Origin of the sequence: Pseudomonas sp. BP01, from assembly GCF_022760795.1 — a bacterium.
Classification (GTDB): domain Bacteria; phylum Pseudomonadota; class Gammaproteobacteria; order Pseudomonadales; family Pseudomonadaceae; genus Aquipseudomonas; species Aquipseudomonas putida_Q.
On the sequence record NZ_JAFBKA010000009.1, the window covers coordinates 1 to 57,671 of the forward strand.

The window sequence follows — 57,671 nt, forward strand, 5'->3', positions numbered from 1 at the left end:
CGCCTCGATCTACGGCGGCCTCGAAGCCAAAGTGCTGGACACCCCGCGCTCAGTCACCCAGATCAACGCCGAACAACTGGCCAACGACCCGATCCGCAGCTCCGACGACCTGGTCAAGTACGCCCCCGGCATCACCCGCGGCGGTGGTCAGAACGCCGGTATTGCCCCGCAGATGCGCGGGCAGAACACCGAGGTGTTCCAGGATGGCCAGCGCGCCTACGGGGTGCGCCACCCGGCCAACTTCAATGCCTACGAAGGCGCCGACATCGTCGCCGGGCCTTCGTCGGTGACCTACGGCTCGGTCAGCGGCAGTGGCGGCTACGTCAACTACCTGAGCAAGAAGCCCGACTTCAACCGTTTCCGCACCAAGCTCAGCGGCGAAATCGGCAGCTGGATCCCCGATGGCGAATCACGCGATGCCACCAAGTTCAGCATCGACAACACCGGCCCGCTGACGGACAACCTGGCTTACCGGGTGAGCATCACCCGCCAGCGCCAGGAAGACTTCTACGACAACGTCGAGAACAACTTCGACGCCTTCTACGGCGCCCTCGCCTGGCGCAACGACAACCTGCGGGTGGACTGGAACGCCGCCTACGACGACTACTACGACTACAACATCACCCACGGCTGGAACCGCGCCACCCAGGACCTGGTCGACCACGGCAAGTACTCCGCCGGCCGTGCCACGCCGATCATCCAGAACGGCAATGCCCTGTGGTCGCCAGTGCTGTCCTCCGGCGCTGCCGATGCCCAGGTCCTGGGCTGGGTGCAGCGCCAGCGCAACGCCCAGGGCCAGTACCAGGTGGTCAACGGCAGCCTCCAGGGCGCGTCGCCCAACACCCAGGCCAACCCCGGCAGCCTGCGTGGCTGGGTCTATGACCCGTCGCTGGCGGGCAACGGCCTGACCTCCTTATCGTCACAAACCGGCCAGCGCGCGCAGGACGAAAACCGTTCGCGGCGCTTTACCACGCAGCTGCGCGTCGAAGGCGACCTGACCCCGTCGATCACCTTGGCCAACAGCACCTTCTACCAGCACTCCACCGACACCACCGATGCCGTCGGGGCGTTCCAGGTACAGGGCAAGGACGACATCTTCGACAACCGCTTCGAATTCCGCGCCCGTGGCCAATTTCAGCTGGGCGACCTGACCCTGATCGACGACAGCAACACCGGGCTGATCTACCGCCGCGAGCGCAACGAGTCGATCGCCGCCAACAACAGCTTCGGCAGCACCATCAACGCCTATGACCTGACCCTCGACCCCACCTTGAAGAACCCCGGCGACCTGCTCGGCCTGAGCGGCCGCAGCCCCGCCGGTGGCAACGCTGCCTGGATCGGCCAACCCGGCGTGCCGCAATTTTCCAACTACTACGGCTGGCTCAACCTGCCCGCCATGTACCCGGCCGGGCATGGCCTGTATGCCGAATCGGTGGCGCCCTACACCGCCGACAGCACCTGGACCACCAAGACCCTGTTCAGCCAGCACAACCTGCGCCTGGGCGAACGCATGGGCTTGAACGTGGGTGCCAGCCGCAGCTGGATCGACGCGCGTATCGAAAACCCCTTTGTGCTGCCCGGTGGCAACCCGCGCAAGGACTCAGACAACTACCGGCTGTTCTCGGTGCAGGTCAGCCCCTATTTCAAACCCACCGAGAACAGCACGCTGTATTACACCTTCGACCGCTCGCTGGCGGTGAATACCGGTTTCTTCACCAACGGCCTGGGCTGGGGCAGCGGCACGGGGGCCAACCAGCTCAACCCGCTGGCCTTCGAGAGCCTGAGCGTGTTGCATGAGGTCGGGTTGAAAGTGGAGGCTGTGCCCGACCAGCTGTTCTTCACCCTGGCTGCCTACAAACAGGCGCGCGACCAGTCGCCGGACAGCAACAACAACATTGCCCGGCTGATCGTCAAAGGCTGGGAAGCGACCCTGCGCTACCAGGACCAGCACCTGCGTGGCGGCCTCAACCTCAGCCGCATCAGCGCCTACAACGAGTTCACCAGCCAGGCCGGGTTCGCCTCGGCCGGCTTCATCCCCGACAACGGCACCGTATTCGGCGACAACAACAGCCTGAACCAGCGCCCGTCCGGCAAGTTCGATGCGGTGCAGATCCCCGAATACAACGCCGGCGGGTATGTCGACTACCGCTTCGACTCAGGGTTTGGCGTCGAGCTTTCCGGCTGGTGGACCAGCAGTTGGTACCTGAACCTGAGCAAGACGGTAAAAGTGCCAGACGAATACAACCTCGACCTTGCCGTGTACTACCGCCAGCCGCAGTGGGGCGTGACGGTGCGCATGCTCAACGTTACCGACGAGCTGAATTTCGTCAGCGGCCTGGCCGGCTCCACCAACACCTTCTTGCAACCGATGCCGGGCCGCACGCTGCTGGCCCAGGTCGATTACCAATTCTGATTCCTCCTCAACCTGAAAGGCCTTCGCCATGTCCATTGAATTTGTCGGCATGATTTTCCCCCGCCAGTGGTCCGAGACCCGTGGCGTACGCACACCGGACTTCGATCTGCCGTTCATCCGTCACCACGCCCGCGCCCACGAGCATGCCGGGTTCGACCGGGTGCTGATCGCCAGCGGCCCTGGTAGCGCCGACAGCCTGCAGATAGCCGCCTATGCTGCCGCGCACACCGAGCGCCTGGGTTTCATGATCGCCCACCGCCCGGCCCTGGCCGCGCCGACGGTGGCCGCACGGGCATTCGCCACGCTCGACCACACCACCGGCGGCGGGCGTATCCGCCTGCATGCAATCACCGGTATCACCGCCGAGCCGCAGGAGGGGGACACCCTGCTGGACAAGACCGAGCGCTACCGGCGTGCCGACGAATACCTGGAGATTGTCCGTCGCACCTGGACGGCGGAGGAGCCGTTCGACTTCGAGGGCCGCTACTTCAACATCAAGGGTGCCTTTTCACCGGTGAAGCCGCTGCAGCAGCCGCATATCCCGATTTCCTTCGGAGGCTCGTCCGACATCGCCTACCAGATCGCCGTCAAACATGCGGATCTGTATGCCCTGTGGGGTGAGCCGCTGAGCGGCGTCGCCGAGCAGATCGGCAAACTCAAGGCTGCCGCCAACGCCGCAGGCGTGGCGGCGCCAAGGGTCAGCTTGTCGGTGCGGCTGATCCTGGGTGCCACCGAGGAGCAGGCCTGGCAGCGTGCCGAACAGATCCTCGCGCAGATCAAGGCCAACCCGCAATTTGCGGCCGACAGCCCTTGGCAGAAACGCATCAAGGGCACCGGTTCTGAACGCCTGTTGGCCGCCGCCGCCCGTGCCGACCGACATGATCGGGCGTTGTGGATGCCGACCGCGACTGCGGTGGGTGCCTATGGCGATACCACCGCGCTGGTGGGCACGCCGGAGACCGTGGCCCAGGCGCTGCTCGATTATGTCGACCTTGGGGTGACCACCTTTCTCAACCGGGGCTATGACCCGCTGTATGACACGGTGGACTACGGGCGCTGGGTGATTCCGGCGGTGCGCGAGGAGGTGCGGAGGCGCCAGGCCCGGTTTGTGGGGTGAATACGCAGCATGTGCACGCAATCACTGTAGGAGCGGCCTTGTGTCGCGAAAGGGCCGCAAAGCGGCCCCGGCAATCCAACAGTTGACGCTGAAATCCTGGGGCTGCTACGCAGCCCTTTCGCGACACAAGGCCGCTCCTACAGAAAGCACGACACGCAGGAAATCAGCCTGTCGAAAGGCTGGGCGAATGCTCCACCAGCGTGCGGGTATAAGCATCAACCGGTCGCCCCAGCACCTGATCGGCAATACCCTGCTCCACCACCCGCCCTTGGCGCAACACCAGCACACGGTCGGCAATCGCCCGCACCACCCCAAGGTCATGGGTGACGAACAACAAGGTCAGCCCCTCCCCCTGCAGGCGCTGCAGCAAGGCCAGTATCGACGCCTGCACCGACACATCCAGCGCCGAGGTGATCTCGTCACACACCAGCAACTTCGGCTCGCAGATCAACGCCCGGGCAATCGCCACACGCTGGCGTTCTCCACCGGACAAGCTATGCGGATACAAACCGGCCACACGCGCCGGCAGCGACACCCGCTCCAGCACGGCCTCGACCCGCTCGCGCGCTTCACCACCGCGTACCCCGAAAAAGTGCGCCAACGGCGCGCTGAGCGTTTGCCCTATCGTCTGCCTTGGGTTCAACGCCCGATAGGGGTTCTGGAACACATACTGGATCTGGTGACGCAGCCGGGCATCGCGTGCGCGCGCGGCAAACGCCAAAGGCTCGCCGGCGTAGCTCATTTGCCCCTGAACGTTTTCGCCCAGCCCGGCAATGGCCCTGGCCAGGCTGGTCTTGCCCGAACCCGACTCGCCCACCAGCGCCAGGCACTCCCCTTGGCCCACCCGCAGGGAAACATCGAACAGCACCTGGCGATCGTAAGCGACATCCAGCCCGCAGACCTCCAGCAACACCGCTTCGCCCGGCGCAGCAGCGGCCTCGGCAGCCACCTCACCAATGGGCAGCGGCTCTCGGTGCGGCACCAGGCAAGCCACCCGATGCCCGCCGTCATGCGCCAGCAACGACGGCTCGATCACTGAACACTCTGCACGACGCCTGCCGCAACGCGGCGTAAACGCACAACCATCCGGGCGCTGCCCCGGTGCCGGTGCATGCCCGGCAATCGCCTGCAACGGCTGGCGCCGGGCAATGTCGGGAATGGCCGCGAGCAAAGCGCGGGTGTAGGGATGCGACGGCGCGCGGAACAACGCCTCACGCCCGGCCACTTCCACCAGCCGCCCGGCGTACATCACCATCACCCGGTCGACCAGGTCACGCACCACCGCCAGGTCATGGGTGACGTACAGCGCCGCCACACCTTGGTCACGGCACAGGCGCTTGAGGGTCTGCAGGACATGGGCCTGGGTGGTAACGTCCAGTGCGGTGGTAGGTTCGTCGAGTACGATCAGCCGGGGCCGCAAGACAAACGCCAACGCCAGCATCACCCGCTGTTGCTGCCCGCCAGACAGTTGATGCGCAAACCGCCGCAGGAAGCCGTCGTCATCGGGCAGGCCCACATCCAGCAGGGTTTCGCCGATGCGCTGGCGCACAGCCGCACGCGACAGCGCAGGCTGGTGCGCCAACAGGGTTTCACCCAGCAAGGCCCCCAGGCGCAACGCCGGGTTCAGCGCCGTAGCCGGGTCCTGGGCTACGTAGCCGACCAGCCCGCCACGGGCCAGGCGCAAGGCCTCGCCTTCGAGCTCGAGCAGCGACTGCCCGGCCACCACCACTTGCCCGCCCACAATGCGCGCACCCTGCCGGGCATGGCGCAGCAACGCCGTGGCCAGGGTGGTCTTGCCCGAGCCGGACTCGCCCACCAGGCCAACAATTTCGCCTGCTGCAAGGCTGAACGACACCTCGGCCAGCACATCGACCTGCCCGGCCAGCTCTACCCGCAGGTCGCTGACCTGCAACACTTCACTTGCCACATTCAACAGCGCGCTCATGGCTGCTTCTCCCCAATCCTTGCACTGGCCCGGCCAATCCCTTCGGCCAGGATGTTGGTGCCATAGGCAAACACCCCGATCAGCAATGCAGGTGCCAGCACGGCCCAGGGCTGCACCAGCAGGCCGGCCTGGTTTTCGTTGATCATCAAACCCCAGTCCGCCGCCGGCGGTGCCACCCCGTAGCCCAGAAAACTCAAGCCGGACAGCATGCCCACCGCCCAGGTCAGCATGTTGCCGAAATGCACCAACAGCGGCGTGAGGATGTTCGGCAGGATTTCATGAAAGAGGATGCGCCACCGCGGGTACCCCATCATCTGCGCCGCCTCGACGTACTCCTGCCCGGCCACCGCCACGGCACTGCCACGGGCCAGGCGGACAACCCCCGGGGTAAAGGCGATGGCCACGGTCAGCACGATCAGCCACGGTGCGCGGCCGAGCATGGACACGATCAGCAGCACCAGGATCAGGTCCGGGAACGCCAGCGATACGTCCGCCGCCCAGCTGATCGCCTGGTCCAGGCGCCTGCGCGAGAAACCGGCCAACAGGCCCAGGCTGCCGCCAACCAGCAATGCGAGGGTGGCTGCTGCCACCGACATCCACAGCACCGACAGGCCACCGCTGAGCAACCGCGAGAGCAGGTCGTGGCCCAGAAAATCGTGCCCCAGCGGTGCCCCGGCAGCCGGGGGGCCGTACACCGGCCCGACCATTGCCGTGGGCGCATGAGGTGCCAGCCAGGGGCCGAAAGCGGCCAGCAGCGCCACCAGCAAGGTGATCACAGCGCCACGCCGCACCTGGGGGTCGGCCAGCCAACGGGATTCAATCATGGGTCGCCTCCTGGGCAGGGGTGCTGCGTGCACGTCGCCACCAGGGGCGGATGCCGCGCCGGATACGGCGGATCATCCGCACCCGGCGCGCCGTGCGCAGCTTGGGGGTGAGCAATACGGTCAGCAGGTCGGCCAGCAGGTTGATCAGCACCACCGCCAGGGTAATGACCAGCACCACGCCCTGGATCATCGGCAGGTCGCGCATCTGGATCGCCGCGTTCAATGCTGTGCCGATGCCCGGGTAGCTGAAGATCACCTCGGCCAGCAGCGCGCCGCCGACCAGTGTGCGCAGGGTCAGTGCCACGCCCTGAATCGCCGGGGTCAGGGCATTGGGCAACGTGTGCCGCCAGACGATGCGCCGCTCGGGGACACCCCGCAGGCGCGCGGCGATCACATACTCGGACTCCAGCGCCTCGATCATCGAGGCCCGCACCATGCGCGTGAGGTACGGCAGCGCCGTCAGGCTCAGGGCCAGCACCGGCAGCACCAGCGACGGCCACTGCCGCCACAACGGCAACTGCGGGTCGAGGATCGACACCGCCGGCAGCCAGCCCATGCCCGGCATGGAGAACAGCAGCACCAGGCCGATGGCCAGCAAAAAGCCCGGCGTGGCCTTGAGCAGAATCAGCGCCGACAGGCCCCAGCGGTCCAGCCGGCTGTCACGCCGCAGGGCCAGGCTCACCCCCAGCAGCAGGGCCACCGGCACCACCAGCGCCAACACCCCCACCAGCAGTGCCAGGGTATGGCCCATGCGACCGAACAGCAGCTGCGCCACCGGTACCTGTGAGTCCAGCGAAGTACCCAGGTCCCCGCGCAATGCTGCGCCCAGCCAACGCAGGTACTGCACCAGGATCGGCTGGTCGAGGCCCAGTTGCCGTTGCAGGGTGAGGATGCTTTCCAGCGGCGCATCCGGGCCGAGAATCACCCGCGCAGGGTCCGAAGGCAGCGCCTGGGTGGCGATGAACACCACCAGGCTGATCACCCAGGCCGTGAGCAACCCGTAACCGAGGCGGCCGATGAACCAGGCCAGCCAGGCCGGCGTGCGGGGCGTGTGTCGAGGATCAGGCATTGGGGTTCAACCAGAGTTCGTCAAAGCGCCAGGAGGCGAAGGTGGTCTGTTCCGGGGCAAGCCCGCCGACCTTGGACGACGCCGCATCGAGCACGTCGGAAAAGCCCCAGATCAGCAACCCGCCACGTTCATGCTGGATGGCCTGGGCTTCATGCACCAAGGCCGTGCGCCGCGCCAGGTCGGGCTGGGCCAGGGCCTGCTGGAACAGTTCGGTAAAGCGCGGGTCGTGGAAGTTGCTGCGGTTGTAGATGGCCTGCGGCGCATCGTTGTGCAGCGCCGAGGCAAGAAAGCCGCGCGCCGGGGTCGACCCCGGTGACAGCTGCCATTGCTCGCGTTGCGGGCCGTTGAAGACCGAGCCGTCCACTTGATTGACCTTCACCTGCACCCCGGCCTTCAGGGCCTGCTGGGCAAACACCAGCGCGGCGTTGACGCCAGGCCCTGGCGTGGTGGTCAGTTCCACACGCAAATCGTCCTGCCCCGCCTGGCGCAGCAGCGAGCGGGCCTGGTCCAGGTCGTATGGGCGCTGGGCAATGGCGTGGTTGTAGGTGGGGTCGTGGGGCGAATACAGATCGTTGGCCACCCGTCCAAAGCCATTGAGCCCGCGTGCCACCAGTTCCTGGCGGTCGGCCAGCAGGCGAAATGCCTGGCGTACCCGTACGTCCTGGAACGGCGCCTTGGCCAGGTTCAGGTTAAAGCCGGTGAACGAGGTGCTCGGTGAGGCATACAGGCGCAGCCGTGGGTCGGCCTTGAGCAACGCGCTGTGCTCGGCCTGCACGCCACTGGCCACGTCGATCTGACCGGCGCGCAGCGCTGCGGCTCGCGACACCTGGTCCTTGAACTCGATGATTTCCAGCTCGTCCGCATAGGGGCGGTTAGGCTTGTAGTAGTTTTCAAAACGGGTATAGAGCGAGCGCTGGCCAGGTATGAAGCTTTTCAGCCGATACGGCCCGGCACCGACCGGGTTGGTCACGGGGTGGTAGTCGGTGGGCACGATGCCGCCGAAGCTGATCAACGTTTCGTCCAGCGGGTAGAAGCTTTGCCCCTGTTTGAAACGTATTTCGACAGTGCGCTCGTCCAGCTTGCGCAGGGCCTGCCGATCGATAGCGCCGACCAGCCCGGCGAAGGGCGAGGCCAGTTGCGGGTCGGTCAGGCGCAGGATGGAAAACAGCATGTCGTCGGCGGTGATGCTTTTGCCGTGGTGAAACTCCAGCCCAGGCTTGAGGCGGATGGTCCAGGCACTGGCGTCGGCATTCGGCTCGGCGAACTCGGCCAGTGCCAGGCGTGTGCTGACGTCGGCGTTCCATTCCCAGAACTTGGCGTAAAGCGCCCAGCCACGGATGATGCCGCCACCCACCGGCTTGTGCGCATCAAGGTTGCCGGCCTGGTCGCCATCGATAATGCCCACCCGCAAGCGCCCACCGCGCAACGGCGTGCCCGGCAGCGCCGCACTGGCGGCTGCCGGCACGCCGCTGTCGCAGCCACTGAGCAGCCCGCCGCCGATCAGCAGGCTGCCGCCAACGGCCAGGCTGTTGCCGAGAAACACCCGGCGCGAAAACAGCTCGCTCATCACCCTCTCCTTACGCCGGTTGCGCCACGCCGGGCTTGCTGACTGCGCCCAGGCGCGGCACCTCGAAGCCATGGTCCAGGTCAAGCAGCGGGAACAGCAGGTCTGCCACCCGGTGCGCCTCATCGATCAGCGGGAAGCCTGACAGGATGAATGCCGACGTGCCCTGGGCCTCGTATTCACGGATGCGCTCGGCGACCTGTTCGGCGCTGCCGACCAGGTAAGTGCCGGCTGCAGGGCCGAGGATGTTGAAACCGAACAGGCTGGGGCCCAGCCAGACGTTGGGGTAGATTTCCAGCTCGCGGGCCGTGGGCAGGCGCCCGGCGCGGATGCTGTCCAGGTTGCGCTGGATGCGCGGGTCGTCGCTGACGTAGCTGTCGAAGGCTTGCCCGGCAGGCAACTGGCGTTCGATGGCCGCGCGCGCGGTGGCCAGCGAGGTGCGCTGCAACAGGCGCTCTGCATGGGCCCAGGCCTCTTCCTCGGTTTCGCGCACGATCACTTGCAGGCGGGTGCCGTAGGTCAGCTCACGGCCGATCTTCGCCGCCTCGGCCGCCACCCGGCGGAACTTGTCGCCAAGCTTTTGCGGGGTGTCGGCGAAGCTCAGGTACACGTCCAGCAACTGCACCGAATGGGCTACGCCCGGTGCGGAAGTACCGGCGCCCCACAGCGGGATGCCGGGCTTTTGCTTGGGTGGGTGCCAACCACCCAGCGGGTGATGGGCTGCGGCGGGCGAACGGGGTGACAGCTTGACGTAGCGGCCGTCGTAACCCGCCGTTTCGCCCGCGTAGAAGCTTTGGAAGGCGCGCCAGTATTCCAGGCTGAAGTCGTAGCGTTCGTCGTGCGGGTAATGCACGCCCAATGTGGCCAGGCCGGCGTCATTGCCGTTGACCACGTTGAACAGCAGGCGGCCGTTGGAGAACTGGTCAAAGGTGAGCGCCCATTTGGCCAACACCGCTGGCGACAACTCGCCCGGGTGCTGGGCGACCAGAAAGCGCAGGCGCTTGGTGGCGTCGATAAGCGCTGCCGACACGGCCAGGCTTTCGTTGGGGCTGGAGCCGAGCAGCGAGCCGTAGTAGCCCAGGCGGTCGGCGGCGATGGCCAGTTGCTTGAGGTGTTCGAAATCGGTGTGCCAGCGGCCTTCGGGCTCCCAGGGATAGGGGCCGTCGGGGGTGGTGAGGTACCAGAGGATTTTTACTGCCATGGGCTGGGTCCTTTTCAGATGAGGTGTTTGAGGGCAGGCCTCTGGGGCTGCTGCGCAGCCCTATCGCGACGCAAGGCCGCTCCCACATTGGTCGGCGTACGCAGGCCCTTGTGGGAGCGGCCTTGTGTCGCGACAGGGGCGCAAAGCGCCCCCAGCGATCGCATCAGTTGCGCCGATCGATGCCTGGCACCAAGCCCAGTTCGGTCGCACGGTCGTACAACCCGCTCATCTTCCACTGCTGGGTCAACACCCCCGGCCCGTAAGGCCGCGACCCGCCCAGGGCATCGGCCAGCAACTGGATCTGCGCGCCCTCCTCCAGCAACAGGATGAACTCCGCCGTGGCCCGCAGCCCCTGCTTGCCCCACACCGTGGAGCCGCCGTTGGCTTCCAGAATGGCCAGGTTGAACGGGTTCTCGGCGATTTTGTCGAGGATAAAGTCCACCTCGGCCTGGCGCCGGTCGATGTATACCGGCAGCTCGCGGGCCAGTTGGTAGCGCTGCACCGGCACGTAGTGGAACGGCAAGGTGCGGTGGGTTTGCGCCCAGGCACCCAGGTACGGGCTGTGCACGTGCGACACGGTGGTGACATCGGCGTGGGTCTGGAACAGCTTGGTATAACGCCCAAGGCCGCCTTTGCCCTTGCCGACGATGACGTTGCCGGCAAAGTCGGTGACGGTGGCCTGCAGCGGCTTGCGGTGGTTCCACGGCCCGCCGTAGTTCACCGACACCAGCAGCTCTTCACCCGGCACTCGCTCGATGAAGCCGACCGTGCCATTGGCGGTGATGGTGTTGGTTTCGCGAAATACGCTGAAGGCCGCTTCGGCTTCGGCCACTACCTGGTCGATGAAGGCTTGCAGTTCGGCAGTGACGGGGCGTTCGTTGATCAGTACGGTCATGTTCAATCTCCAGTCAGGTCAGGGGCGGCGTTGGGCCAGCAGTTCATGGGCAGCTTGCAGAGGCCGCGGGTCGACCCAGTCGGCGATGTCGAAATCGGCTTCGAGGAAACCGTGCAGGTACAGGAAGTCTTTTTGTGTGCCGAGGAAGGCCAGCCGCTGTGCGGACAGGTCCGGCGCCAGCGTGGTGTGGAAGTCACCGCGGTAGGCCTCGGCCACGCCCTGGCTGCCCGCGCGGGTTTCTTCTTCGAGAATGCGGTTGAGCGCGTCGCGGTTGCCGGCTGCCCACTCGGCGGCACGCAAGGTCTGGGCAAGGAAGCGCACCACCAGGTCGAAATGGTTGTCGAGCAGGCGTTGATGCACGGTAATCGGCCGCGGGGTGCCGTTGTTGATGCGGTGGCGTGGGTCGGGCAGCAGGTCGAGGTCGACGCCGACCACCAGGCCCAGCCGGCGTGCGGCGTCGGCTGCTGCCGCGCCCTTCACGTACACGGCATCGACTTCACCGCGCGCCAGGTATTCCAGCCCCGACCATAGCCGCTGCAAGCCCAGCTCCGGGGTGGCGGCACTGGCCTGGTCGAGCAGGGCCACTTCCACCAGTTGCACGTCATCCAGGTGCAGGCCTGCCGAGGCCAGGGCGCCTTTGTAACCGTGAAGGCTCATGGCCCGGGCAATGCTGCCCGGCCGGCTGTCGCCCCAGGCCGGCAGCGCCAGGCGTTTGCCGTGCAGGTCGGCGGCGCTGCGGATGCCGGAATCCGGGCGGACCAGGATGGTTTGCCATTCCTCGATCCAGGTCAGGCCGATCAGCCGGCTGGGCGAGCCGGCCGCACGTGCTGCCAGCGCCGGCACATTCCCGCCTTCGCGAAACAGCCCAGGCAGCTGGTGATCGTAGTGGTGATGGCCAAGCTGACGGGCCTCCTGCAGGGTCGAGACAGGCAAGCCATCGGCGGCGAACTCTTGCTCAAGCCAGCCGAGCTTGTAGGCCAGGCCTGAGGCGGTGGGCACCGGGCAGCGGGTGAACCAGATGCGTTCCAGGGCGGAGGGGTCGTCTGCCAAACGTTTTGCTGTGGGGGTTGCGAAGGTCATGGGGGGCTCCTTGGGCGTCGTGCAAGCACCATTGCAGTGTGCGTGCCAACCGCTGGAGGCCTTGATTTACCTGGGTTTGGTTGTTTCGCCAGATGGTTGAGTGCTTGGCTGGGAGCAGGATTGCGGGCGGGGTGCTGCCAGATCAGCAACATGACTGCTGCTGAGGCAGCAAAATGCTGTGAAAGCCGCGCAGGATGCGGTCTGAGGAGGGGTGGCAAAGATATTGCTCAGGATGTTGGGACCGCAGCCTCTGTGGGAGCGGGCAAGCCCGCGAAACAGGCGCACTGGCCCTTCAGACAATTCGAGACCCCACCATGAGTGCCATAGAACCCTCCCCTGCCCGCCGCCTCACCAGCGAAACCGAAGCCATCGAAACCGCCCGCCAGGTCGCCGCGCAAATCGCCGAACTGGCCGCCGACCCGCGCAACAACGGCCAACTCCCCCACCGCCAGGCCGAGCTGTTGTCCAGCAGCGGCCTGACCGCCATTGCTGTGCCCGCCCAGTTCGGCGGCCTCGGTGCCTCGGTACAGACCGTGGTCGAAACCGTGCGCCTGGTCTCCACTGCCGACGGCGGTGTCGGCCAGTTGCTGCAAATTCACAACGTGATGCTGCGCGGCATTTTTACCGGCTACCCCGATGAAGTACGCGACCGGCTGATTGCCGACGTGCTCGCTGGCAAGCGCTTCGGCAACGCCCTGGCCGAAGTCGGCGGCAAGAACAAATTCGCCCTCAAGACCCGCGTCGAGCGCCGCGCCGATGGCCAGTGGGTACTCAACGGCAGCAAGTTCTACTCCACAGGCTCCTACCTGGCCGAGTGGATCTCGCTGACCGCCGCCAGCGAAGACGGCGGCGTCGGCGTGCTGCTGCATCGCGACACTCCCGGGCTGACCCTGATCGATGACTGGCAAGCCTTCGGCCAGCAGAACTCGGTAAGCGGTACGGTAAATTTTGACAACATCGTGCTCGACGAGCGCTACCTGACCCGCCGTGCCGGGCCGATGAAGCGCACTGGCCTGACCTTCCCGCAGATCCTCCACGCCGCCATCGACACCGGCATCGCCGCTGGCGCCTTGCAGGCCGCTGTCGAGTACCTGCGCGAGCATGCCCGGGCCTGGGTGGAGAGCGGCGTCGAGCGCGCCAGTGACGAGCCGCATGTCATTCGCCAGATCGGTGAGTATGCCGTGGCGCTGCGCGGCGCCGAGTCGGTGCTGCGCGAAGCGGCGCGGGTGTTCGACGAACACGAGCGCGACCCGGAGAACAAGACGTTGCAGGATGAGCTGATCTTGTCGGTAGCTACCGCCCGTGCGCATTCCGATGCGGCATCGCTGAAGATTTCCAGCGACCTGTTCTCGTTGCTGGGGGCCAGCGCTTCGCTGAGCAAGTGGAACCTCGACCGTTTCTGGCGCAATGCCCGGGTACACACCACCCACGACCCGATCCGCTGGCGGCTGCACAACGTGGGCAACTACTACCTGAACGGGGCCGACCCGGGGGAGTACACGGCGGTGCTCAATGCCAAGGAGAGCCAGGGCGCTACCCGCCGCTGAGCCGGGTTTGGGAGGGGGCGCTTTGCGCCCCTATCGCGACACAAGGCCGCTCCTACAAGGGCGGGGTCGCATTCGGATCGAGCATTTACATGAACCACCCGCTTCTTCGGGCATTGGCCATCTACCGCGAAATGCCTTGGCGCTTTGCTCTGGTCACTGCCTTGTACATCGCCGGCAACCTCGGCCTGGCCTGGCAACAGTGGCTGATCGGCCATGCGGTCGATGATGTCAGCGCCGGCCGCGCCGTGCTGCGCCTGGCCGACGGCAGCCTGGACGCCAGCGTGGCCTGGCACTGGTTGTGGCTGCTGCTGGCCATCGCCCTGGGCCGCGGCCTGCTGCAATACGCCGCCGCCGTGCTGTCGCTGGTGCTCAGCCAGGCCCTGCTCACGCGCCTGCGGGAACGCATCCTCAGCCAGGTGCAGCGCCTGCACCTGGGCTACCACTGGCAGCACGGCATGGGCGAACTGGTCACCCGCACCACCCGCGATGCCGACAAAGTGCGCGACGCGCTGATCACCTTCTGGCGGCAGATCATCGAAACCCCGCTGGTGGTGATCGTCGCGGTGGGCCTGCTGAGTTGGTACGACCCGCTGCTGGGGCTGGTGCCACTGCTGCTGACCGGCGCCGGGCTATGGCTGTTCGTGGTGCAGACCGATCGCCTGGTCACCCTCGACCGCGCCGTGGGCGCCGCCTATGACCAGGTCAGCCAGGACCTCGCCGAAGGCATCGGTGGCGTGCGGGTGATCAAGGCCTTTGGCCTGGAACAGCAGCGCATTGCCCGCTTCGCCCGGCAGGTGGAGGTGTTCACCGGCCATGCCCGCGCCGCCCTGGCCTACGCCAGTTCGCGCATTCCGCTGCCGCAGGCGGTGGTGGCGCTGGGGCATGTGTGGATCCTGGTGTACGGCGCCCATCGCGTGGCAGCCGGCGCGCTGGGCATCGGCGAGCTGGTCACTTCGCTGCTGGTGGCCACCACGCTGGTGTTCCGCATCGAAGGCATAGGCCGGGTAATGCAGACCTTCGCCGATGCCCGCGCCAGCGCCGAACGCATCTGGCAACTGCTGGACGAACGCCCGGCCATTGTCGGCGGCCATGCCACCCTGCCTGCGGGGCCGTTGGGGCTGAAGCTTGACCAGGTGCAGGTCAGTGCGGCAGAGGCTGGCCGGCCTGTCCTGCAGGGCTGCTCGCTAACCCTGCTGCCCGGTGAAGTGGTGGCGTTGGTCGGCGCCACCGGCACCGGCAAAAGCCTGCTGGCCAGCCTTCTGCCACGTTTGGCCGATGCACAGCACGGCAGCGTGCAGGTCGGTAGCGACACTGCCGGTTGGCACAACGTGAGCGACCTCGACCTGGCCGACCTGCGCCGCCGCGTGCAAGTGCTGCCGCAGGAAAGCTTTCTGTTCTCCGACAGCCTGGCCGCCAACCTGCGCATGGCCGCACCGCAGGCCAGCGACGCCCAGTTGCGTGAAGCATTGCGCCTGGCCGCCGCCGAGGATGTGCTGGAGCGCCTGCCCCACGGCCTGGACACCCCGCTGGGCGACCGCGGCGTGACCCTGTCCGGCGGCCAGCGCCAGCGCCTGTGCCTGGCCCGGGCGCTGCTCGGTGCACCCGACATCCTCTGCCTGGACGACGCCACCAGCGCCCTGGATGCCCTGGGCGAACGCCAGGTGCTGCACAACATCCGGCGCCTGCACAGCGCCAGCGGCCAAGGCCCGACCTTGCTGCTGATCACCAGTCGCCTCTCCACCCTGCTGCTGGCCGACCGCGTGCTGATGCTGGAAAACGGCCGCATCACTGCCAACGGCAGCCATGCCGAGCTGTGCACGAACAACGCCCATTACCGCGACTTGCTGGGGATCGACCATGACTGATGCGCAGCACACCCCCGCCAGCGATATCGACATCGAGCAGCGCTTGGCCCGCCAGGCGCTGGACCGGGGCATGTTCCACCGCTTGCTGCCGCTGTTGCAGCCCATTCGCGGGCAGATCCTTGCCGTGATCGGCATCGAGCTGCTGCTGGTATTTACCGTGTTCCTGCGCCCGTGGTTCGTGCGTGAACTGCTGGACAAAGGCCTGGTGCCCAGCGCCGACCACTGGCTGCTCGACGAGCGCCTGGTGCTGTGGCTGGGCCTGGGGTTGGCAGCGAGCTGGCTGGGGCGCTTTCTGCTGGCGGGGGTATCGCAGTTTATCGCCGGGCGCGCGGCGATCGGCGTGCTCAACGCCCTGCGGGTGAACGTGTTCGCCCATGTGCAGGCGCTGTCGGTGAGCTACTTCGACCAGACCCGCGCCGGGCGCATCATTTCCCGTGCCGACCGTGACGTGGATGCGCTGGAGCCATTGCTGGTGCAAGGGCCGCCCGAGCTACTCGGCGCCCTGCTGCGCTGCGGCCTGGCAGCGGTAATGCTGTGGCGTATCGAGCCCAGCTTTTTCTACAGCCTGGCTGCCACAGTGCCGTTGTTGGCCGTGGCCACCTGGCGCTTCAAGCGCGTGTCGCAACGCAACTGGGCCAAGGTGGCCGAGCAGCGCAGCCGCTTCACCGCCCACTTGGTGGAGAGTGTGAGCGGGGTGCGGCTGATCCAGCAATGCGGGCAAGAGCAGACCAACCAGGCACGCTACCGGCGCCTGCTGGAGGACTTCAACCAGGCGCTGATCCGCGGCAGCCTGCGCGCCGGCTGGTTCGCCCCATTTACCGCATTGCTCAGCACCGCCGGCATGGCCGTACTGTTGCTGGTGGGTGCTCATGGCCTGGCCGAGGGCAAGGTCAGCGTGGGCCAGGTGGCCGAGAGCCTGTTCTACGTGTTCCTGTTCCTTGGGCCGCTGCAAGAGCTGTCAGACCTGTTCGAGCGCTACGCCACCGGCAGCGCTTCGGCCCAGCGCATTTTCCTGCTGCTCGACACCCGCCCACAAGTGCTCGACCCGCCAGCGCCACACGCCCTGACCCGGGCGCGCGGCCAGGTGGACTTCGACGCGGTCGGCTTTGCCTATACCCCTAACAGCTCGCGCCCGGTGATCGACGGGCTCGACCTGCATATCCGCGCCGGTGAAGTGCTGGCCATCGTCGGCCCCTCCGGGCATGGCAAGAGCACCCTGGTGCAGTTACTGACGCGCTTCTACGAAGTGCAGCGCGGCGCCGTGAAGCTGGACGGCATCGACCTGCGTGCGCTGGCCCAGCACGACCTGCGGCGCAACGTGGGCGTGGTGCTGCAGGACAACGTGCTGTTCAGTGGCAGCATCCTCGACAACCTGCGCCTGGCCGCGCCCCACGCAGACGATGCGCAGTTGATGGGCGCCGCCCGTGAGCTGGGTGCCGACGAGGTACTGGAGCGCCTGCCGCAGCGCTACCACACCGAAGTCGGCCCGCTGGGCGCACACCTGAGCCATGGCCAGCGCCAGCTGGTGTGCCTGGTGCGGGCCTACCTGGCCGACCCGGCGGTGCTAGTGCTGGACGAAGCCACCTCGGCAGTGGACGTGCACACCGAGCGACGTATCCAGCGCGCGCTGCGCAGGCTGTGCCAGGGGCGGACTGCGATCATCATCGCCCACCGCCTGGCGACCATTCGCGATGCCGACCGGATTGCCGTGGTCCGGCACGGAAAGGTGGTGGAGCAAGGGCCGCATGGCGAGTTGATCGGTCGTAGTGGGGCGTATGCGGCGCTGTACGACGCGTACCTGCGCAGTGCTGGAGAGGTTGTAACCGAGGAGATCGAAGTCTGACTTGCCGGCCTCTTCGCGGGTAAACCCGCTCCCACAGGATCACCACAGCATTCAATACCTGTGAGGTACCTGTGGGAGCGGGTTCACCCGCGAAGAGGCCGGGCCTGTTCATGCTGCTACCCCAGCATCCATTGCTGCCGCACTGCTGCCACAGCAGCACCCCTCTCCCCGTCTGCTTCTCAAACCCCCGCCCTACAGGCCACGCACCACGCATGGCACAGCCGTTGCACCACCCTCCGCATCCGCACACACTCCCCCTTCAGGAGCCCCCATGACCACCGAATTTTTCTGGCGCCTGCCCTTGGGCACCGACGGCCCGCAGCTGTCCACCGACCGCCACAACCGCGGCAACCCCGCGCACCGCCCCGGCAACATCGCCCCCGGCCGCCTGCCCGATGGCCAGGCTGACGGTTTCAGCTACATCGACTACATCGCCCAGGTCGCCAAGGCCGCCGAGCTGGCCGGGTTCGAAGGCGCGTTGCTGCCCACCGGCCCGGAGCCGTGGATAGCCGCCGCCGCGCTGGCCCGCGAAACCCGGCGCATCCGCTTCCTGATCGCCTTCCAGGCCACCTGGACCCTGCCCGCCTACGCCGCCCAGCAGGCGGCAATCCTGCAGAACCTCAGCGGTGGCCGGCTGGACTGGAACATCATCACCGGCGGCAACCCGGCCAGCCAACGGGCCAATGGCGACTTCCTGGAGCATGACTTGCGCTACAAGCGCACCGGCGAATTCCTCGACGTGATCCAGGGCCTTTGGACACAGGACACTTTTTCCTACGAAGGCGATATCTACCGCCTGGAAAACGGCAGCCTGCCGGCGGGCCTGCAACACGAACGCAAACCGGGCGTGTACTTCTCCGGGTTTTCCGATGCCGCACTGGACGTGGCCGCGCGCCACGCCGATGTGTACCTGAACTGGGCCGAGCCGATCGACAAGCTCAAGCCGCATATCGAACGCGTGCGCGAGTTGGCCGACAAGCAGGGCCGCACCGTGCGTTTCGGCCTGCGTGTCGACCTGTTCGCCCGCGAAACCGAAGAACAAGCCTGGCGCGAGCTGCGCCAGCAGTTCGAGCGCCTGGAAGGCAAGGCCAGCGCCAGCGCCAAGGGCTTTGTGACCGGCTCGGACTCTGTCGGCGGTGCACGCCAGGCGGCCTATCACCAAGGCTTGCAGGGCTTCGACGAACTGATCCTGGCGCGCAACCTATGGGCCGGCTTCGCCAAGGCCAAGCCCGGCCCCACCGTAGGCCTGGTGGGCAGCCATCAGAATATCGCCGAACGCCTGGCCGAATACCGCGATGCCGGTTTCAGCACCTTCATCCTCGCCGCCAACCCGCACCTGGAAGAGGCCCTGCGCATCGGCCAGGAAGTGTTGCCGCTGGTGCAGCAGGCTGCCACCACCACCCCTCTGCAGGCCAGCGCCTGAACCCGACCGGAGCTGAACATGAGCCAACCCCTCGATACCCTGTGGTACACCCGCTGTCCGGTGCCCACCGGCCTGGGCATTGCCGTGCAGCAAGGCTGGCTGCAGGAAGACCTGGCCGGCCTCGGCACCCAGGTGCAGTCCCTGCGTGAAGCCGACCAGCAGGCGGTGCGCGAATCGCACTTCGACCACAGCCTGCTCAATTCGGTACGCCACGGCGGCAGCATTCCGGCCATCTGGGCCCGCGCCCAGGGCCGCGACACCCGGGTCATCGGCCTGTCGTGGGCCGATGAGGCGCAGTTGGTCCTCACCCGCCCAGACAGCGGCATCCACACCGTAAAAGACCTCAAGGGCCGCCGCTTCGGCCTGCCCGACTGGGCCTCGGCACAGATCGACTTCCCCCGCGCGCAGGCACTGCGTGGGCTGGAAAACGCCCTCAAGCTCGCAGGGTTGCAAGTGGGCGACGTGGACCTGGTCAACTACCGCTACGACGGCACCTTCAGCGACCGCCCGGTGCGCAACGTGGCCGGCACACCGGTGTCCAGCACCCAGAGCGAAGGCCGCAATCTGGAGCTGGCCGGCCTGCTGCGCGGCGAGGTCGACGCGGTCTTCCTCAAGGGCGCCAGCGCCGTGCAACTGGCCCACGCCTTTGCCCTGCACACGGTGATCGACACAGGCAGCCACCCCGACCCGCTGATCCGCAGCAACAACGGCACGCCACGCACCCTGGCGGTGGACAGCCACCTGCTGGCGCAGCACCCGCAGGTGGTGCGCACCCTGCTCGGCTCAGTGCTGCGCGCCGAACGCTGGGCCCACCAACACCCCGACGAAACCCGCCGCTACCTGGCGCGGGAAACCAACAGCAGCGAGTACTGGGTGCAAGTGGCTTATGGCGCTGACGCCCACCTGCGCCTGAGCACGCGCCTGGAAGAACAGGCCATCGACGCCTTGCAGGACTTTGTCGAGTTCCTCAAGCGCTGGCGCTTCATCCCGGCGCGCTTCGAGGTACACGACTGGATCTCTCGCCAACCACTGGACCAACTGCTGGCCCCCCTCCAAATGGACAGGAAACCCGTTACCCCATGACCAAGCCCCTGGAAACGCTCTGGTACACCCACAGCCCCGTGCCCACCGGCCTCGGCATCGCCGTGCAGTCGGGGCGGCTGGCCGAGGCCTTTACGCCATTTGGCACCAATATCCAGTCGCTGCGCGAGTCCAGCGAACGCGAGGTGCGCGAAGCCCACTACGACCATCACCTGCAGAACTCGGTGCGCCACGGCGGTAACATCCCGGCAATCTGGGCCTACGCCAGCGGCGTCGAGACCCGCGTGCTGGGGCTGTCGTGGAGCGATGAGGTGCAGTTGATCCTCACCACCGAAGAAAGCGGCGTACGCAGCATTCGCGACCTGAAAAACCGCCGCTTCGGCATACCCAAGTGGGCCAACGTACAGATCGACTTCACCCGCGCCCAGGCCCTGCGCGGGCTGGAAAACGCCCTGAAACTCGAAGGCCTGGCGGTAGCCGATGTGGAATTGGTCGACTACCCCTACGGCGGCACCTACAGCGACGATGCCAAGCAGCACCTGTACGGCGCCGAAGTGAGCCTGGACACCAGCCGCTTCAGCCGCCGCAACAATGAGCTCATCGGCCTGCTGCGTGGCGACATCGACGCCATCTTCCTCAAGGGTGCGCATGCGGTGCACCTGGCCCACGAGTTCGGCCTGAGGGTGGTGGTCGACACGGGCAGCCACCCCGACCCGCTGATCCGCAGCAACAACGGCACCCCGCGCGCGCTGACCGTGGACCGGCACTTGCTGGAAAACCACTTCGATGCCAGCCGCACGCTGGTCGACACCGTGCTACGCACCGAGCAGTGGGCCTGGGCTAACCCGGAGGAGACCCGGCGCTTTCTGGCGCGCGAGCTGAACACCAGCGAGTACTGGGTGGCGGCGGCCTATGGCGATGATGCGCATCGGCGCCTGCGTACTACCCTGGACAGCCGCTCGATCGAGGCGCTGCAGGACTTTACCGAGTTCCTGTTCAGGTGGGGGTTCATTCCACGGCGTTTCGATGTGCGCGAGTGGATTGATTTTCGTGTGCTTGAAAGCGTGATCGGGTCGACTTCGCGGTTGGCGGTTTGAGATTGTTGGGGCCGCTTTGCGGCCCCAACAATCTCAGCCCCGCCACTGCTGCCCCAGCAGCACCCGCCCAGCACCCCACTGCTGCCCAATCTGCAACACCCCCTCAAACTCTTAATAAAATCCTTATATTTCAACAACTTAACAACATGGCACAGTCCCTGCTCTAGCTCTCCCCAACAACGCTTTACATACGGGGAGATCCACCATGCACCAGCTCAATCCACTGGCCCGCCAGATCAGCCTGGCGCTGCTGCTGGCCGGCACCGGCAGCCAGGCCATCGCCGCCAACGAAGACAATAAAACCGAACCGGCCCTGGAAACCGTCACGGTCACCGCCCAGCACCGCGAGCAGACGTTGCAGGAAGTACCGGTAGCCGTATCGGCCATCAAAGGCACCAGCATCACCGCCGATGGCGTGCGCTCGATGGGCGACATCACCACCTTCGTGCCCAACGCCTCGGCCAAGAACCCCGACGGCGACGGCCGCCCGCGTTGGTATATCCGCGGCCTGGGCACCGGCGACACCGGCGCGGCTACGGTCTTCCCGGTGGGCATCTACGCCGATGACGTCTACCTCAATGCCCCCATCGCCGGCGGCGGGCCGCTGTTTGACCTGGAGCGCATCGAAATTCTGCGTGGGCCCCAAGGCACCCTGTATGGCAAGAACACCACTGCCGGTGCAGTGAACGTGATCTCGAAGAAGCCCACCTTCGACACCGACGGTTATGGCACCGTAGGCTTTGGCAGCAAGAACGAACGCATCGTCACCGGTGCCATCGGTGGCGCGCTGGTGGACGAAAAACTGGCCGGGCGAGTGGCGCTGTATTCCGAGGAGCGTGACGGATTCCAGAACAACGACTTCGACGGCAACACCTATGGCGATGTGAACAAGAAAGCCATCCGCCTGCAGTTCCTGGCCCAGCTCAACCCCGACCTGGACGCCCTGCTCAAGGTGCACAGCCGCCAGTTCAAGGGCGACGGCAGCAATGGTTCGCTGCCCGTGGGCCGCTACTACAACGTCGGCTACGAACGCCCGCATGGCCGCGACATCTCGCTGAACGTCAACGAAGACTACCGCCTGGACCACGACGGCGCCTCGCTGACGTTCAACTACTACCTGGGCGACTACACGCTGACCTCGATCAGCGCCTACGACTACATCCGCAACCGCTCCACCAGCGACGCCGACTACACCCCCTACGAGGTCAACGGCGCGTCGATCACCGACAACAGCTACCGCCAATGGTCGCAGGAGTTTCGCCTGGCCTCGCCGGAAGACCGCCCGCTGCACTGGCTGCTGGGTGCGCATTACTTCCACGAAGACCTCGACAGCTCGGCACAGCGGGTGGTCACCCCTGGGCCGACGCCAAACGGTACCGGCTCGAACCAGGTGGGCACCACGGCGTTCCGCGACATGGGCTTCGACCACCGCACCGACAGCTACGCGCTGTTTGGCAACCTGACCTACGACTTCACCGACGACTTCAGCGTCACTGGCGGCCTGCGCTGGACGCAGGAGAAAAAGGACATCGACCTGGACCTGGTGCAACTGACCCGCGCCACCGCCAACGGTCCGCTGGTCCCGCTGGGTGGCGTGGGCACCAACGGCAATCGCCAGGAAGACAAGACCTGGGAAGCCTGGACCTACGACCTGACGCCCGAGTACCGCATCAACGACAACCTGCGGGTGTTCTTCCGCTACGCCCACGGTTTCCGCTCGGGCGGCTTCAACACCGGGCTGTCGACCAGCCTGGCGCAGCTCACCACGGTCGACCCGGAAGAGCTGGATGCCTATGAGCTGGGGCTGAAGTCGGAGTGGTTCGACCGCCGCCTGACCGTCAACGCCAACCTCTTCTACTACGACTACTCCGACATCCAGGTGAACCTGCTGACGGTGAACAACGGCGTGCTCACCACCGCACTGACCAACGGCGCCAAGGGCAAGGTCAAGGGTGCGGAGCTGGAGATCGAAGGCCAGCCGACCGAGCGCCTGCACCTGCGCGCGGCGGTGTCGTTCCTTGACACCGAATACACCGACTTCAAGAACACCAACCCCACCACTGGCGCGGTAACCGGCGATTACAGCGGCAACAGCTTCGTGCGTTCGCCGCGCAACGTGGTGTCGCTTGGAGCCGACTACACCATTCCTTTGGAAGTGGGCGGCAAGCTGGTGGCAGGGGGCGATGTGAGCTTCCGTGACAAGGAGTACTTCCTGGCCGACCGCCAGAGCAGCGCCGACGAAACCCTCAGCCAGCCGCACTACACGTTGGCCAACGCCCGCCTGAGCTGGTTCAGCCACGACGACAAGCTGAGCGTGACCGGTTTCGTCAACAACCTCACCGACCGCCGCTACCAGGTGCACGGCCGGCCCAACGGCACCGCCGGGCAGTACGTGATCACCTACGGCGACCCGCGCACCGTCGGGCTCAGCGTTACCAGCCGGTTCTAGGTTGCCCTTTCGGGCCTTATCGCCGGCAAGCCAGCTCCCACAGGTGCAGCACAGGGCCTGAAACCTGTAGGGACCTGTGGGAGCTGGCTTGCCGGCGATAGGGCCAGCACTGCCAATACATCATTCAGCAGGAACACCCCATGCCCCACCACAACCCCTTGGCCAGCGCCATCGCCCTGGCCATCGCCGGCCTCGCCGTGCCTGCATTCGCCGCCGAACCCGCCGACCGCCTCGACACCGTGGTCGTGGTCGGCACCCATCGCAGCGACGTCACCGCCCTGCAAAGCGCCGCCCCGGTCGATGTGCTGAGCGGTGAAAAACTCCAGGAAACCGGCGCCAGCGACCTGTCCGCAGCACTCACCGCGCTTTCGCCCTCGTTCAGCTTCCCGCAGTCGCCCCAAGGCGCCTTTGCCGGTTCCATCGCCCAGGGCGCCTCGCTGCGCGGCCTGGCTTCCGATCAGGTGCTGGTGCTGGTCAACGGCAAGCGCCGCCATACCAGCGCCAACGTCACCCGCCAGGGCCTGGTCAACGCCCGTGGCGCGGCAGCCGTGGACCTTAGCCTGATCCCGCTGTCGGCCATCGAACGGGTAGAAATCCTGCGCGACGGCGCGGCCGCCCAGTACGGCTCGGACGCCATTGCCGGGGTAATCAACATCGTGCTCAAGGAGCGCGACGAAGGCGGTAACGCCGGCTACCGCTTCGGCGGCTACAAGAAAGGCGATGGCCTGCAGCGCAAGCTCAGCGGCTGGAAGGGCTTTGCCTTGCCCAACGACGGCTTCCTGACCCTGGCCTTCGACGCCGGCAGCCAGGACCCCGCCAGCGACACCCGCGACGACAACCGCCTGTTCTACCCCGGCTCCACCAGCATCGACACGGCGCGCGAGCAGAACAACCGCTACCGCAACTGGCGCTGGGGTTCGGGCAATGTCTCGGACCAGTACAACTTCACCGCCAACGCCGAAATGGGTTTGAGCGAGGGGCTGAGCGCCTATGGTTTTGCCACCTATGCGCACAAGAATACGGATGCCGAGAACTTCTTCGACCCGCCCACCACGCTGCGCAATAACTACGGCAGCGTAGCCCTGGCGCGCTACCCGGACGGCCGCCTGCCGGTCACCCGCTACGGCCTGGAAGACTTTGCCGTCACCGGTGGCCTGCGCTTCGAGGACCAGGCCCTGGGCAAATTCGACCTGGCGCTGAACTACGGCAATAACCGGGTCGACTCCACCGACCGCGACGCCATCAACCCCAGCTGGGGCAGCGCCAGCCCGTCGACCATCTACACCGGCCGCCGCGAAGCCGACCAGACCAACCTGACCCTGGACTGGACTCGCGACTTCGCCAACGACTGGCTGTTCAAGCCGCTGACCGTTTCCGCCGGGCTGGCCTGGCGCCAGGAAAACTACGACCTCAGCGAAGGGGACGCCGCCGGCTGGTCCAACGGGCCGCTGTTCAATACCATCGACCCCATCACCGGCCGACGCATCCCTGGCTACTACTCGGGCATCACCCAGGTCGATGCCGTGTCACTGGACCGCCGCGTGATCGGTGCCTACTTCGATGTCGAAGCCCAGCTGACCGAGAAGTTGCAGGCCGGCGTGGCCGTGCGCAGCGAGCACTATTCGGACTTCGGCGACACCACCAATGGCAAGTTGTCGTTGCGCTACGATTTCACCCCGCAGATTGCCGCGCGCGCCAGCGCCAGTACCGGCTACCGTGCGCCTTCGCTGGTGCAGAGCGGGTTGTCGTCATTTAGTGTACAGGTGGTGGAACAGCCCCCAGGCAGTGGCAACTGGGTCGAGGTGCAGCAACGCACCCTGCGCGCCGACAGCCCGGAAGCGGCCCTGCTTGGCGGCAAGGCGCTGAAACCTGAGGAATCGACCAACTTCTCCGTGGGCCTGGTCTGGCGGCCGTTGCCCAACGCCTCGGTCACACTCGACGCCTACCGTATCGACATCGACAACCGCATCACCCTGTCCGACCAGCTGCCTGCATCGGTGGTGGGCCCGATCTTCGCCGGCACCCCTTACGCCAACATCCAAAGCGCGGCGTTCTATACCAACATCGCCGACACGCGCACCGATGGCTTCGAGTTGGCCGGGCATTACCAGCTGGATGCAGGTCGCTGGGGGCGCGTGGACTTCAACGGTGGCTACGCGCGTAACAACACCCGTATAACCGGGCTGGATGATGTGGGCGGCATCCCTGGCAGCCAGATTATCGGCCGCAACACCCAGGGGCTGATCGAAGACGGCACCCCCGAGGACAAGCTGACCCTCAGTGCCAACTGGCTGTATGACGGCTGGAGCGTCACCATCGCCCAGCGCCGTTATGGTGAATGGAAGAACCGCAACGCCGCCAACCCGACGCTGGACCAGACCTTCAGCCCGCAATGGGTGACCGACCTGGACGTGTCGTACCGCTTCGACCTGGGCCTGACGTTGTCGGCGGGCGCGATCAACCTGTTCGACAGCCACCCGGACAAAGCGAAGGGTGCACAGCTGTATGGCGTGCCCAAGTACTCCATCACCAGTCCAGAGGGCGCGCAGGGGGCGTTCTACTACACCAGCGTGAGTTACGACTTCTAAGCTGAAACCAGGTTGCCTTCTTCGCGGGCTCGCCCGCTCCCACAGGTACTGCACAGGCTCGCAGACGGGTGCCATCCAGTGGGAGCGGGCAAGCCCGCGAAGAATCCAGCACCGATACTGCTGACTGACTGCTGCTCTAGCAGCACCTCGCTGCTGCTAGAGCATCACCCTCCCCCTCCAGCGCCGCAATCCGGGGCTTGCGCCCCCTGGCACAGCTCTTGCGATACACCTCTACCCTCTGCTTTCCCAAGGCCAGCCATGCGCGTGCTTTCTCGTCTTTCCTGGTTCATCTCCCCACTGGCCCTGCTTACCTGCTGGGCCGTGGTGGCCTATGCCGGGCTGTTTCCGGCCAACCTGCTTATTCCGCCGCTGGAGGTATGGCACAGCCTCACCGACCTGCTGGCCACCGGCGAGTTGCAAGAGCACTTGGCCGGCAGCCTGTCGCGGCTGGCCTTGGGCTTTACCGGCGGCGCGCTGGCCGGCCTTGGCTTTGGCGCGGCGCTGGCGTTGTCGAAAACCGTGGAGGCCTACTGCGCACCGCTGTTCCACTCCCTGCGCCAGGTGCCCAGCATCGCGTTGATCCCGATGTTCGTGCTGCTGTTTGGCGTGGATGAAACCTTCAAGGTGGTCATCGTCGCCAAGACTGCGTTTTTCCCGGTGGCACTGGCCACCTGCGAAGGTATCCGCGCGATCCCACGCAGCCATTTCGAAGTGGCTGCGGTATACCGCCTGCGCTGGCCGACGCTGGTGGGGCGGATTGCCCTGCCCGCTGCGGTGCCGGCGATCGTCACCGGTATACGCGTGGCACTGACCCGCGCCTGGGTAGTGCTGGTGGCGTGCGAGTTGCTGGCAGCCGACAGCGGCCTGGGGCAGATGATCGAGATGGGCCGGCAGATGTTGCGCATCGATGTAGTGATGGTCGGGGTAGTGCTGACGGGGTTGATCGGCTTCACCCTGGACTTCACCCTGCGACGCGTGGAACGCCATTTGTCCGCCTGGCAAAGCCGTTGAGGAGGCTGTGATGAAACGACCTGATTTGCGTGGCCTGGTAGTGCCGCTATTGCTGCTCGGCGCCTGGGAGTACGCCTCGCGCCAAGGTGCAGCCGGGGCCTACGCCTTCGTGCCGCTGGCGCAGGTGGGCACAGCACTGGCCGAACTGCTGGGCAGCGGTGAGTTGCTGATCAACCTGTGGGCCAGCCTGTTACGCACCTGCAGCGGTCTGGCCATCGGCATTGTCGGTGGGGTCGGCCTGGGTGCGTTGATGGCCCTGTCCACACCTGCCAACCGCCTGATCGCGCCGCTGTTCCATGCCTTGCGCCAGGTGCCGATGCTGGGCTGGATCCCGCTGATCGCCCTGTGGCTGGGTAATGGCGAAGGCGCCAAGCTGCTGATCGTGAGCTTGGCGGCGTTGTACCCGATGGTACTCAACACCTTCGAAAGCCTGCGTCAGGTAGCTGGCCAACACCGCGAAGCGGCCCGGGTGCTGATGCTCGGCCGCTGGCAGCAGCTTTGGCTGATCCTGTTACCCGCCGCACTGCCAGGCATTGCCGCCGGGGTACTGCAAGCCTTGGCCTTTGCCTGGGTAACCTCGGTGGGCAGCGAGCTGTTTTTGTCTGCCGGGGCCGGCCTTGGCAGCTTGATGATGAACGCCGAAGCTGCGGCGCGCATGGAGATCATCGTGGTCTGCGTACTGTGCATCGGCCTGAGTGGCTACCTGATGTCCTGGCTGTGCACCCTGCTCACCCGCCGCCTGCTGCGCTGGCGCACCAACCATTGAAAGGCCCGACCATGAACGCCATCGCCCACGCATTACCCACCACCGCCAGTACTGGCGCGCTGACCATTCGCGGCCTGAACAAGGCGTACCCGCTCAAGGGCAAACATGTGCCGGTGCTCGAAGGCATCGATCTGGACATCCGCCCTGGCGAATTCGTCAGCATTGTCGGCGCCAGCGGCTGTGGCAAATCCACCCTGCTGCGGCTGATCGTCGGCCTCGACCAGGACTACCAGGGGCAGATCCTGCTGGACCGGCAACCGGTGCGCGGGCCTGGCCTGGAGCGCGGTATCGTGTTTCAGGACCACCGCCTGTTCCCGTGGATGACCCTGCAGCAGAACATTGCCCTTGCCTTGAAAAACCATGCGCTACCTGCGGTGGAGAAAAACCGCCTGGTGGCCGAGCACATCGAACTGGTGGGCCTGAGTGGTTACGAGCAGGCCTACCCGCACCAGTTGTCCGGTGGCATGGCCCAGCGCGCGGCAATTGCCCGGGCGCTGGTGAACAAGCCCAAGGTGCTGTTGCTGGACGAACCGCTCGGCGCGCTGGACGCCCTGACCCGGGTACGCTTGCAGCAGGAGCTGCAGCGCATCTGGGTGCAGGAGCGCTGCACGGTGATCATGGTGACCCATGACATCGAGGAAGCACTGTACCTGGGTGACCGGGTGATCGTGATGGACGCGCACCCGGGGCGGATTCGCGAGGACTTGCGCATTGACCTGCCGCACCCGCGCCAGCGGGACAGCCAGGTGTTGCAGGGGTACAAGCAGCGGTTGCTGGGGGAGCTGGTGGGGCATTGAGAGGCGGTGAACCGAAAGATTGACGGGGGCTGCAACACTGAACGTGAACAATCTGTTCGATGAGAAATACTATGCTGGCATGGCGGGCGGGTTAGCCGGCAAGTAAGCCAAGGGCCGCTTTGCGGCCCATCGCGACACAAGGCCGCTCCTACAGAGGTATGCGATCCCCTGTAGGAGCGGCCTTGCGTCGCGATGGGCTGCGCAGCAGCCCCTGTATTTCAAGCCAACAACTTGTTCCTCAGGTTCTCAACCTGCCAGGATGAAGTCCGCTACATTCACCGTGGTCGCATCCGCCACCCCCACCAGGCGGATGGAGTCGGCAGCGCCGATGTGAACCAGCGTATCCGCGCCAACATCGGCGATGGTGACGCTGGCGGCAAAGGTCGCCGCAGTGATGTTGAGGGCGGTGATATCCAGCCGGTCCTGGCCACCGGCCGCAATGGCATCGAAGTTGATGATCAGGTCGTTGCCGAAGCCGGCCGCGAACTGGAACACGTCATTGCCGTCAGTGGCCATCATCGTGTCGTTGCCGGCACCACCCACCACCGTATCGTTGCCCGCCGCACCGTTGAGGAAGTCGTTGCCAGCGCCCCCAATCAAGGTGTCGGTGCCGACGTCACCAAACAGCGTGTCGTTGCCGTCGCCACCTTGCAGTGTGTCGTTGCCGTTGCCGCCGTCCAGGCTGTCATCACCAATGCCGCCCAGCAAGGTGTCGTTGCCGTTATCACCCAGCAGCGTGTCGTTGCCGTCACCGCCGTCGAGGCTGTCGTCGCCACCGCCACCGTTCAGGCTGTCGGCCCCAAGCCCGCCGAACAGCTGGTCGTTGCCGGCGTCGCCGTTCAGGGTATCGTTACCGGCATTGCCGTTGAGGATGTCGTTGCCACCGTCACCATTGAGCGTGTCGTTGCCTGCTGCGCCGTTGAGGGTGTTGGCCAAGCCGTTACCGATACCGGTGAAGTTACCCGCCCCGGTAAAGGTCAGGAGCTCGACGTTGGCGGCCATCGTATAGCTGGCGAGCGTGGTGCGGACAGTATCGGTACCTGCCCCGGTGGCCTCGACCACGACATCACCGGCGTTATCGACCACATAGGTATCGTTGCCGACACCACCGACCAGGCGGTCGGCCCCCGCACCGCCATTGAGCACGTCGTTGGCGGCACCGCCGGTAAGTGTGTTGGCCAGCGCGTTCCCGGTACCGGTAAAGCTGCTGCTGCCGGTGTAGGTCAGGTTTTCGACGTTGGCACCCAGGGTGTAGGTTGCCAGGCTGGTCTGCACCAGGTCGGTCCCACCGTTCAGCGCCTCTGTCACCGTGTCACCGGCGTTGTCGACCACGAAGCTGTCGTTGCCGGCACCGCCATTCATGGCATCCGCGCCAAGCCCACCGTTGAGGGTATCGTTGCCATCGTCGCCATTGAGGACGTCCGGGTCGTCCCCGCCGTTGAGGATGTCGTTGCCAAGCCCGCCGAACAACTGGTCGGCGCCGCCCAGGCCATTGAGCGTGTCGTTGCCGCCCAAGCCCGAAATCACGTCATTGCCCGCCGTGCCGGTCAGGGTGTTGGCCGCGTTGGTGCCCACCAGTGTCACGCCTGGCGGCACCACCACTGCAGCCGTCGCGGCTGAGGTCAGCGACTCCAGGGTGCCGAAGCCGTCGGTGTAACGCACGATCACCCGCAACTGCTGGTTGCCCTGGGCAAAGCCTGGGGTAAAGGTGGCGGCGGTGGCGCCGACAATGTTGCTGAAGGTGCCGCCAGTGCCCTGCTGCCACTGGAAGCTGAAGGCACCGAGCCCGTCCAGGTCGGCGATGCCGCCCGTGAGCGCGGTCAGCGACTGGCCCTGGTCTGGCGTGGTGTCGCTGATCGACACTGCACCGGTCGGTGCATCGTTGACGTTGGCGACCGGGTCGAGGATGTCGGAGGCGACACTTTCGTGCACGCCGAAGTCATCCACATAGCTGACCACCACCCGCATGTTCTGCCCCACTTGCGCCTGGGTGAGGACAAAGGTGCTGCTGATGGCGCCAACAATGTTGACCCAGCCGACACCCCGGTTGGACTGCCACTGGAAGGTGAACTGCGGGTTGCTGAGGCCGTCGGCATCGACGATGGTTGCCGGGTTGGCGGTGAGCGTCTGGTTCTGCACAAGCAGCCCCGTCACGGTCGGCCCGGCGCTCGGCGCGCTGTTCGTCGACGAATCGACGATTTCCAGTGTGCCCTTGGCGTCCTGATACACCGCACGTACACGGATGCTCAGGCCAGCCACATCGTCCGTGACCCGGTAGGTGGCGCCCGTCGCCCGCTGGACCTCGCCTGCGGCGACAAAGGTGATGTCTTCATAGACTCCCGAACCCGGCAGGGTCTCGACTTGCCAGTAATAGGCCGCAGGCCCGTTGACCGCGCCGGTGATGTTGGCGGCGCTGACGTTGTCCGCGTCATGTACCGCCAGCGGTGTCACGCGCAGCAGTTGGCCGCTGACCGGTGTATCATCACGCACCCCGGTGGCAGCGTCGAGAATCACCAGGTGGCCCGTTGGGCCAGCGTTGACGGCGGTTCCCACGCCAGAGGCTTGCGAGCGATCAGAGAACTGCAGCCGCTCGATGCCGGTCAGGTGGTCGACACCATCGCGCCCGGCCACCAGGTCGGTGACGATCACCGCATTGCCATCGACCACCACGCTGTAATCGGTGGCCACCCCCGAGAACACCGCCGTGTCGTAGTTGTCGGTGCCGTTGAGGATTTCCCGCACGATCACCAGCTGGCCTGGGTTGTAGGTGCCGTTGAGCATCAGCGGCACCATCGGCTCCATGCTGTCGTAACTGGCGATTTCCGGGCCAGTGCCATCGAGGTTGGCGCGCACGCTGATGCGCACGTTCAGCCACTTGTCACCGTCAAGGATGTCGTCGCCGCCACGGCCTTCGATCAGATCGCTGCCGCTGCCGCCGAGGATGATATTGCCGCCATCGTAGAACGTTGCACCGGCGGCCAGCAGGCTGGACAGGCCGTTGATCAGGTTGATGTTGGTCAGCACACTGCCAGTGGCACCCGCGGTGGGCAGCGAAGTGGCGTCCTCGTTGTCACCGCGCAGGAAGTCGCCATGGGCCGAGCCCGACAGGCCTTCCATGATGTCGAAGCGGACCAACGCCGAAGCGCCCGAGCCCGGTACTGGCGGCACGTCGAAGAAGCGGTCGGTATAGTCGATGGTCACACCTTGGGCCAGGCCCTTGAAGGTTGCCCAGTCGTAGCCCGAGCCACCGATGTAACGGTCGCCAAAGCCCAGGCTGCCGACCATGATGTCGTCGCCGCCTTCACCGTTGAACTTGTCGTTCTCGTTGCCGCCGATGAACACGTCGTGGCCGATGATGGGGTCGTTGCCGAGCGGGTCGAAGTTGTCGCCAGGCGCACCGTCCGAGGTGCCCTTCTCGATCCAGTCGTCACCTTCGTTACCCATGTCCTGCTCGTTGGCCTTGCTGCCCAGGATAAAGTCGTTGCCCTGGCCGCCTATGGCTTCGGAGGCATCTTCACCGGTGACGATGAAGTCGTTGCCGAAACCGCCGATGATAAGGTTGACGCCATTGCCGCCGTGCAGCACGTCGTTGCCGTCGCCGCCCTGGATGTTGTCGTCACCGCCCATGTCGCTGATGATGTCGTCGCCGGCACCACCACGCAGCTGGTCGTTGCCGTCACCCCCCTCGATGCGGTCGTTGCCGCCATCGCCCCAGACCGTGTCGTCACCCTCGCTGGACACCAGAATATCGTCACCGTTGGTACCGCCCAGCACGATGTGCTCGGCACCGGCATAGCGGATGTAGTTGGTGTCCGGGCCAGCCGTCAGCGGGCTGTCGCGGAACACCACCTGCTCGCCGTTTTCGCCCAGTGGGTCGACGTTGCCCAGGCCTGCGTTGAACTGCTTGCTCTGGTCGACTTCCAGGTAAAAGCCCGGGTCGGAGAACACCAGGCCCGGCAGGTGGGTGGCGGAGGTGTTGGCCATGATCAGCTTGGCGAAGGAGTTGCTTTCCAGCTCGGCGTTCATCGACAGGCCGGAGGTGCGCTCCAGGTAGTAGAAGCGGTCGCCGTCCTGCAGTTTCTCCATCTGGTTTTCAAAGACGAAGTTGAAGGTGCTGCCGAGCATGCCGCCGAACGGGGTTTTCTCTTCGGCCAGGCCGCCGATCCACAGGTCAATGGCATCGACACCGGTGATAGTCACCGCCTTCAAGTCATCGGCGGTGCCCAGCACACCATCCTTGCCGGGCAGGGTTACATTCGCCCAGGTACCGCTGCTGTTGAGGAAGTCCAGGCGGTCGGCCGGCGCGCCATCGCCACCGAACACCAGGGCCATGGCCGCAGCGCGTTTTTCCAGCAGTGTGGTGGCCCCGGTGATAGTGCTATGGGTGCCATAAGCCGCAATGAAGTTGATCAGCGACTCGGGGTGCTTCAGATGCTGCACCAGGTCGACCCAGCTGGTGTACGGCTTGAGCTGGGTATCACCGGTTTGCCCGTAGATGTCGCGGCGCAGGGCGTTCAGCGACGGGATGCCAACGTCGCGGCCACGGGCGATGTTGATCGCCGGCAGGTCCAGTGGCAGGCCAAGCAGGTTGTTGCGCAGTGCCTCGGTGACGAACTCGTCGATTTCGTTGCCACCCTGACGGGTGACCCCGCGGACGATGGCGCTGGTGGCATCCTCGGGGGTAACGCCACTGGCGGCATAGGCCAACGGGTTGAGGAATGCCGCGATCAGGCCCAGTTGCTGGTCAGGGTTGGCGCTGGCCGGGTCCTTGATGACGTTGAAGTCGATGTCGTAACGATCGACTGTCTCGGTCAGCATCGAGTGGCCGAAGCGGTACACGGTGTGGGCGAACTCGGCCACGATCGACGCATCGAGGTCGACGTCGTACACCTGGGTCGGGGCAAAGAACAGGTCGACCCGTGGTTGCACGGTACGTGCGAACTCCTCGAACACCAGGTGCTGGTACTGCATCTCGGTACCGAACTTGGCCGCCTGGAACAACCGCTCGCCGTTCCATACCAATGCGCCGATCTCGGCCGGGGTAACCGGCAATGCGGTTACCGGGTTGAGCAGCCATTCGTTGAGGAAGGCCAGGTCGTGCGAGTCGAGCACGGTGTCCATGGTCTGCGCCACCAGCCGGTTGTGCTCGGAGTGGAAGATCGCATGCACGGCTGTCAGGCCGATGTTCTCGTTGACCCGACCGTCGCCGGCGACGTAATGCGCGTCCAGCAGTTCGTTGTCGTAGGCCAGGTTGGCCCCGGTCTGTGGGTTGACCGGCACAGCGTTGCCGGCAACGTTGTCGGCATCCGGGGCCAACACGCCGCCACTGAACACGGGTACCGCGTTATGGGCAATGTCGGCGAGGAACTGGTGCCCCGTGCGCACGGCGTTGGTCAGGTCGAGCGGCGCCAGCGGGTTGCCTTCGACCTGTTGGTCATCGGCAGTGCCGGCAATGCCGTCGAGGCCCTTCATCACCACCATCGGGTAGCCGTTCGGCCCCTTGATGAAGTTGCCGTAGGCGTCGGTCGCCAGCAACGGCACGTTGTCGACGTCGGCATCGGTCAGGTTGATGCCAAGCACGTCGCGGGCCTGGGCCTTGAGTACTTTCCAGGTGGCCATGCCGCCGATCTCGGTGTCGTCGGCAGTGCCGAACTTGCCATCGGCGCCCAGGTCACGGTTGGTGATCAGCCGGCCAGTGGCAACGGGGCCGTCGTCGGTCAACAGGTAGGCACGCAGGAACACCTGGTGCGACGGGTGCGAGCTGTAGGTCTGGTTCTGGTCCACGAACGGCGTGGTGGTATTGGTGTGCTCGCGGATGTCGTCGGCGTTGCCGAGGATGCCATCCGGCCCTGGCAGGTTGGTGGCACGGGTCACCACCATGAAGTTGGTGAAACCACCCTCCACGTAGAGCGGGTCATCGGATTGCAGCGGGATGTAGATAGTCCCCGAACCACCCTTGGTGACCAGGTCGAGGCCATGGTCGAAGAACTGCCCGAAGAATGTCATCCAGGCGTTGAACGGAGCAGACAGGCCGGCATCGGCAGCGGTATTTTCGAACAGGTACACATCGTGGTCGTCCGTGGTGCCGAACTGGCCATCCATGCCCGGGCTGGCGACAATGCGCACGCCGTCCTTGAGGACGTCGTCGTTACCGGGCGTGCCGAAGTTGAGCACGCCATCGGCACCTGGGTCATACGCGGTGGCATAGGCTGCCGGGTTGTTGGAGGTCTGGTCGACGATCAGGTTACTGATGGTGCGCGGCTGCGAGTCGAACACCGGGCCGCTGGTCTGCTGGTACGACGAGCCTGGAATGGCCGGCGAGCCAGGGCCGAAGAAGCCGGCCGGTGCACCTTCTGCCGGGTTGAACACCGGGTCGGTCAGACGCGGGAAGACATTGTCGGCAGCACCGAACTGGGTGTTGTTGTTGCCGTTGAGGTTCATCAGGTTGTTGTTCGAGCCATCGACTGCACGCAGGCCCAAGGGCGCGCGGATGTTGGGGATCAGCGAGAGGATGTCCTGCCCGGCGGCATCGGCCTCGGCGATCTTGATCTGGTCGAGGATGAAGTTGAGGTCAGAGCGCACCATGTGCAGCCCCTCGCCCCCTGCCGTGGCGTCCACGACCGGAGTGACCGGCGTTGGCACCACCGGTGCGCCTGGCTGCACCACCGCCGTGGGTGCGGAATACAACACCTCGGTTGTGCCATGGGCGTCCTGGTAGATCGCCTTGACCCGCAGGCTCAGCCCGGCCAGGTCTGGCGACACCTTGAACGCGGTGCCATCGGCGCTCTGAAACGCCAGGTCACCGGCCGGTAGCAGGATGATGTCCTCGAACACACCGCTGCCCGGGTCGGACTCGAACTGCCAGTAGTACGACACTGAACGGTCGGCAAGCGTGCCTGCCGGGTTGCCCGCGCTGATATTGTCGGCGTCGAGCACGCCAGCCACGCTCACCGAGAGCATATCGCCCACCGTGATCACCCCGCCGTTGCCATCGGTCACGGTCGGGCTGCCAGTGGGCTGCGCGTTCACGCCTGTCACCAGCACGCGCTGGCTGTCGGCGAACTGCAGGCGTTCGATGTGCAGCAGCGTATCGACGCCGTCGCGGCCAGCCACGGTATCGGTCACCGTCCACACATCATCCGCGACATCGGCCGTGCCTTTGGTGTTCTGGGTTACCACGTACTCGCTCTGCACCCCCGAATACACGGCCGTGTCAAAGGCCGCGCCGCCAGTGGAGGTGCCGGGCAGAATCTCCCGCACGGCTTTCAGCTGGCCCGGGTTATAGGTGCGGTCGAGCATGAACGGGATCATGTCGACCATGCTGTCGAAGCTGGCGATCTCGGGCCCGGTGTGGTTGACGTCGCCCGGGGCGTACACGGCAATCCGCACGTTCAGCCATTTGTCGCCGTCGATCAGGTCATCGCCGCCACGGCCCTCGATCAGGTCGCTGCCATTGCCGCCGAGCATGATGTTGCCGGTGGCAAAGCCTGTGGTAGGCAACCCGGCATCCGCCAAAAACTGCTGCAGCCCACGGATCAGCGCCACGTTGGTCAGCGCACTGCCGGTGGCGCCGCCATGGTTGAGGATGGTCACGGCATCGACGTCATCGCCCTTGAGCACATCGGCGTAGTTCGAACCGGACACCCCTTCGACCTCGGCAAAGCGGTCGAGGATGCTGGCCGGCGAGGCGCCGACCGGGTTGAACACCCCGGCGTTCTGGTTTGGCGCATTGCCGTGGGGCTGGGCCAGCGCTGCCAGGCTCAGGTCAACGGTGACGCCGACCTTGTCGTTCTTGTTGGTGATCCAGTCGAAGCCCGACATGCCGTCCATCTTGTCCTGGGCATCGCTGCCGACAAAGATGTCGTCGCCGCCCTCGCCGATCATTTCGTCAAAGCCACCGCCACCGACGAAGATGTCGTTGCCGACCACTTCGTCACCCAGCAGCGGCGCAAAGTTGTCACCGGGCGCACCGTCCTGGGTACCCTTCTCGATCCAGTCATCGCCCTCGTTGCCGGTGGGTGGCAGGTTGGTCTTGGCGCCGAGGATAAAGTCATCGCCCTGGCCACCAAAGGTGGTGGAAATGTCCTCGGTGGTGATGATGAAGTCCTGGCCGTCGCCCCCCAGGATCAGGTTGCCGGCCGCCAGCATGCTGCCGGCGACGATCACGTCGTTACCGGCGTTACCCTCCAGACGGTTGTCGCCGAACGCGTCGGTGATGATGTCATCGCCGGCTCCGCCCAGCACTGCGTCGTTGCCTGCGCCACCTTCGAGCACGTCGTCGCCGGCATCGCCGTAAACGGTATCGTCGCCTTCGCCCGAGAGGATGATGTCGTTGCCGGCCGTGCCGCCCAGCACCACATGGTCTTCACCGGTGTAGTGCAGGTAGTTGGCGTCGGGGCCCACGGTGTCGGGGTTGTCGCGAATTACCAGCGGTACGATTTCTACCCCGTTTATCTCGATGCCCCCCGTCGGGTCGGCCTTGCCGTCGGCACCCAGCCCGGTGAACTGGTTGGCCTGGTTCACTTCCAGGGTAAAGGTAGGCGTGAGGAACACGGTGTTGGACAGGTGGGTGACATCGGAGTTGAGCATGATCAGCTTGGCAAAGGAGTTGTTCTCCAGTTCCGTACCGAAGTTCATACCCGCCGTACGCGACAGGTAGTAGAAACGGTCGCCGTTCTGCAGCGCCTCCAGCTGGGTTTCGAAGACGAAGTTGAAGCTGGACCCGAGCATGCCGCCGAAGGGCATTTTCTGCTCGGCCAGGCCACCGACCCAGAAGTCGATGGCATCCACCCCGGTCACGGTCACGCCGGTAATGTCGTCGGCAGTGCCGGCGATGCCGTCCTTGCCGGCCAGCGTCACGTTGGCATAGGCGCCGGTGCCGTTGAGGAAGTCCAGGCGGTCGAGTGGTGAACCGCTACCGCCAAGCACCAGCGCCACTGCGGCGGCGCGCTTGTCCGCTTCGGTGGTGGCTGCGGTTATGGTGGAGTGAGTACCGTAGGCCGCGATGAAGTTGATCAGCGATGCCGGGTGCTTGAGGTGGTCGGCAAAGTCGGCCCAGCTGATGTAGGGCTTGAGTTGGCTGTCACCCGTTGCCGCATAGAATTCGCGGCGCGCCTCGTTCAGGCTGGGGATACCGGTATCACGACCCCGGGCTATGTTCAGCGCGGGCAGGTCCAGCGGCAGTCCGAGCAGGTTGTTGCGCAGGGCTTCGGTGACGAACTCGTCGATTTCGTTGCCAAGCTGGCGGGTAACGCCGCGGATGATCGCACCGGCCGCTTCGTCGGCGGTGGCACCGCTGCCAGCGAACGCCAGCGGGTTGAGGAAGGCGGCAATCAGGCCCAGTTGCTGGTCGGGGTTGTCGGGGTCGGCAGACACCGGGTTGAACGCCGGGTCGAAGCGGTCGACGGTTTCGGTCAGCATCGAGTGGCCGAAGCGGTACACCACATGGGCGAACTCGGCGAGGATGGCCGGGTTGATCGACGTGTCGTAACCGTTAGGGGCGAGGAACTCGTCGATCTGCGGCTGGATGGTGCGGGCGAACTCTTCGAACACCAGGTGCTGGTACTGCATTTCGGTGCCGAACTTGGCCGCCTGGAACAGCCGCTCGCCATCCCATACCAGCGCGGCGATGCCGGCAGGCGTAGTGGGGATGGCGGTAACGTCGTCGATCAGCCATTCGTTGAGGAATGCCAGGTCGCCTGCGGCCAGCAGGGTGTCCTTGGTCTGCTGCACCAGGCGGTTGTGTTCGGAGTGGAACACGTGGTGCACAGCCGTCAGGCCGATATTCTCGTTCACCCGACCGTCGCCAGCGATGTAGTGGGCGTCGAGCAGTTCGTTGTCGTAGGTCAGGTTGTTGCCACCCGGGCCCATAGGCTGAGCGTTGCCAACGGCAATGTCAGTGTCGGCCTGCAATACGCCGCCAACCAGCACAGGCGCGGCGTTATGGGCGATGTCGTCCAGGAAGCCATGCCCAGTGCTCACGGCATTGGCCAGGCTGATGGGCGCGGCGCGGTTACCTTCGACCAGTTGGGTGACGTCATCGGCAGTGCCGGCAATGCCGTCGGCGCCGTTGTTAACGCGCATTACCACCTGCGGCATGCCGTTTGGCCCGCGCAGGAAGTTGCCGTATGCATCGGTGGCCAGCAACGGCACGCTGTGCACGTCGGCGTCGGTCAGGTTGATACCCAGCAGGTCACGGGCCTGGGCCTTGACCACCGCCCAGGTGGCCATGCCGCCGTTTTCGCTGTTGCCATCGTCGGCGGTGCCGAATTTGCCATCCGCGCCAAGGTCGCGGTTGGTGATCAGCCGGCCTGTGGCCACCGGGTCACCGGCGGCATCGAGCGTGTACTCGCGCAAAAATACCTGGTGCGAGGGGTGCGAGCTGTAGGTCTGGCTCTGGTCAACGAACGGCGAGGTGGTGTTGGGCTGGCTATCGTCGGCGGTGCCCACCACGCCATCGGCGCCGGCGGTGCGTACGGCGCGTGACAGCACCATGAAGTTGGTCGGGCTGCCGGCCACGTACAACGGGTCATCCGGGCGCAGCGGTATGAACACGATGTCGGTGCTGCTCTTGCTGACCAGGTCCAGGCCGTGGTCGAAGAACTGCCCGAAGAACGTCATCCAGGCGTTGAAGCCGGCAGTCAGGCCCACGTCCGGCGAGACGTTGGGGATGAAGAACACCGGCTTGTCGTCGGCGGTGCCGAACACCCCATCGATACCGGGGCTTATCACCGGGGCGGCGCCGCCATTGGCTTCGACCGCCGCCGGGTTGTTGGCTGTCTGGTCGACGATCAGGTTGCTGATGGTACGCGGTTGCGAATCGACGACGTTGCCGGTGCCCACGTAGTTGGCACGGTAGGAGGCATCGAGCAGGCGCAGGAACGAGTTGTCGGCAGCGCCGAACTCGCTCTGCCCAGCCACCAGGTTGTTGAAGCTGCCATCGACGGTGCGCAGGCCGAACGGCACCTGGCTGTTGGGCAGCAGGTCGCTCAGGCTGGCGCCGTCAGCATGGGCTTCGGCGATGAAGATTTGTTTGAGAATGAATTCCAGGTCCGACTTGCTGAAATTGGCCATTGCAATTGCCCTCGATCTTTCGGGAGAAATCACAGGGCAACAGGGTCCTTCCCGCGCCCAGTCAGTGTTGACGTGCGCAGTATCTGGTTGGTGGTTATGGGCTCAGTGGCGCAGTTTTTTGTGCGGGCGCCACAGCCTCATTGCTTGCAAGCCGGCCCCCACCGGTGGGGTAGGAAGCCCTGTTAACCGTGCGCAACAGGTGTAACGCACCTGTATCGACCCCAGCTCGCACAGGGCCCGAATACCTCAGACTAAAGTCGTAGAAGAAACTCTTGTCAATATCCCGTCAAAAAATCACTCAGCGATGATAATGCGATGCAACTAGCTGTTTTGTAGGCACTTATAAAAAGTTCAAAGATTTCATAGAGCAAAATGATATTACTGGATGTTTCGTTGCAACCTACGCTTCAGCATGTGGGAGCAACGCAGCGTTTTTGGACCATTCGCCATTAGAGCGACCTGCCTGCGAGCCAACCAAGAAGCCACAACTACCGTTGTACGGGGCGCCGCAAGGGCTTCCCGCCTTGTAACAAAGGGAGGCCTCCGATGCCCAAGCCACCACGCACCCGCTCCGAGCTGGCCGACGTGTTGTTTCGCCTGCGCCGCAGCTTCTACGCCTTGGCCGCTTTCAGCGGCGTGATAAACGTCATGATGTTGACGCCAGCGGTTTATATGCTGCAGGTGTATGACCGCGCATTGGTCAGCCGTAACATCACCACCCTGGGCATGCTCACCCTGCTGGTGGTCGGGTTGTTCCTGCTGATGTCAGCGCTGGAGATGACCCGTACCCGCGTGCTGATCCGGGTAGGCAACTGCCTGGACATGGCGCTCAACCGACGCATCTTCAGCGCCGCCTTCGAACGCAACCTGAGCCGCGCCGGCGGCAACCCGGCCCAGGCCCTGCAAGACCTGGCACAGGTGCGGCAGTTTCTGACCGGCAACGGCCTGTTCGCCTTCTTCGATGCCCCCTGGACACCGATCTACCTGCTGGTCTGCTACCTGATCCACCCATGGCTCGGGCTGGTCACGATGATCGGCTCGTTGGTCCTTGTGGGCCTGGCCTACCTCACTGAAAAGGCCACGCAAAAGCCACTGGCCGAAGCCAACCAGGCGTCACTGTCGTCGGCCAGCTACGCCAACAACAACCTGCGCAACGCTGAAGTGATCGAGGCCATGGGCATGCTGCCGTCAATCGGCAAGCGCTGGTACCAAGGTCACTTGCGCATCCTGCAGATGCAGACCCTGGCCTCCGACCGCGCGGCGCTGATCAGCAGCACCGGGCGCTTCGTGCGTATCACCTTGCAGTCGGTAATTCTGGGTACCGGCGCACTGTTGGCGATCGAAGGCAAGATCACCCCCGGCATGATGATCGCGTGCTCAATCCTGACCGGCCGCGCCCTGGGCCCGGTGGAACAGGTGATCGCCTCATGGAAGCAGCTGCTGGGCTGCCGTTTGGCCTGGGGCCGGCTCAACGACCTGCTGCAGGACTACCCGCAACGGCCACCGAGCATGTCGCTGCAACGGCCGATGGGCATGCTGGCCGTGGAAAACGTGATTGCCGGCGCCCCCGGCACCACAACCAGCATCGTCCGCGGCGTCAGCTTCAGCCTGGTCCCGGGTGAAAGCCTGGGCATCATCGGCCCTTCGGCTTCAGGCAAGTCCACCCTCGCCCGCCTGCTGGTGGGTGTGTGGCCGGCCCAGGCTGGCAAGGTGCGCCTGGACGGGGCCGATATTTTCACCTGGAACAAGGCCGAACTGGGGCCCTGGCTGGGCTACCTGCCGCAGGACGTGGAACTGTTCGAGGGCACCATCGCCGAAAACATAGCGCGCTTTGCCGAAGTGGACAGTGATGCGGTTATCCGCGCTGCCCGCAGCAGCGGCGTGCACGACATGATCCTGCGCTTCCCGCAGGGCTATGACACCCGCCTGGCGGCCGACGGCACCCCGCTGTCCGGCGGCCAGAAGCAACGCATCGCCCTGGCCCGCGCGCTGTACGGCGAACCCAACCTGGTGGTACTGGACGAGCCTAACGCCAGCCTTGATGACGTGGGCGAGAAGGCCCTGGTCGATGCACTGGCCGAGTTGAAGGCGCGCGGTGCCACGGTGATCCTGATCTCACACAGGCCCAATGTACTGTGCGCCGTAGACAAGATACTGATGCTGCGTGACGGCGCGGTGCACATGCTCGGCAGCCGTGACGAAGTGTTCGCGGCGCTGCGCAAGGCCAGTGTGATTCCAGCGGCCAATACGGCCCCGCTGGCTTCGGTAAAAGTACGGGAGTAACCGATCATGCAAATGGCTCAGCACTCTGAACTGATTCCCGCCGAAGCCAACAACCTGATCGACCTGGACACAGGCCGGCCGGCACGCTGGGGCGTGTGGATGGTGATCGCCGGTTTTGGCGGTTTCATGCTGTGGTCTTGCCTGGCGCCACTGGACGCTGGCGTGGTTGCCACCGGCACGGTCAAGGTCACCAGCAACCGCAAGGCGGTGCAGCACCTGAGCGGCGGCACGGTCGAGGCGATCCTGGTGCGCGAAGGCGATGTGGTTAAAAAAGGCCAGGAGGTGGTACGCCTCGATGCATTGCGCGCCGTGGCCGAGCAAGGCGCGCTCAGTGCACAGTACATCGTCAGCAAGACCGTGGAAAACCGCCTGGAAGCCGAACGCGATGGCCACGATACGGTCACTTTCGACCCTTCCCTGCTCAAGCACTACCACAATGACCCAAGGCTGCTGGCTGCCATGGACCTGCAACAGCGCCTGCTCGACACCCGCCGCGCCGGGCTTGCTGGTGAACTGGACATTCTCGAAGAAAACCTCGCCGCCTCGGCAGTGCAGCTCAAAGGCCTGCAGCAGGTGTACGGCGCGCGCGCCTCGCAGATCGGTTTCCTCAACCAGGAGCTGCAAGGCACCCGGGTCCTGGCCGCCGAAGGCTATGTACCGCGCAACCGCCTGCTTGAGCTGGAGCGCAGCAATGCCGACCTGTCCGCCGGCCAGGCCGAAAACCTCAACAACATTGCCCGGGCGCGCAGCCAGGCCACCGAAATCAAGCTGCGCATGCTGCAGCGTCAGCACGACTACCTGAAGGAAGTGGAATCGCAACTGACCGACACCGCCAAGGAAAACACCACCCTGGCCGACCGTTTACGTGCGCTGGACTACGAAGTGACCCACACAGTGATCCGCTCGCCTATCGACGGCATGGTCCAGGGCCTGAGCATCGCCACGGTGGGCGGCATCATCCAGCCAGGCGCCAAGATCATGGAAGTGGTGCCGCTCGATCAGCCGCTGCAGGTGGACGCGATGATCCCGGTGCAGGCCATCGACAAGATGGTGCCGGGGCTGGCCGTGGACATCGCCTTCCCGGCCTTCAACCACGCGCAGACGCCGAACATCCCGGGGCGGGTGAAGACCATTTCCGCCGACCGTCTGCTCGACGAAGAAAGCAAGCAGCCGTTCTACCTGGCCCAAGTGGAAGTGACACCGGCCGGCATGGGCCTGCTGGGCAGCAATCACATTCGTCCCGGCATGCCCGCCACCGTCACCATCAAGACCGGCGAGCGCAACCTGCTCAGCTACCTGCTAAAACCCATGCTCGAACGCGTCGACGCCGCGTTCAAGGAGCAATGACATGAAACGCTCGTGCCTGATGTTGTGCCTGCTGGGGGTGGCCGTACAGGCCAGTGCCATGGACCTGAAGCAAGCCTGGGACCTGTTGCAGTACCAAGGCCCGATCTACCGCGCTGCAGTGCACGAAAAAGAAGCCGGCAGCGAAAACCGCGCCATTGGCGAGGCCGGCCTGCTGCCGCAGATCAACGCAGCGGCGTACTTCAACAGGGTCAATGGCAGCCAGCGCCAGAATGGCCAGGACAACGACCTGAACTATGACTCCAAGGGCGCCAATGTGCGCCTGCGCCAACCGCTGTTCAACAAGCAGAAAATGGCCGAGTACCGCCAGGGCCAGCAACGGGCCGACTACAGCGTGGCGGTGTTCGACGCCAAGAGCCAGGACGCTGCGGTACGCCTGGCCGACGCCTACTTCGACGTGCTGCTGGCCAGCGAAACCATCACCTTGGCCAAGGCCAAGCTGAACGCCTTCGAAGAGCAGCAGGCTTCGGCAAAACGGCGCAAGGAGCTGGGCGCCGGTACCATCACCGATGTCGATGAGTCGGTGGCCCGCCGCGACCTGGCCGAGGCCGACCTGATCGAGGCCCAGGACAACCTGGTCAATGCCCGCCGCAAGCTGGAGGAATACATCGGTGAAACCCCGCAGGCGCTGACCACCTTGCAGCCGGGCTTCAGCACGCCACCGCTGATGCCGGGCAACCTGCAGGACTGGCTGGTCAAAGCCCAGGCTGACAGCCCGCTGATTCACGCGCGCCGGCACAACTATGAGCTGGCCGAAGAGGAAGTGAAACGTGCCCGCGCCGGGCACTGGCCAACACTGGATTTCGTGGCGGGCTACAACGCCGGCAGCAGCCAGTCGATTTCCGAACTTAACCAGCGCAACCACTACAGCTCGATCGGCCTGGAGCTGAACATTCCGCTGTACAGCGGCGGCAGCACCAGCGCCCTGACCCGCCAGGCCAGCGCCAACAGTTCCAAGGCCCTGGATGAGCTGGATGCTACCCGTCAGGAGGTGATTTCCGGCACCACCCGCGAGTACCGCGGCGTGCAGAGCGGCGCCTTGCGTATTCATGCGCTGGAAAAGGCCGTGGCCTCCAACGAGCGCTCGCTGACCTCGACCCGCAAGGGTTTCAAGGAAGGCGGCACCAGCACCAACTCGGATGTGCTCAATGCCGAGGAACTGTTGTATGACGCCCGCCACGACCTGTTCGAGGCGAAGCTCAACTACCTGATGTCACGGCTGCGCCTGGCCTCTTCAGTAGGCAGCCTGGGGGATGATGATATCCAGCAGGTCAACGATTACCTGGGCCCGGAGCTGATGGTGAGCAACTGATGAATACCTGAACGCATGCTCTATCCCTGTAGGAGCAGCCTTGTGCTGCGAAGCAGCCCTTAAAACCGACAGACTTCCATCGACCATAAGGGCCTCTTCGCAGCACGTTGTCCGGCATCAACGCGCCGTCCTGCAGCATGGCAACGATGCCGACATGCTGCTGGGTCATGCCGATGGGGATATGTACGGGGTCAAGCGAAAACACACGGCGACCGGGTAACGATACCCTGCGCTTCGGTGCCGGACCTGCATCAGAAGTCAACCGTGGCCGACAGTTGCAGCGCCCTGGGGTAACCCGGCGATATCGCGCCGTACGAAGCCACGCCCGACCAGTACTCGCGGTCGAACACGTTCTGCACCGTCGCCCGGAACGTTGTAGGGTGGCCGTCGATGCGGGTGGCGTAGCGCGCCCCCACATCGAACCGTGTCCAGGCATCGAGTTCCTGGGTGTTGGCCTGGTTGATGTACTGGCTGCCTGTGTAGATGGCACCACCGGTCAGCGTGACACCTTCAGACCAAGGGGTATCCCACTCGGCCCACAGGTTGGCCTGTACATCTGGCACACCTACTGCCTCGTTGCCCTTGTTGGCGGCCGTGGCCGAATCGGTCAAGTTGCTGTCCAGCACAGTCATGCCACCCAGCAATCGGGTGCCCGGCGCAACCTCACCAAACATGCTCAGCTCGACGCCACGGTTACGTTGCTGTGCCTGCACCGAGAACTGGTTGCCCGCGCCCAGCTCACCGCTGGGTTTCTCTATCTGGAATACCGACAAGGTGGTCATGAACGTGTTGCGCTCGTACTTCACTCCCAGCTCGTGCTGCTTGGTCTTGTATGGCGCGAACGCTTCACCGGCATTGCTCGCCGTTGCCGGTGCGACATCACCTTTGCTCAGGCCTTCGACATAGTTGTAGTACAGCGAAATGTTGTCCCACGGCTTGACCACTACGCCCACCACGGGGGTGGTTGCACTGTCTTTGTAGCGCGAGGTTATCGTACCCGTGGTGCTGTAGTTGCGTGACTCGATTTCCTGCCGACGCACTCCCAGCGTCAATTGCACGCGGTCGTCGAGTACGGACAAAGTGTCAGTCAGGGCAACGCCCGACAGTTCTGCCTCCGACACCCGGTCCACCTTTGGCGCAGCGATGTATTGCTTGGGTACATCTACCGGGTGGTAGATGTTCGAGCGAATTTCCGTGCCGTTGTTGATGCCACGGGACAACTCATCCTGATAACGCGTGGCCATGACGGTAATCGTATGGTTGATCGGCCCGGTTTCAAACAACCCACGCAGCCCGACGTCAGCGGTGGAGCGGTCGACGTTGAACTTGTAGTAACCGGGGATATTGCTGGTGTCACCCGCCGCGTTGAGGATCCGGGGAACCTGATCAGACATCCGCGCAACATCTGCCCTGCCGCCACCGGCATGGGCGAACACCGTCAACGCGTCGCTGATGTCGTATTCACCACCCAGCAACGCTGACTGTTCAGTGGTTCTCGACCAACCCCAGTCCTGCGGCAGATTGGTACGGCCACTGGGGGCAGAGGGGACGTCGAAACCGGGGGCCACGGTGAAGGGGCGCGAGGCAGCATCCCACCGCTCCTTCTGGCTGATGAAGTCCAGGTTCAGGCGCAAGCGCTCACCTTGGTAGTCCAGGGCAATAGCGCCAATGTCCAGCGCACGTTGCTGGTCATCGATAGCCGTGTCGCCCTGGGCAAGGCTGCCGTTGAAACGCGCACCCCATTGCCGCTGGGCCCCGAAACGGCGGCTGATGTCGAGGTGGCCGCCCACCTGTGTGTCAGAGCTGTAGCTGGCGGTGGCACGGGTCAAATCTTCGGCGAGCGCGCGCTTGGGGACGATGTTGATCACGCCGCCAACGCCGCTGTTCGGGGAAATACCGTACATCAGGGCCCCCGGCCCCTTGAGCACTTCGACCCGTTCGGCATATTCGGTGAACACGCGGTAATTGGGTGCAACGCCATACACACCATCGAAGGCCAGCTCGCCCAGGTTGCCTTCACCCACCGGGAAGCCGCGAATGAAAAACGAGTCGACGATGCCACCCGTCTGCCCGGTGGAGCGCACAGAGGGGTCACGCTCCAGGGCATCGGCCACAGTCACCGTCTGCAGGTCAGCCAGTGTTTTTGCGGTGTAGCTGGTGACGTTGAAGGGCGTATCCATCACGTCTTTGTTGCCCAGCATGCCTAGCCGCCCGCCGCGTGCAACCTGTCCGCCTGCGTAGGCCTCTGGCAGTGTTTCGTGGCGCATGCTGCTGGCATCAATGGTCGTGGCGGCCAGCGTGAGGCCTTTATCACTGGTTGGCTGACGGATCAGTTGGTAACTGCCGTTGCTCAGTTCCACCAGCTCCAGGCCACTGCCGGCAAGCAACTGGGCGATACCCTCACGCGCCGAATAAGCACCGCTCAGCCCAGGACTCTGCAAGCCATCGGTGAGTGCCGGTTCAAACGACAGCGCAACGCCCGAGGCCAGCGCGAAACTGGACAACACCCGCCCCAGACTGCCCGGGGCAATTTCGTAAGTCCGGATGCTCACGCTATCCAGGGGTTGCGCGACGGCGGGCAAAAGGTAGCCGGCCCCTGATACCAGAACTGCACCGAAGAGTGTGCTGCGTACCGCAACAGCTAACGCACGCTTTGGCGATGGGCGACTTGCAACAGGCATGACAGGCGGGTCCTTCTGGCTGGGAATGGAAGTGTTCATCCTGTTGCCAGCCGAGACTGAAAAAAGTATCACCCACCAAGCAGTTTTTTTCCTGTGCCTGGCATTTCACGGCTCTGCGGGGTAAAGCAGGGTCCAGTAGCCGTTCATGTGCGCGGATACCCGCAACGAATAGGTCGACTCCAGCATACTCAGGCTGCGCCTGGTATCGCTGACCGGGAACGCCCCGGAAATACGCAGGCCGGCAATACGAGGGTCGAAGCGAATGACGCCGCGCTGGTAGCGCGCCAGCTGGGTCACAAAGTCATCCAGCCGCATGCCGTCTGCCAGCAGCATCCCCTGGGTCCAGGCCGTCGCGGTGGCGTCAACCGGCACCGGCCGGCCGACCGTGTGTGCAGTGAAATCGACACGCTCGCCGGCCTGTACAACGGTGCCGGCCTTGGCCGCCGCGCGGGCGAGCTCGATACGAATGGCCCCTTCGATCACCGCCAGGCAGGTGCGCCCGTCCAGCTCTCGCACGCTGAAACGCGTGCCCAGGGCTTGCATGCGCCCTTCTCGTGTTCCCACCCGCAGCGGGCGCGCAGGCACTACGATATCGGGCGCTGTCTGCACCAGGATTTCACCCCGACGCAGTTGAATGAAACGCTCGTCGGCATCGAAACGGATGTCGATTGCAGAGTCGGTATTGAGGAAGATCTGCGTACCATCGGCCAAGGTGAGCTGGCGGCATTCGCCTACGGCCGAGCGATAGTCGGCGGCCCATCCTTGTTGCTCGGTCAGCGTCCAACCTGCCCACCCCGCCGGAAGCACGGCCAGCAGCAACGCCAACCGGCTGATCATCGCCCGTCGGCCCGGGTCGGCCGGGCGGTCGAGCGCCGACATCGACAGCGCCGGCGGCAAACCGTCCAGCTTGCCCATCAGCCGTTCGGCACGTTGCCAGGCCTGCGCACGCTCGGGGCTGCTGCTGCGCCAGGCCAACCAGTCGGCCCTTTGCGCATCGGTCACTGCGCCTGCACTCATGGCCATCAACCACTCGGCCGCTTCTTCAAGTGCCTCGGTATGCGTTGGGCCGCCACGCTGGACATCAGCCATCTAGTCGACCAGCCTCAAGCACTGGAGAAACGCCTGTTTCATGTAACGCTTGATGGTGATGAGCGATACACCTAGCTGCTCGGCAATGGCCTCGTACTTCATGCCGCCCAGCTGGGACAACAGGAACGCGCGGCGGACCAACGCTGGCAGGGTGTCGAGCATGGCATCGATTTCGTGCAGGGTTTCCAGAATCAGCAAGCGGGCCTCGGGCGAAGGCACCTCAGGTGCTGGCAGGTGCTCAAGCGCCTTGAGGTAGGCACGTTCCAGCGATTTACGCTGGCACCAGTTGGCCAGGATGCCCCCGGCAACACAGCTCAGGTAGGCCCGCGGTTCTTCAAACACCACGGTTTTCGAGGCCAGGATGCGCGCGAAGGTATCCTGCACCAGGTCGGCCGCATCGACCGCATTGCCCAAGCGCCTGCGCAGCCTGGCATGCAGCCAGCCCTGGTGGCCGTTGTACAGCGCCTCTACATTGCGCAGGTGATTGTCGGAGCCGGGTAGCACGTCGCTCATGGGGCGATTCTGTTCACGCAAGTGAGAATTGTTTTCAATATTAAGGTAGCGTTTCAACACAACGCAAGTTCAACCAACGGGACACCACCATGCCTGATCCTGAATGCACCTTGCTCGACAGTTGGCAGCACAACGCCCAAGCCTGGATCGACGCCGTACGCAGCGGCGCCATCGAGAGCCGTCGGCAGGTCACCGACCAAGCCATTTTGCTAACCATCCTTGGCCGCCGGCCCGGACGGGTACTGGACCTGGGCTGTGGTGAGGGTTGGTTGCTGCGTGCGCTGGACGACCGCGGTATCGACGCCGTGGGCGTGGATGGTGACCGGGCGCTGGTAGAGGCCGCGCGCGCTGCGGGCTCGGCCGAGGTCCACCTGGCCAGTTATGCGCAGTTGGCCGATGCGCAGGCCTGTGTAGGCACAGGCTATGACCTGGTTTGTGCCAACTTTGCGCTGTTGCACCAGGACATCATTCCGCTGTTGGCGGCGATGAATGAATTGCTGGTGCCAGGTGGGGCGCTGGTGATCCAGACCCTGCACCCATGGAGCGTGGCGGGCGGCGACTATCAGGATGGCTGGCGAGAGGAGTCTTTTGCCGGGTTTGCCGGGGACTGGCAACCGATGCCGTGGTACTTCCGTACGTTGGCCAGCTGGCTGAATGCGCTGGACATGGCCGGGTTGCGCCTGGTCAGTTTGCAGGAACCACAGCACCCGCAAAGTGCGGTGCCGCAGTCGCTGTTGATGGTGGCCGAGATACGGTTGGTGTAGGAGCGGCCTTGCGTCGCGATGGGCCGCGAAGCGGCCCCAGAAATTTATGCCGTGACACACAACCTGGGGCCGCTTTGCGGCCCATCGCGACGCAAGGCCGCTCCTACACCGACCGCGTCGGGCTTAGAGCACGGGCTTGCGCGCCGCGCCGCTACGGGCCTTGGCCATGGCTGCCAGGCGTACCGGGACGTTGGCCGCACCGTAACCGGCATAGCCACCCTTGCGCTGGATGATCTCGAAGAAGAAACGCTCCTCGAACGGCTCGGTGTACACGTGGAACAGCTCCCCGCCCTGGGCGTCGCGGTCGTACAGCACGTTGTAGTACGCCAGTTCGCTAAGGAACTCGTCGTCGAAATCGAAGCGCGCCGCCAGGTCGTCGTAGTAGTTCAGCGGGATTTCCAGCAGCGGTACCCCAGCCAGCTTGGCACGTGCCACTTCTCGGAAGATGTCGTCACAATCGAAGGCGATGTGGTGAACCCCCGAACCGCGGTAGCTGGACAGTGCATGGGCAATGGCGGTGTTGCGGTTTTCCGAGATGTTCAGCGGCAGGCGCAAGGTGCCGCACTGGCTGCGCAGGGCACGGCTCTTGACCAGGCCATACGGGTCGGGCAGCACCACTTCGTCGTCGGCGGCGAAGTCGAACAGGCTCTTGTAGAACAGCACCCAGCTGTCCAGCGACTCGGCTGGCAGGGCCAGGGCCATGTGGTCGATGCGGCGCAGGCCGCCAGTGGCGGCTGCAGCCTTGTCCAGGCTGAAATCGGTGTCGTACAGCGTGTGGCCAGCGGTGCCCTGCTCCACCAGGTACAGCAAGCTGCCGTCCGGTGCACGCACGGCCGGCACTTCGCATTCGTTGGGGCCGACCAGGCCGCGGAACGGCTGCCCACGGAAGGCAGTGGCACGCTTCAGGGCTGCTTGCTGGTCCTTGACCCGCAGCGCAGTGGCGCACAGCGACGGGCCGTGGGCCTCGAAGAAGTTGTGGCCGAAGGAGTACGGTTCGGCGTTCAGGACAATGTTGATATCGCCCTGGCGCAGCAACTGCACGTCCTTGCTGCGGTGCTTGCCGGCTTCGGCAAAGCCCAGGCGCTTAAGCCAGCTGCCCAGGCGCGCGCCGACGGCTTCGTCGACCGCAAACTCAAGGAACTCCACGCCGTCATAGGCGCTGGCCGCTGGCGGGGTGAACAGCACGCCAGGTTCGATTGGCGTGTTTTCCTGCTCCAGGCGCAAGCGGGTCTGTTCTTCGAGGTACAGCAGCGAACGTAAACCGTCGGCGGCATTCTGCCGGGTCGGCGCGGCGCGGAAGCCGTCGTTGAAAATTTCCAGCGACAGCGGGCCGCGGTAGCCGGTGGCAAGAATCGGCGCCAGGAAACCGGCCATGTCCATTTCGCCCTGCCCCGGGAAGCAGCGGAAGTGGCGGCTCCACTCCAGCACATCCATGGCCAGGATCGGCGCGTCAGCCATCTGCACGAAGAAGATCTTGTCGCCGGGGATGTCGCGGATCGCGCTTGGGTCGCCCTTCAGCGACAAGGTGTGGAAGCTGTCGAGGATCACCCCGAGGGCCGGGTGATCGGCCTGGCGCACCAGGTTCCAGACTTGCTGGTAGGTGTTGACGTGGCGGCCCCAGGCCAGGGCCTCATAGCCAATGCGCAGGCCACGTTTGCCGGCATGCTCGCCTAAGAGGCGCAGGTCGTCGACCAGCAGCTGTTCGTCACCCAGGGCATCGGCCTGAACGTTGCTGCATACCAGCACCAGGTCGGTACCCAGCTCTTGCATGAGGTCGAACTTGCGTTCGGCGCGGTCGAGGTTTTTCTGCAGGCGGTCGCGGCGGCAGCCTTCAAAATCGCGGAACGGCTGGAACAGGGTGATGGCGATGCCAAGGTCGGCGCACATCTGGCGCACCTGGCGCGGGCTGCCAGCGTAGTAGAGCAAGTCGTTTTCGAAGATCTCGACGCCGTCAAAACCGGCGGCGGCGATGGCTTCGAGCTTTTCCGGCAGGGTGCCGCTCAAGGACACGGTAGCGATCGAACGCTGCATGGCGGGAGTTCCTTGTTGTTGGAAAATTACGGTGCCAGTCAGGTAAAAACCCCTGTCACAGTTTATGGCACGATCGATTATTCGCAGGTAAAGTCGTCGCTTCAATCTCTTTGTACGGAATGGTTAGTTTTGCGTTCGATTATCGCACAAAACCCGTTTTAACGAATTGCTAGACCGCTGGCCCGTGGTCAACATGAACCACAGACGCAGGCATACCGACCACTGCCTCCTGCCTTGGCGAACCAACGGCGGAACCTGCGCAAACAACAATAACAACGGAGACAACGATGGCTCACTCCAGCTCGCAAGCCAAAAAAGCGACCGCCAGTGGATGGATAGGCTCGGCACTCGAGTACTACGACTTCTTCATCTACGCCCAGGCCGCTGCACTGATCTTCCCGCAGATCTTCTTCCCCAATACCGACCCGAAGATGGCCATCATCGCCTCGTTGGCCACTTACGGCGTGGGCTATCTGGCGCGTCCGGTCGGTGCCTTCGTGCTGGGCCACTGGGGTGACACCCGCGGGCGCAAGAACGTACTGCTGCTGTGCATGTTCCTGATGGGCCTGTCGACCATGGCGGTAGGCCTGCTGCCCACCTACCACGACATCGGCTACCTCGCGCCAGCCTTGCTGGTGGTGCTGCGCCTGATCCAGGGCTTTGCCGTGGCCGGGGAAATCTCCGGGGCCAGTTCCATGATCATGGAGCACGCGCCGTTCGGTCGAAGAGGCTACTACGCCAGTTTCACCCTGCAAGGCGTGCAGGCTGGCCAGGTGCTGGCGGCGGCAGTGTTCCTGCCACTGGCTTACTTCATGCCCAGCGAAGCCTTCACCGAATGGGGCTGGCGCATTCCGTTCCTGATGAGCGCCATCGTGCTGATCGCAGGGTTCATCATCCGCAAGGAAGTGCATGAAACCCCGGCATTCGTGAAGGAAGAGAAGCAGGACAAGGTTGCCAAGTCGCCCATCAGCGAAGCCTTCCGTCACAGCTGGAAGCACATGGTGCTGGTGATGTTCATGGCCCTGATGAACGTGATCCCGGTGGTGGCCACCATCTTCGGCGCAGCCTACGCGGTGCAGCCGGCCTATGGCATCGGCTTCGACAAGAGCGTGTACCTGTGGATCCCGGTGGTGGGCAATATCGTCGCGGTGCTGGTGATCCCGTTTATCGGCAACCTGTCGGACAAGATCGGCCGCCGCCCGACCATGATCGCCGGCTGCCTGGGCTCTGGCCTGCTGGCCTTCGTCTACCTGTATGCAATCAGCATCCAGAACGTGCCAATGGCATTCGCCGCCTCGATCGTGATGTGGGGCATGGTCTACCAGGGTTACAACGCGGTGTTCCCAAGCTTCTACCCTGAGCTGTTCCACACCCGCTACCGTGTTTCGGCCATGGCCATCGCGCAAAACATCGGCACCATGCTGACCGCCATGCTGCCAGCGCTGTTCGCCCTGGTTGCCCCGCCTGGCTCGGACAACATCCCGCTGGTGGTCGGTAGCCTGGCGTTCTTCATCACTTGCGTGTGCGCCCTGGCAGCCTACATCGCCCCGGAAACCCACCGCCTGGCGATGGAAGACCTGGGTAACCCGGATGCCAAGCCGATGGAAAAGGCAGCGTATGAAGCTAGCCGTAAAGGTAGCTTTCAGGCCGTGAGCCACTGATAGATTGCAGGGGGCTGCTTTGCAGCCCTTTCGCGGCACAAGGCCGCTCCCACAGGTGGATCGCATCAGCCCAGGCTTACGCGTTCCCCTGTAGGAGCGGCCTTGTGCCGCGAATGGGCCGCAAAGCGGCCCCGGCAAATTCAGCCTGCAACCACTTCCTGCAGCCTCTGCCAAAGCTTCTCGACATGCTCCCGCTCAGTCGGCAGCGCACCAACCGACACCCGTACCATCCACCGCCCGTCCAGCGTCGCTGGCGTCACATACGCATCCCCGGACGCATTCAGCCGCTCGGCCCATCCCTTGGTATGCGCATCCAGCGCCTCCCCTTCCAGCCCCGCCGGCCGATGGCGAATGCACAAGGTCTGCAGTTGCACCGGTGCCAACACCTCCCACTGCGCCGCCGCCACGACCTGTTCCGCCAGCCACCGGGCATTGTCCAGGTCGCGCCGCAACCGCGCCTGCAATGCTTCAACACCCTCGCTGCGCAACATGAACCACAGCTTCAACGCGCGGAATCGACGGCCCAGCGGGATGCCCCAGTCACGCAGGTTTTTCACCTCGCCATCCACCGCCGATTGCAGATAACTTGGGTTGGTGCTCATCACCCGGATCAGGTGCTGCGGATCACGCACGTAGTAGATGGAGCAGTCGAAGGCCACACCCAACCACTTGTGTGCATTGACCACTACCGAATCGGCCAGCTCGATGCCGTCCCACATCCAGCGGCACTCGGGCAGGATCATCGCCGAACCGGCCATGGCCGAATCCACATGCAGCCACAGGCCATGGGCCTGGGCGATCTCGCCGATCGGGCGCAGCGGGTCCAGCGCAGTGGTGGTCGTGGTGCCGGTGGTGGCCACCACGGCGCATGGCTGGTTGCCCGCTGCCAGGTCCTGCTCGATGGCTGCCTGCAACGCCTGCGGGCGCAGGGCGTAGTGTTCGTCGGTGGGGATCAGGCGGATGTTGTCGCGACCAAAACCGGCCAGCAACGCGGCCTTGTCCACCGAGCTGTGGGCGTGGGCGCTGACGTAGACGATCAGGGGTTTGGCCTGGGCTTGCAAGCCACCGCGCACCAGTGCGTAGTCGCTGGCACGCTCACGGGCGCTGATCAGCGCCACCAGGGTACTGGTAGAGGCCGTGTCCTGGATCACCCCACTCCATTGGCCCGACAGGCCGAGCAACTGGCGCAGCCAGTCGAGGGTGGTTTCTTCCAGTTCGCTCAGGGCCGGGCTGGACTGCCACGACAGGCCCAGCACACCCAGGCCGGTGCTGAGGAAGTCGCCAAGGACCGAGGACAGCGTACCGTTGGAGGGGAAGTAGCCGTAGAAGTCCGGATGCTGCCAATGGGACAGGCCGGGCATGACCAGTTGGTTGACGTCGTCCAGGATGGCTTCGAAGGGTTCACCTTGCTGGGGAGCGGTGCCTGGCAAGGCGGCCTTGAGGTAGCCGGGCTCGACCTGGGCCATGACCGGGCGCTCGCCGACGGTCTGGCGGTAGTCGGCGATCAGGTCGATCAGTTGGTGGCCGTACTGGCGAAATTGTTCGGGGGTCACGTGGGGGCTCTCCTGAGGGTAATCCACTGCCTGTACTGGCCTCTTCGCGGGTAAACCCGCTCCCACAGGTACTGCACCAAGTTCGAGAACGGTGCAGTACCTGTGGGAGCGGGTTTACCCGCGAAGAGGCCGGAACAGGCAACACAATGCCCCCAGTCTAGGCGCCTGTCCGCCGGCGAATAACCCCGCCTTGCGCATACCTGCTATGGCAAACCCGCATGCCCACCCTGCACGCCGAACTGCGACTGACGCCACAGCTCGAACACCCGGTTGCGCAACCAGCGATGCTCGGCCGAAGCCTGCAGCCGCTGGTGCCACACCACCCAGTAGCGCTGGCTGTGGTCGATAAAGCCCAACGGCCGCCAGGCCAGATCATGCAAGCGGCACAGTTGCCGGGCGATATGCTCGGGCACGGTGGCCACGGCCTGGCTGTTGGCAATGACCTTTACGGTGGCAGAAAAAAACGGCACCTCAAGGCTGACCCGCCGCTGCAGGCCCTGGGCGCGCAGGTGGCGGTCGATGAAACTGTCCTTGTCGCCACCGCCGGAAATGCGCACATGCTTGTGCGCCAGGTAATCGGCCTGGCTGAGCGCGGTGTGCGCGGCCAGCGGGTGGTCGTGGCGCATCAGGCACACCGCACGGTCTTCGCCCAGCAAGCGCCCGTGAAGGTTGGGGGGCGACTCGTCGAACAAGGTGGTTGCCAGGTCGATTTCGCCGCTGGCCAACAACGCATACTGGCCGGCCTGCCAGGTACGGTACTCCAGCGATACACCTGGCGCTTCGTGTTCCAGCGCGGCCACCAGCAGCGGCAGCATGTGCTCGGCCACGTAGTCCGAGGCGGCCAGGCAGAAGCGCCGCTCGCAGCGGGCCGGGTCGAACACCGCGGGTTGGCGCAGGGCGTGCAGTTCTTCGAGCACCTGGCGCAGCGGTTCGACCAGGGCTTCGGCGTATTCGCTCAATACATAACCGCGGCCTTGGCGCACCAGCAGCGGATCATCGAAGGCCTCGCGCAGGTGGGCCAGCTGGCGGCTCAGGGCCGATTGGCTGACGCCCAGGCGCTCGGCGGCGTGGCTGAGGTTTTTCAGCTGCAGCAGGTGGTCGAGGGTGCGCAGATGGGCGAGGCTGAGGGAGGCGAAGGTGGGGTTCATGCAGGCTCCCTTCCAGTGAATCGACCGGCCCAATCGCCGGCAAGCCAGCTCCCACAGGTTCATCACAAGCCTTGAAGGTTGTGGGGACCCTGTGGGAGCTGGCTTGCCGGCGATTGGGCCGCAAAGCGGCCCCGGATCAGCAGGTCAGGCGGTGAGACCAACATAGACGTTCTGCACGTCATCGTTCTCGTCGATCGCTTCGAGGAACGCTTCAACCTCAGCCAGTGCTTCAGCACTCAGGCTGGCTGCGCTCACCGGGTTCTTCGGGGTGTAGCCGATCTTCGCCGAGGTCACGGTAAAGCCATGCTCCGGCAATGCCTTTTGCACGGCATCCAGGTCAGTGGTGTCGGTGATGAACAGGGTGGAGCCCTCTTCTTCACCTTCTTCGAAGTCCTGGGCGCCGGCTTCGATGGCGGCCATTTCCGGGTCGGCGTCCCCTTCCGGGGTAGCTTCGATCAGGCCGACGTGGTTGAAGTCCCAGGCCACCGAGCCGCTGGCGCCCAGCTGGCCCTTGCGGAACAGCACGCGGATTTGCGCGACAGTGCGGTTGACGTTGTCGGTGAGGCACTCGACGATCAACGGTACCTGGTGCGGCGCGAAACCTTCGTAGCTGACTGCCGAGTACTGCACGGTATCACCGTCCAGACCAGCGCCCTTGCGAATCGCCCGTTCCAGCGTTTCGCGGGTCATCGAAGCCTTCTTGGCTTGCACGATGGCCAGGCGCAGGCGTGGGTTCATGTCGGGATCGGCGCCCGATTTGGCAGCGATCTGGATTTCCTTGGACAGCTTGCCCATGACCTTGCCTTTGGCATTGGCCGCTGTTTCTCTATGTTTGGCTTTCCACTGTGCGCCCATGTCGACTCTCTTGTTTCAGCGGCCGGTTCAGGAAGCGACCGGCCAAAAGTGGGTGCATTTTATACGCCCTCAGGCATGGGATCGACAAGAAATCTCATCAGCCTTTATCGGCTTTGCCCGCCGCCGCCGCAAACCGCGCCAGGCGCACATCCAGCCGACGCGGCCGCAAGCCGTGATCCTCGGCGCGCTCCTTGCGCCGGATGGCATTGCGCACCATCAGCGAGCCCAGGTAGCGGATCGGTTCGGGCGGGAACAGCCCCAGCGGCCCCTTGACCAGCGGCGAACGGGTCCACGGGTTATCCAGCCCCAGCGCCAGCGACGAAAGAATCTGCCCGCCCATATGACACGGGCCAACGCCGCTACCGGAGTAACCAAAGCCGTAGAACACGTTGCCCTGCCCGTCCAACCGGCCAAAGAACGGCAAACCGGTTACCGAGCGGTCCGACGGCCCGTTCCAGCTGGCCGCCAGCGGCACCTCGGCCAAGGCCGGGAAAAACTCGCCAAGGGTTTCGCCCAGCAATGGCCGGTACGGCGACGGCTGGTCGAATACCGGCAGCATGCGCCCGCCATAGGCAAACGTGTTGCCGCCCTTGCCAAGCATCAGCCGGCCATCAGAGGTGTTGTGGTAGTAATGCACGAAAATACGCGAGTCGAGCACGCTGATGCCGCTGTCCAGACCGATCTGGCTTAGCAGTTCGGGGCACGGCTCGGTAATCACCATATCGCTGGAAACGATCGCCACGCTGCGCTCGAACTGCGGGAAGGCACGCGCCATCCAGGCATTGAGGCCCAGCACCACGCGGTCGGC

Annotated in this window: 34 protein-coding genes and 1 pseudogene (1 of these 35 running past the window's edge); 19 read left to right on the forward strand and 16 right to left on the reverse strand. The window is 64.8% G+C overall.

What is annotated here, in order from left to right:
• Both JOY50_RS10070 and JOY50_RS10075 read left to right on the forward strand, forming a co-directional pair.
• The coding region (locus JOY50_RS10070) for a TonB-dependent siderophore receptor (protein ID WP_243055143.1) at positions 1-2,413 on the forward strand (2,413 nt) is incomplete at its 5' end.
• Positions 2,414-2,441: 28 nt separating this feature from the next.
• Positions 2,442-3,530 (forward strand): LLM class flavin-dependent oxidoreductase, encoded by a 1,089-nt coding sequence (locus JOY50_RS10075; RefSeq protein ID WP_132839760.1) that lies wholly within the window; start codon positions 2,442-2,444, stop codon positions 3,528-3,530.
• Positions 3,531-3,693: 163 nt separating this feature from the next.
• Here the strand turns inward: JOY50_RS10075 and JOY50_RS10080 are convergent, their stop codons facing one another.
• The 7 genes from JOY50_RS10080 to JOY50_RS10110 form a co-directional block, all read right to left on the reverse strand.
• Complete coding sequence (locus tag JOY50_RS10080; protein ID WP_243055144.1) at positions 3,694-5,475, reverse strand: ABC transporter ATP-binding protein; 1,782 nt, start codon at positions 5,473-5,475, stop codon at positions 3,694-3,696.
• Complete coding sequence (locus JOY50_RS10085) at positions 5,472-6,299, reverse strand: ABC transporter permease (protein WP_132839754.1); 828 nt, start codon at positions 6,297-6,299, stop codon at positions 5,472-5,474. The genes JOY50_RS10080 and JOY50_RS10085 overlap by 4 nt, the downstream gene beginning before the upstream one ends.
• The gene (locus JOY50_RS10090) at positions 6,292-7,368 is read right to left on the reverse strand and encodes an ABC transporter permease (RefSeq protein ID WP_243055145.1); all 1,077 of its coding nucleotides are present in this window, start codon (positions 7,366-7,368) and stop codon (positions 6,292-6,294) included. Before JOY50_RS10090 ends, JOY50_RS10085 begins: the two co-directional genes overlap by 8 nt.
• Positions 7,361-8,935: an ABC transporter substrate-binding protein gene (locus JOY50_RS10095; protein WP_243055146.1), complete on the reverse strand. Its 1,575-nt coding sequence runs from the start codon at positions 8,933-8,935 to the stop codon at positions 7,361-7,363. The genes JOY50_RS10090 and JOY50_RS10095 overlap by 8 nt, the downstream gene beginning before the upstream one ends.
• 10 nt (positions 8,936-8,945) lie before the next feature.
• Complete coding sequence (locus JOY50_RS10100; protein WP_243055147.1) at positions 8,946-10,133, reverse strand: LLM class flavin-dependent oxidoreductase; 1,188 nt, start codon at positions 10,131-10,133, stop codon at positions 8,946-8,948.
• Positions 10,134-10,296: 163 nt separating this feature from the next.
• A complete protein-coding gene (locus JOY50_RS10105; RefSeq protein WP_243055148.1) occupies positions 10,297-11,028 on the reverse strand; it encodes a class II aldolase/adducin family protein in 732 nt (243 codons plus the stop codon).
• Positions 11,029-11,046: 18 nt separating this feature from the next.
• A complete protein-coding gene (locus JOY50_RS10110) occupies positions 11,047-12,108 on the reverse strand; it encodes an ABC transporter substrate-binding protein (protein WP_243055149.1) in 1,062 nt (353 codons plus the stop codon).
• Between the two features lie 314 nt (positions 12,109-12,422).
• Between JOY50_RS10110 and JOY50_RS10115 the strand changes: the two genes are divergently transcribed.
• The 11 genes from JOY50_RS10115 to JOY50_RS10165 all read left to right on the forward strand — a co-directional run bounded on the left by JOY50_RS10115 (position 12,423) and on the right by JOY50_RS10165 (position 28,535).
• A complete protein-coding gene (locus tag JOY50_RS10115; protein ID WP_243055150.1) occupies positions 12,423-13,655 on the forward strand; it encodes an acyl-CoA dehydrogenase family protein in 1,233 nt (410 codons plus the stop codon).
• A gap of 89 nt (positions 13,656-13,744) precedes the next feature.
• Positions 13,745-15,520: an ABC transporter ATP-binding protein gene (locus tag JOY50_RS10120; RefSeq protein ID WP_243055151.1), complete on the forward strand. Its 1,776-nt coding sequence runs from the start codon at positions 13,745-13,747 to the stop codon at positions 15,518-15,520.
• Positions 15,513-17,363 (forward strand): ABC transporter ATP-binding protein, encoded by a 1,851-nt coding sequence (locus JOY50_RS10125; RefSeq protein WP_243055152.1) that lies wholly within the window; start codon positions 15,513-15,515, stop codon positions 17,361-17,363. Before JOY50_RS10120 ends, JOY50_RS10125 begins: the two co-directional genes overlap by 8 nt.
• Positions 17,364-17,634: 271 nt before the next feature.
• Positions 17,635-18,786, forward strand: a complete 1,152-nt coding sequence (locus tag JOY50_RS10130) for an LLM class flavin-dependent oxidoreductase (protein WP_243055153.1) — start codon at positions 17,635-17,637, stop codon at positions 18,784-18,786.
• 18 nt (positions 18,787-18,804) lie between these two features.
• Complete coding sequence (locus tag JOY50_RS10135; protein WP_243055154.1) at positions 18,805-19,869, forward strand: ABC transporter substrate-binding protein; 1,065 nt, start codon at positions 18,805-18,807, stop codon at positions 19,867-19,869.
• Positions 19,866-20,924, forward strand: a complete 1,059-nt coding sequence (locus JOY50_RS10140) for an ABC transporter substrate-binding protein (protein ID WP_132839730.1) — start codon at positions 19,866-19,868, stop codon at positions 20,922-20,924. Before JOY50_RS10135 ends, JOY50_RS10140 begins: the two co-directional genes overlap by 4 nt.
• A gap of 205 nt (positions 20,925-21,129) precedes the next feature.
• A complete protein-coding gene (locus tag JOY50_RS10145; protein ID WP_138736740.1) occupies positions 21,130-23,373 on the forward strand; it encodes a TonB-dependent receptor in 2,244 nt (747 codons plus the stop codon).
• 140 nt (positions 23,374-23,513) lie between these two features.
• Positions 23,514-25,961, forward strand: a complete 2,448-nt coding sequence (locus JOY50_RS10150) for a TonB-dependent siderophore receptor (protein WP_138736741.1) — start codon at positions 23,514-23,516, stop codon at positions 25,959-25,961.
• Between the two features lie 258 nt (positions 25,962-26,219).
• Positions 26,220-26,972 carry an ABC transporter permease gene (locus JOY50_RS10155; RefSeq protein ID WP_132839723.1) on the forward strand — a complete coding sequence of 251 codons (753 nt, stop codon included), beginning with the start codon at positions 26,220-26,222 and terminating at the stop codon, positions 26,970-26,972.
• A gap of 10 nt (positions 26,973-26,982) precedes the next feature.
• Entirely contained in the window at positions 26,983-27,738 is a 756-nt protein-coding gene (locus tag JOY50_RS10160; protein ID WP_132839720.1) for an ABC transporter permease, read from the forward strand.
• 11 nt (positions 27,739-27,749) lie between these two features.
• Complete coding sequence (locus JOY50_RS10165) at positions 27,750-28,535, forward strand: ABC transporter ATP-binding protein (RefSeq protein WP_132839717.1); 786 nt, start codon at positions 27,750-27,752, stop codon at positions 28,533-28,535.
• A 246-nt stretch (positions 28,536-28,781) separates the two neighbouring features.
• Here JOY50_RS10165 and JOY50_RS10170 read toward each other — a convergent pair whose 3' ends face one another.
• Positions 28,782-39,608, reverse strand: a complete 10,827-nt coding sequence (locus JOY50_RS10170; protein WP_243055155.1) for a peroxidase family protein — start codon at positions 39,606-39,608, stop codon at positions 28,782-28,784.
• A gap of 546 nt (positions 39,609-40,154) precedes the next feature.
• Here JOY50_RS10170 and JOY50_RS10175 point away from each other — a divergent pair.
• The 4 genes and pseudogenes from JOY50_RS10175 to JOY50_RS29255 all read left to right on the forward strand — a co-directional run.
• Positions 40,155-41,891: a type I secretion system permease/ATPase gene (locus JOY50_RS10175; RefSeq protein WP_243055156.1), complete on the forward strand. Its 1,737-nt coding sequence runs from the start codon at positions 40,155-40,157 to the stop codon at positions 41,889-41,891.
• 6 nt (positions 41,892-41,897) lie between these two features.
• On the forward strand, positions 41,898-43,238 hold the full coding sequence (locus tag JOY50_RS10180) for an HlyD family type I secretion periplasmic adaptor subunit (protein WP_243055157.1): 1,341 nt from the start codon (positions 41,898-41,900) through the stop codon (positions 43,236-43,238).
• Between the two features lies 1 nt (position 43,239).
• Complete coding sequence (locus JOY50_RS10185; protein ID WP_132839707.1) at positions 43,240-44,568, forward strand: TolC family outer membrane protein; 1,329 nt, start codon at positions 43,240-43,242, stop codon at positions 44,566-44,568.
• 92 nt (positions 44,569-44,660) lie between these two features.
• Positions 44,661-44,788 (forward strand): annotated as a pseudogene (locus tag JOY50_RS29255) (diguanylate cyclase); the annotation flags it as partial.
• 31 nt (positions 44,789-44,819) lie between these two features.
• Here JOY50_RS29255 and JOY50_RS10190 read toward each other — a convergent pair.
• The 3 genes from JOY50_RS10190 to JOY50_RS10200 all read right to left on the reverse strand — a co-directional run bounded on the left by JOY50_RS10190 (position 44,820) and on the right by JOY50_RS10200 (position 48,851).
• Positions 44,820-47,249, reverse strand: a complete 2,430-nt coding sequence (locus tag JOY50_RS10190; protein ID WP_243055158.1) for a TonB-dependent receptor — start codon at positions 47,247-47,249, stop codon at positions 44,820-44,822.
• Positions 47,250-47,354: 105 nt separating this feature from the next.
• Entirely contained in the window at positions 47,355-48,338 is a 984-nt protein-coding gene (locus JOY50_RS10195) for a FecR domain-containing protein (RefSeq protein WP_243055159.1), read from the reverse strand.
• On the reverse strand, positions 48,339-48,851 hold the full coding sequence (locus tag JOY50_RS10200; protein ID WP_132839696.1) for a sigma-70 family RNA polymerase sigma factor: 513 nt from the start codon (positions 48,849-48,851) through the stop codon (positions 48,339-48,341).
• Between the two features lie 89 nt (positions 48,852-48,940).
• Here JOY50_RS10200 and JOY50_RS10205 point away from each other — a divergent pair, with 89 nt between their 5' ends.
• A complete protein-coding gene (locus tag JOY50_RS10205) occupies positions 48,941-49,615 on the forward strand; it encodes a bifunctional 2-polyprenyl-6-hydroxyphenol methylase/3-demethylubiquinol 3-O-methyltransferase UbiG (protein WP_243055160.1) in 675 nt (224 codons plus the stop codon).
• 123 nt (positions 49,616-49,738) lie between these two features.
• Here JOY50_RS10205 and quiC read toward each other — a convergent pair whose 3' ends face one another.
• Complete coding sequence (gene quiC / locus JOY50_RS10210; protein WP_132839692.1) at positions 49,739-51,646, reverse strand: 3-dehydroshikimate dehydratase QuiC; 1,908 nt, start codon at positions 51,644-51,646, stop codon at positions 49,739-49,741.
• Between the two features lie 287 nt (positions 51,647-51,933).
• Here quiC and JOY50_RS10215 point away from each other — a divergent pair, with 287 nt between their 5' ends.
• A complete protein-coding gene (locus JOY50_RS10215; protein ID WP_028613508.1) occupies positions 51,934-53,307 on the forward strand; it encodes an MFS transporter in 1,374 nt (457 codons plus the stop codon).
• 140 nt (positions 53,308-53,447) lie between these two features.
• Here the strand turns inward: JOY50_RS10215 and JOY50_RS10220 are convergent, their stop codons facing one another.
• From JOY50_RS10220 to JOY50_RS10235, 4 genes are all read right to left on the reverse strand, one after another.
• Complete coding sequence (locus tag JOY50_RS10220) at positions 53,448-54,860, reverse strand: DOPA decarboxylase (protein ID WP_138736748.1); 1,413 nt, start codon at positions 54,858-54,860, stop codon at positions 53,448-53,450.
• A gap of 203 nt (positions 54,861-55,063) precedes the next feature.
• A complete protein-coding gene (locus JOY50_RS10225) occupies positions 55,064-56,008 on the reverse strand; it encodes a LysR family transcriptional regulator (RefSeq protein ID WP_028613506.1) in 945 nt (314 codons plus the stop codon).
• Positions 56,009-56,152: 144 nt separating this feature from the next.
• Positions 56,153-56,863, reverse strand: a complete 711-nt coding sequence (locus JOY50_RS10230) for a YebC/PmpR family DNA-binding transcriptional regulator (protein ID WP_016500402.1) — start codon at positions 56,861-56,863, stop codon at positions 56,153-56,155.
• Positions 56,864-56,960: 97 nt separating this feature from the next.
• Positions 56,961-57,671: the 3' portion of an FAD-dependent oxidoreductase gene (locus tag JOY50_RS10235; protein WP_132839685.1), read on the reverse strand. It continues 681 nt past the right edge of the window; 711 of the gene's 1,392 nt are visible here — the last part of the coding sequence; its start codon lies off the right edge, out of view; it ends in the stop codon at positions 56,961-56,963.

What these genes read in the sequence shown, in the direction of transcription:
- JOY50_RS10075 (WP_132839760.1), top strand. Translation starts at nt 2,442, where the DNA reads ATGTCCATTGAATTTGTCGGCATGATTTTCCCCCGCCAGTGGTCCGAG.
- JOY50_RS10080 (WP_243055144.1), bottom strand. Translation starts at nt 5,475, where the DNA reads ATGAGCGCGCTGTTGAATGTGGCAAGTGAAGTGTTGCAGGTCAGCGAC.
- JOY50_RS10085 (WP_132839754.1), bottom strand. Translation starts at nt 6,299, where the DNA reads ATGATTGAATCCCGTTGGCTGGCCGACCCCCAGGTGCGGCGTGGCGCT.
- JOY50_RS10090 (WP_243055145.1), bottom strand. Translation starts at nt 7,368, where the DNA reads ATGCCTGATCCTCGACACACGCCCCGCACGCCGGCCTGGCTGGCCTGG.
- JOY50_RS10095 (WP_243055146.1), bottom strand. Translation starts at nt 8,935, where the DNA reads ATGAGCGAGCTGTTTTCGCGCCGGGTGTTTCTCGGCAACAGCCTGGCC.
- JOY50_RS10100 (WP_243055147.1), bottom strand. Translation starts at nt 10,133, where the DNA reads ATGGCAGTAAAAATCCTCTGGTACCTCACCACCCCCGACGGCCCCTAT.
- JOY50_RS10105 (WP_243055148.1), bottom strand. Translation starts at nt 11,028, where the DNA reads ATGACCGTACTGATCAACGAACGCCCCGTCACTGCCGAACTGCAAGCC.
- JOY50_RS10110 (WP_243055149.1), bottom strand. Translation starts at nt 12,108, where the DNA reads ATGACCTTCGCAACCCCCACAGCAAAACGTTTGGCAGACGACCCCTCC.
- JOY50_RS10115 (WP_243055150.1), top strand. Translation starts at nt 12,423, where the DNA reads ATGAGTGCCATAGAACCCTCCCCTGCCCGCCGCCTCACCAGCGAAACC.
- JOY50_RS10120 (WP_243055151.1), top strand. Translation starts at nt 13,745, where the DNA reads ATGAACCACCCGCTTCTTCGGGCATTGGCCATCTACCGCGAAATGCCT.
- JOY50_RS10125 (WP_243055152.1), top strand. Translation starts at nt 15,513, where the DNA reads ATGACTGATGCGCAGCACACCCCCGCCAGCGATATCGACATCGAGCAG.
- JOY50_RS10130 (WP_243055153.1), top strand. Translation starts at nt 17,635, where the DNA reads ATGACCACCGAATTTTTCTGGCGCCTGCCCTTGGGCACCGACGGCCCG.
- JOY50_RS10135 (WP_243055154.1), top strand. Translation starts at nt 18,805, where the DNA reads ATGAGCCAACCCCTCGATACCCTGTGGTACACCCGCTGTCCGGTGCCC.
- JOY50_RS10140 (WP_132839730.1), top strand. Translation starts at nt 19,866, where the DNA reads ATGACCAAGCCCCTGGAAACGCTCTGGTACACCCACAGCCCCGTGCCC.
- JOY50_RS10145 (WP_138736740.1), top strand. Translation starts at nt 21,130, where the DNA reads ATGCACCAGCTCAATCCACTGGCCCGCCAGATCAGCCTGGCGCTGCTG.
- JOY50_RS10150 (WP_138736741.1), top strand. Translation starts at nt 23,514, where the DNA reads ATGCCCCACCACAACCCCTTGGCCAGCGCCATCGCCCTGGCCATCGCC.
- JOY50_RS10155 (WP_132839723.1), top strand. Translation starts at nt 26,220, where the DNA reads ATGCGCGTGCTTTCTCGTCTTTCCTGGTTCATCTCCCCACTGGCCCTG.
- JOY50_RS10160 (WP_132839720.1), top strand. Translation starts at nt 26,983, where the DNA reads ATGAAACGACCTGATTTGCGTGGCCTGGTAGTGCCGCTATTGCTGCTC.
- JOY50_RS10165 (WP_132839717.1), top strand. Translation starts at nt 27,750, where the DNA reads ATGAACGCCATCGCCCACGCATTACCCACCACCGCCAGTACTGGCGCG.
- JOY50_RS10170 (WP_243055155.1), bottom strand. Translation starts at nt 39,608, where the DNA reads ATGGCCAATTTCAGCAAGTCGGACCTGGAATTCATTCTCAAACAAATC.
- JOY50_RS10175 (WP_243055156.1), top strand. Translation starts at nt 40,155, where the DNA reads ATGCCCAAGCCACCACGCACCCGCTCCGAGCTGGCCGACGTGTTGTTT.
- JOY50_RS10180 (WP_243055157.1), top strand. Translation starts at nt 41,898, where the DNA reads ATGCAAATGGCTCAGCACTCTGAACTGATTCCCGCCGAAGCCAACAAC.
- JOY50_RS10185 (WP_132839707.1), top strand. Translation starts at nt 43,240, where the DNA reads ATGAAACGCTCGTGCCTGATGTTGTGCCTGCTGGGGGTGGCCGTACAG.
- JOY50_RS10190 (WP_243055158.1), bottom strand. Translation starts at nt 47,249, where the DNA reads ATGCCTGTTGCAAGTCGCCCATCGCCAAAGCGTGCGTTAGCTGTTGCG.
- JOY50_RS10195 (WP_243055159.1), bottom strand. Translation starts at nt 48,338, where the DNA reads ATGGCTGATGTCCAGCGTGGCGGCCCAACGCATACCGAGGCACTTGAA.
- JOY50_RS10200 (WP_132839696.1), bottom strand. Translation starts at nt 48,851, where the DNA reads ATGAGCGACGTGCTACCCGGCTCCGACAATCACCTGCGCAATGTAGAG.
- JOY50_RS10205 (WP_243055160.1), top strand. Translation starts at nt 48,941, where the DNA reads ATGCCTGATCCTGAATGCACCTTGCTCGACAGTTGGCAGCACAACGCC.
- quiC (WP_132839692.1), bottom strand. Translation starts at nt 51,646, where the DNA reads ATGCAGCGTTCGATCGCTACCGTGTCCTTGAGCGGCACCCTGCCGGAA.
- JOY50_RS10215 (WP_028613508.1), top strand. Translation starts at nt 51,934, where the DNA reads ATGGCTCACTCCAGCTCGCAAGCCAAAAAAGCGACCGCCAGTGGATGG.
- JOY50_RS10225 (WP_028613506.1), bottom strand. Translation starts at nt 56,008, where the DNA reads ATGAACCCCACCTTCGCCTCCCTCAGCCTCGCCCATCTGCGCACCCTC.
- JOY50_RS10230 (WP_016500402.1), bottom strand. Translation starts at nt 56,863, where the DNA reads ATGGGCGCACAGTGGAAAGCCAAACATAGAGAAACAGCGGCCAATGCC.